The organism is Winogradskyella aurantiaca (genome assembly GCF_003362725.1).
In the GTDB taxonomy this organism is placed as follows: Bacteria; Bacteroidota; Bacteroidia; order Flavobacteriales; family Flavobacteriaceae; genus Winogradskyella_A; species Winogradskyella_A aurantiaca.
Genome location: NZ_QKTV01000005.1, coordinates 1 through 57,671 on the forward strand (window position 1 = coordinate 1; position 57,671 = coordinate 57,671).

The following is a 57,671-nucleotide window of genomic DNA, read 5'->3' on the forward strand; positions in this document are numbered from 1 at the left end:
GTTTTTTATTCCTCACAATACTAATCCAAAAAATATTTTACTTTTTTTTCTTAGTACCTCTTCACCACTCAAAGAACTCCCCAAAACAACTACTACCTTCACCGTTTTGAGCGCGCAAATATAGAACCATTATTCAATCTAACAAGTGGTTTTTAAAATAAGTTTTCAACACTCCAAAGCGATCTGTTCATAAGCTCAGAATTATTCCTATACATCTTACTGTATTGCTTTGGCATTTTAAGGCATAAAACTATCTTTGCGGTCTGTTTTATATACCTATATATAATGATTACAATAACGTTACCAGACGGTTCTAAACGAACATTTGAAAGTGGAGCAACACCAATGGATGTTGCCAAGGACATTAGCGAAGGGTTTGCACGCAACGTCATATCAGCCCAGTTCAATGACACAACAGTTGAAACCACCACACCCTTAACCACTGATGGTAACCTCACCTTATACACTTGGAGAGACGACAATGGTAAAAAAGCTTTCTGGCATTCATCTGCTCACGTTTTGGCCCAGGCATTGGAGGAGTTATACCCAGGTGTTAAGCTATGGGTAGGCCCAGCTATAGAGAACGGCTTCTATTACGATGTTGATCTTGGTGATAAGAGTATCTCTGACAAAGATTTTAAGGCTATTGAGGATAAAATGCTGAGTATAGCCAGAGGGAAGCATGATTTTAAAATGCGTGAAGTATCAAAAGCAGATGCACTCTCCTATTATAAGGACACCAACTCATATAAAGTAGACCTTATTGAAGGTTTGGAAGATGGTGATATAACATTCTGTGACCATTCAACATTTACAGATCTATGCCGCGGTGGACATATTCCTAATACAGGTATTATTAAGGCTGTAAAAATAATGAGTGTTGCGGGCGCCTATTATAAAGGTGATGAAAACGAAAAACAACTAACTCGTGTGTATGGAATATCTTTCCCAAAACAAAAAGAGTTAACCGAATACCTCCATTTGTTAGAAGAAGCTAAAAAGCGTGATCATAGAAAATTAGGTAAAGAACTAGAACTTTTTACTTTTTCAAAAAGAGTTGGTCAAGGACTTCCACTTTGGCTTCCTAAAGGTGCTGCATTACGAGAACGTCTAGAGAATTTTTTAAAGAAAGCTCAAAAGAAGGCAGGTTATGAAATGGTAGTAACCCCTCATATTGGACAAAAGGAACTCTATGTGACTTCTGGACATTATGCAAAGTATGGTGAGGATTCATTTCAACCCATACACACACCAGCTGAAAATGAAGAGTTTTTATTAAAACCCATGAACTGTCCACACCATTGTGAGATCTTCAATGCGCGTCCATATTCATACAGAGACTTACCTAAACGTTATGCTGAATTTGGAACAGTTTACAGGTACGAGCAAAGTGGCGAATTACACGGTTTAACAAGAGTACGTGGCTTCACACAAGATGATGCACACATTTTCTGTACACCAGATCAGTTAGATGAGGAATTTAAAAATGTAATTGATCTTGTTCTTTATGTGTTTAGTTCATTAGGTTTCGAAGATTTTGTTTCACAAGTTTCTGTGAGAGATTCTAAGAAACCAGAAAAGTACATTGGTGAACCTGAGAATTGGGATAAAGCTGAACAGGCAATTATTAATGCTGCAAAAGATAAAGGATTAAATTATACTGTCGTTGAAGGTGAAGCAGCCTTTTATGGTCCTAAGCTAGACTTCATGGTTAAAGATGCCCTTGGACGTCAATGGCAATTAGGAACTATCCAGGTTGATTATAGTTTACCAGAACGATTTGATCTTCAGTATAAAGGACAGGACAATGAAATGCATCGTCCTGTTATGATTCATAGAGCTCCTTTTGGAAGTATGGAACGTTTTGTGGCGATATTATTAGAACACACTGGAGGGAACTTCCCATTATGGCTTGTTCCAGAGCAAGTTATGATTCTATCAGTAAGCGAGAAATATGAAAAATACGCTGAAAAAGTTTTAAATTTGTTAGAAAATAGCGAAATTCGCGCCCTCGTTGATAATAGAAACGAAACTGTAGGTAAGAAAATTAGAGAAGCTGAGCTCAATAAAATACCATTTATGATCGTGGTTGGTGAGCAAGAAGCCAAAGACCAAACAGTTACAGTTCGCGCCCATGGTGGTGAGGATTTGGGTACTATTGCCATCGAAGATTTTATTGAATTAATTGAGTCAAAAACAAACGAAAGTTTAAAACAATTTAAATAAGTATAATTAAAAAGTTACTAAGCCATAGCAATACGTAGAAACAGAAGAAATAGAGGTAGCAGGGTCATAAAAGAAGACAAGCACCGAATTAATGCAAAAATTACTTCCCCTGAGGTAAGAGTTGTTGGTGACAATGTGGAAGTTGGTGTATACCCAATTAGAGCAGCACTGGCAATTGCAGATGAACAAGGGTTAGATTTAGTTGAAATTTCGCCAAATGCTAATCCACCAGTTTGTAAAGTAATGGATTATAAGAAATTCCTTTACGAACAGAAGAAAAGAGAAAAAGCGCTTAAAGCTAAGGCAACTAAAGTAGTTATTAAAGAGATTAGATTCGGGCCACAAACGGATGAGCACGATTATAATTTCAAAAAGAAACACGCCGAAAAATTCCTTAAGGATGGTGCTAAACTAAAGGCGTTTGTGTTTTTTAAAGGTCGTTCTATTGTATTTAAGGAGCAAGGGCAAATTTTGCTGCTAAAACTGGCTCAAGATCTTGAGGAGTTTGGGAAGGTAGAACAGATGCCAAAATTAGAAGGGAAACGAATGACCATGTTTATTGCACCAAAAAAACCAAAATAAGACAGCTTAATTGCTGATTTAAGATAATAAGCGAAACGTAAAAATTAGGAAGAATGCCTAAAATGAAAACCAAATCAAGTGCTAAGAAACGTTTCAAACTAACTGGCACTGGTAAGATCAAAAGAAAGCACGCTTTTAAAAGTCATATTTTGACTAAAAAATCAAAAAAGCGTAAGCTCGCGTTGACTCATGACACATTAGTGCATAAGTCTGACGAGAACAACGTTAAAACCATGTTACGTTTAAAGTAATCTGTTTTTAACCGGTTAGAATTATTGTTAAACCCTGGAGTTAGGCAAAATTATTTAGCAAGTACCGTTTAGGTCGCCTACTACAAAAAAATTTAAAGAAATGCCAAGATCAGTAAATTCAGTTGCGAAGAGAGCTAGAAGAAAAAGAGTTCTTAAGCAAGCCAAAGGTTACTGGGGAAGACGTAAAAATGTCTGGACAGTAGCGAAAAATGCGGTCGATAAAGCGATGCAATACTCGTATAGAGATCGTAGAAATAAAAAGAGAACATTCCGTGCTCTATGGATTATGCGTATTAACGCAGGTGCAAGACAACATGGAATGTCATATTCAAAGTTTATGGGTAAATTAAAAGCTAATAACATCGACTTAAACCGTAAGGTCTTAGCCGATTTAGCAATGAACCATCCAGAAGCTTTTGAAGCAATTATAAACAAAGTAAAATAGGGCTGACAGCCTATTTAATAACAACATTTCGCTTATAAAAAATCCGATTCTTATGAATCGGATTTTTTTATTTACCTAAGGCTGTAATTACAATACGTCTTCCTGAAGCATTATACCTATGTTCGCACAAATAGATCCCCTGCCAAATACCTAAATTAAGCCTTCCATTGGTAATTGGAATCTGTAATGAAGTTCCCATCAACGAAGCTTTTATGTGAGCTGGCATATCATCGGACCCCTCATAAGTGTGTTTATAATACTCCTGATCCTCAGGCACCATTTGATTCAAATGACTTTCAAAGTCTTGTCTAACTGAAGGATCCGCATTTTCATTGATGGTTAAACTGGCCGAAGTATGTTTTATAAAAAGCTGCAATTGACCAACCGAAATCTCTCGAATCTCCGGTATTATTTGTAATACTTCAGAAGTAATTAGATGAAATCCTCTTGATCTAGGGCCTAATGTGATTTCTTTCTGAAAATAGTGCATCAGGTTTTCTGCTTTTTCTTTTTCGCAGCCGGGAACAAGACATTGTTTAGAATTAAGCGGTACCCTGGAGATGTTGGGTGCAAATCCAGCTCAGTCTTTGGGTCCCCTACCCTATGGGTATAATCTTCAGGATCATGGCCGCCATAAAACGTGAAGAATCCCTTTCCTTTTATGCCATGTATGTATTTGGCCTCTCCATTGGTTTTGTTTTCTCCCATTACCAGTACATTAGATTTAATCTGGTCCCTGGTAAACGAGGTTGTTTGCCCCATAAACCCTTTAACTAAGGCCGTATGATTTTGGGTTAGCATTGTTGGAATGGGGTCCCATTTAGCAGAATACTCCATCAACGAAAAATAATCTGTTGCTTTGGGGATACTTCTTCTGCTAGTCATATCTATTGATGAGAACTCATAAACATTTGGGCTTCTTTCCAAAATGAAATCCTTAAAGGCAAAGGTTTTTGAAAAACTTACTTTGTTTTGATAACCTGGATCACTTCCATCTCCATCAAACATGGGTTCACAAATATCAACGCCTTCAGCAGATAAGGCAATATCAAAACTATCCGTTGCAGAACACATAGCAAACATAAACCCACCACCTACTACATAATCACGAATTTTTAATGCTACAGCTAGCTTTTCTTCAGATACCTTATCATATCCCAAGCTTGCGGCTAAGGCCTCTGCGTTTTTCTTCTCCTCAATATACCAGGACGCAGCGCGGTATGTACGATAAAATTTCCCATATTGTCCTGTAAAATCTTCATGATGTAAATGCAACCAATCATACAGCAATAATTCATCATTTAAGACTTCTTCATCATATACAGTCTCATAAGGTATTTCTGCATAGGTTAGTACCATGGTAACAGCATCATCCCATGGCTGCTTGCCCTTTGGTGTGTAGACGGCTATTTTAGGTGCCTTCTCTAAAACTACAGCCTCCTGATTCATGGATGGGCTGCTGATGGACTGAAGAATTTCTTCCGTTTTGGAATCTGAAAGGATTTCAAACGAAACTCCTCTTATTTGACACTCTCGTCTTATAATTTCGGCATCGGGTAATAGAAAGGAACCGCCTCTATAATTGAGTAACCACTTAACTTTTAATTGCCTTTCAAGTGTCCAGTAGGTGACGCCATAAGCCTTTAAGTGATTGGCCTGACTTTCGGCATCCATGGGCACTAATATATAAGAGGCATGCAACTGAAAAGACAGCATTAATCCAACAAGAGCCACTATGTATGTCTTCCAAGTCATATTAGAAGTGAAGATACACATTATCAACTTGTAATTGATAGGTGTTATTATACTTTTAAGACTATTGCTTAAACAATAAGCTTAGAACGGTACATCGTCGTCAGGGCTATCAAAAGCATCTGAGGGAGATGGGAAACTATCCGGCCTGAAGGTATCATCGTTAGCTGCAGCATTCATTTTTGAATGGAATTCACTAGCAAATGGTGAATCGTGATCATCCAAATTATCAAACTTACCTAGATGACCAATGAAACGTAATCTAATGTTTTCTAGACCCCCGTTTCTGTGCTTAGCAACGATGAATTCTGCCTGACCCTCAGTTGGTGAACGTTCTTCATCATCCCACTCGTCAATCTTATAATATTCGGGTCTATAAATAAAAGATACAATATCGGCATCCTGCTCAATAGCTCCAGATTCCCTAAGATCGGACAATAACGGACGTTTTGATCCACCACGTGTTTCAACGGCTCGAGACAGCTGTGATAACGCAATTACTGGTACATCAAGTTCCTTGGCAAGAGCCTTTAAATTCCTTGAAATAGTAGATATTTCCTGCTCACGATTACCACCTTTTTGAGATCCACCAGCCGTCATTAACTGTAAGTAATCTATAACAATAAGCTTAATCCCGTATTGCGATGATAAACGTCTGGCCTTTGCTCTTAAATCAAAAATGGAAAGTGAAGGTGTATCGTCAATAAAAAGTGGGGCTTTTTCAAGGCCCTTTACTTTAACGTTTAACTGTTCCCATTCATGTTTCTCTAATTTACCAGTTCTTAATTTTTCTGAAGACAGGCCAGTTTCACTAGATATTAAACGGGTAATTAACTGAACCGAAGACATTTCTAAAGAAAAGAAAGCTACTGGAATATTACTATTTACAGCAATATTTTTAGCCATAGACAGTGTCAAGGCTGTCTTTCCCATTCCTGGTCTAGCAGCTACAATAATTAGATCACTTGGTTGCCAGCCAGAGGTTAGTTTATCAACTTTTTCAAACCCTGATGGTATACCACTTAATCCTTCCTTATTGGATATCTCTTCAATTTTCTTTTTGGCTTGGATTACAAGACTTTGCGCACTTTCAGTAGATTTCTTTACATTCCCCTGAGTAACCTCATACAATTTGGCTTCAGCGTTATCTAATAAATCAAATACATCTTTGGTTTCATCATATGCCTCTTCAATTATTTCATTCGAAATCTTGATTAAACTTCGTTGGATATATTTTTGCAGAATAATTCTGGCGTGAAACTCAATGTGTGCAGATGATGAAACCCGTTGTGTCAAAGAAATAAGGTAAAAATCCCCTCCAATTACATCGAGCTTCTCATCCTTACGTAACTGACTTGAAACAGTTAATAAGTCAATAGGCTCACTGTTTTCAAACAATTTGAAAATCGCTTCAAAAATGAACTTGTGCGCATCTTTATAGAAAGCATCAGGGCTAAGAATATCAATCACCTCATCGACACCTTTTTTATCTATCATCATGGCACCAAGCACAACCTCCTCTAAATCAAGTGCTTGTGGAGGCAGCTTGCCTTTTTCAAGGCTAATTAAGTTACTTTTATCAATGGAATATCCTTTAACAGGATTAGGTTGCTTCATAGCATACGAAATTATAAAAACAAAGAAGATATTCTTCTTGTTTTATGATTTTCAATCTCAACAAGTCATTAACAATTGAACTGTTGATAATTATGATTTATTGTTAATATCAAAAAAAAACTGAAGTTGGCTACTTCAGTTTATATCATCTACTTGGAATTTAAAGGGTTAGTCTTTATAAACTCCCATTTGAGCATATTTGTTCATACGCTGATCAACAAGATCTGATGGTGATAAGTTTTTTAATTCCTCGTAATTTTTTTCAATAGCATTTTTAACGGCCTCGTAAGCTTTCTCCTTATTAGCATGCGCACCACCAACCGGCTCTTTAACAATTTGATCAACCAGTTTCAACCGCTTCATATCTTTAGCAGTCAATTTTAAGGCTTCAGCGGCCTGCTCTTTATATTCCCAACTCCTCCATAGTATTGACGAACAGGATTCTGGTGAAATAACAGAGTACCAGGTGTTTTCTAACATTAATACTCGGTCACCGACTCCAATTCCTAAGGCTCCACCAGAGGCCCCTTCACCTATAATTACCGTAATTATTGGTACCTTTAATCTGGTCATTTCTAGAATGTTTCTTGCTATGGCTTCGCCCTGTCCTCTTTCTTCTGCTTCAAGACCCGGATAGGCACCTGGTGTATCCACAAGCGTAACCACAGGTATGCCAAACTTTTCAGCCGACTTCATTAACCTAAGGGCTTTTCTATATCCTTCTGGGTTAGACATACCAAAGTTCCGGTATTGTCTAGTTTTGGTATTAAACCCTTTTTGTTGACCCACAAACATATAGGTTTGATCACCTATCTTTCCTAAACCACCAATCATAGCCTTGTCATCTTTTACATTTCTATCTCCGTGCAATTCTAAAAATGATTCGCTACAAATAGCTTTAATGTAATCTAAGGTATATGGTCTGTTAGGATGTCTTGACAATTGAACGCGTTGCCAGGCAGTGAGATTCTTGTAAATATCTTTTTTTGTCTCCGCGAGCTTTTCTTCAATTTGTTTACATGTTTCAGTAACATCAATTTCACTCTCATCACCAATTAATTTGCATTTTTGCAATTGATCTTCAAGCTCTTTGATTGGCAACTCAAACTCTAAATACTCCATTTTATTCTTTTAGTTAGTTAGCTTCGACGCCTGATGAAATTCTAGTGATTTCATTCTAAAACATCTGGTCAAAGTTACAATTAAATTTAAAAATTTACGACCTCAATCCTTTGGCTCTTTTTTGTTTGACTAGAGCATCAAAAACCACTACAATTAATATAAGTAAAGCACCTATATAAAATTCGGTGCTCATTTGTTCTTTATCAGGAAAGAGAAGGATGGCCAAAATAATTCCATATACTGGCTCTAAATTATAACTTAGAATGACTGTAAATGGTGAAATATTCTTCATAACGTCCACTGCAGCAATAAAGGCATAGGCGGTGCAAACAGAGGCCAAAATTATAATGTATAGCCAGTCTGATTTTGAGAGCATAAAAAAATCAGAATTAATTCCAGAATTTTTAATCAAAACAAACACACTTAAAAAGACTACACCACTTACAAACTCATAAAAGGAAATAACCGAAGCCTTATGTGATTTGATATACTTCCCATTTATAACTGCAAATAGGGTTGAAAACAGTGCTGAAAAAAGCCCTAGGATAATTCCGTTGATGTAATGTAATTCACTTTTAGTAATTAATAAAACTCCAATTATTACCAGAATACCGCAGACAATTTCATAAGCTCTTATTCGTCTTTTAAAAAAAATTGGTTCAATGAAAGAGGCAAAAAATGCCCCTGAAGAAAACATCGATAGCGCAATGGAAATATTAGACTGATTAATGGATTCAAAAAAAGTCACCCAATGCAAAGCAATAATTACCCCAGCGGCTAAAAACCCTATCAGGGTGCGTTTATCAATGTTTAAATTTTTATTGGTTAATCTGATAAAAACAAACATTAGTCCTCCGGCAATACTCATTCTATACCAAACCAGGTCAATTGAACTGATGGTTATCAACTCTCCTAAAATAGCGGTAAATCCTGCTATAAATACCAGAAAGTGGAGATGCAAATAGTCCTTTAGCTTATCGTTTGGCATTGAACAAGAGGTAAATGGACAGAATTCCAAAAATTACATTTGGAAACCATACAGCCACTAAAGGTGGGAAATCGGATTGCTCGGCCATAACACCAAAAACCTTATCAAAGAATACATATATCATTGCAATACCAATCCCAAAAGCAAGATTCACTCCCATACCACCACGTCGTTTAATAGAAGAAACAGAAACTGCTATAATGGTAAGAATAAAGACTGAAACCGGTAAGCTCCATTTTCTGTATAAGACTACCTCATAACGGCCAATATTCGATGACCCTCTACTCTTTTCTTTATCTATAAAGTTTGACAACTGGATATATGGTAAGGTTTCCGCAATGTATTCCACAGGTGTTAAATCCTCTAAATCAAATGCGAATAAGGTATCTTTGCGACGTTCTGTTTGAAAATAATCACCATCTTCAGTATAGGTTCTCTTGAAATAATTTGTCAACAAGTAGCTAGTATCCTTTTCTATATAGCGGATATTATTTGAAAAAATCTTGTACTCCAATCGATTACCATTGAAGTGCTCAAATGTGAAATTTTGACCCACTTTGGTTCTAGGATTAAAAGCACTTACGTAAATGATGTCATTACTATTAATCTGCCGAAAGACATTTTGCGTTTGTTGTACCTTGACCCCTTTCTTAAGATAAGTGTATTTAAACTCGTTAAACCCCTTACTCGCATTTGGGGCAAGATACATCCCTAGTACTAGTGCCAATAAGCTTACAATTGAAGCACCAATAAAATAGGGTCTCAAAAATCTGTAAAACGAAACACCCGAACTGAGAAATGCAACAATTTCAGTATTATTGGCCAACTTGGATGTAAACCAAATAACAGACAAGAAAAGAAACAACGGGAACAGCAGATTCGCAAAATATATGGTAAAATCCAGATAATACTTAGCCACTGCAGGAAATGGTACATTATTCTCAAGTATTTTACCAATTTTCTCAGCAAGATTGACAACAATACCAATGGGAATAAACAATAGCAACATCATAAAAAATGTTGCGAGGTATCGCTTTAATATGTACCAATCTAAAATTTTCACAATTACAAGCGCTTATCCATTTGCTTAACCATTTTGTTCTTCCAAGGTCCAAAATCGCCTTCAATGATATGCTTCCTTGCTTCACGTACTAACCAAAGATAAAACCCAAGGTTATGGATTGTAGCGATTTGTTTTCCCAACATTTCATTTACTGAGAACAAGTGTTTTAGGTAGGCCTTAGAATATTCTAAATCAACAAAAGTGAGTCCCATTTCATCGATTGGTGAAAAGTCATCAGCCCATTTTCTATTCTTGATATTAATTGTTCCGTGTGCCGTGAATAACATCCCGTTACGAGCATTTCTAGTAGGCATGACACAATCAAACATATCTACACCCAAAGCTATGTTCTCCAAAATATTAATTGGTGTCCCAACTCCCATAAGATAACGCGGCTTATTTTCTGGTAGTATATCACAAACAATCTCCGCCATGGCATACATTTCTTCAGCTGGTTCACCAACAGACAATCCCCCAATAGCATTACCCTCGGCCTCTCGACTGGCAATATATTCTGCTGATTGTTTTCTAAGATCCTTATAGGTACTGCCCTGAATAATGGGAAAAAATGACTGCGAATAATCATATTCAAATGGCAATTTCTCGAGCTCATTAATGCATCGATCCAGCCATCTATGGGTCATATGCATCGACCGTTTAGCATAATTGTAATCACATGGATAGGGTGTACACTCGTCAAAAGCCATAATAATATCTGCACCAATCACTCTTTGAATTTTCATGACACTTTCTGGAGTGAAAAAATGTGTACTACCATCAATGTGGGACTTAAACTTCACCCCTTCTTCTTTTATTTTTCTATTGGCAGACAGAGAATATACCTGATAACCACCAGAGTCAGTTAAGATATTTCGATCCCAATTTATGAATCGATGAAGTCCTCCAGCTTGTTTTAAGATCTCAGTTTGAGGCCTTAAATATAAATGATAGGTATTTCCTAATATTATGTCTGGGTTAATATCATTCTTTAGCTCTCGCTGATGCACTCCTTTAACCGTTCCCAGTGTTCCCACTGGCATGAAAATAGGTGTTTCAATTTGACCGTGATCAGTCTCAAGCAAAGCCGCTCTGGCCTTGGTATGTGGATCGTTTGACAGAAGTCTAAAATTCATAAAAGCTTATGGCTTTGTGGGCAAATATAAAGAACTCATAATCTATAATTCTATATATAAATATAAATTGTTAGTAATTGCGGTTAATCGTTGATAAATGGGGGTTACGAAGCTTTGTTACACTCATTAAATAATCTATTTTTGTGGCTTTAAAAATGTAAACATAAACATGTTGGAAACTAAAGAACTAAAAGACATCACCACCCAGGTAAGAAGGGATATTTTACGGATGGTACATAAGGTAAATTCTGGGCATCCCGGAGGATCACTAGGCTGTGCCGAATTTTTTGTGACTTTATATCACAATTTTTTACACCGAAACGACGCATTTGATATGGACGGTAAAGGTGAAGATCTGTTCTTTTTATCCAACGGACATATTTCGCCCGTATATTACAGTGTTTTGGCGAGGACTGGGCATTTTCCAGTGGAAGAACTTAATACTTTTAGACTTATTGATTCCAGACTTCAAGGTCATCCGACAACACATGAAGGACTACCAGGAGTGAGAATTGCGTCGGGTTCTTTAGGCCAAGGAATGTCTGTTGCTTTGGGAGCAGCACTTTCCAAAAAACTTAATAATGACGAGCGGCTGGTTTTTAGTTTGCACGGTGATGGTGAGCTTCAAGAAGGTCAGAATTGGGAAGCTATTATGTATGCGTCAGGAAATAATGTAGATAACATCATTGCAACAATAGATTTAAATGAGCAGCAAATTGACGGTTCAACAGATGACGTCCTTCCAATGGGAGATGTTGCTGCCAAATTCGAAGCGTTTGGTTGGGATGTCATAGAGATTGCTAATGGAAATGATATTGATGCGATTAACGACGGATTAAGTACGGCCATATCCAGAACAGGAAAAGGAAAGCCCGTATGTGTTTTATTAAGAACTGTCATGGGCAATGGTGTTGATTTTATGATGCACACACATGCCTGGCATGGAAAAGCTCCAAATGATGAACAACTTGCCATAGGTCTAGAGCAAAATCCTGAAACTATTGGAGATTACTAATAACTAATAAATACTTACTGCGACTCGCGGTTCTAAATATGAAAACATACACAAATACAGGAAGTAAGGATACAAGATCAGGCTTTGGTGCAGGGTTGACCGAACTTGGAAAACAAAACAACAATGTAGTTGCCCTTTGTGCTGATCTTACAGGATCGCTAAAAATGGATGAATTTAAAGCCAACCATCCAGAACGGTTCTTTCAGGTTGGTATTGCAGAGGCTAACATGATGGGGATTGCCGCAGGGCTTACTATTGGAGGAAAAATTCCATTTACAGGAACCTTTGCTAATTTTTCTACAGGTCGTGTTTACGATCAAATCCGTCAAAGTATTGCTTACTCTGGAAAAAATGTAAAAATATGTGCTTCTCATGCAGGGGTAACTTTAGGTGAAGATGGAGCCACGCATCAAATTCTAGAAGATCTCGGTCTGATGAAAATGTTACCTGGTATGACTGTTATTAATACTTGTGACTTTAATCAGACCAAAGCAGCAACAATAGCTATTGCTGAACACGAGGGTCCCGTGTATTTGAGATTTGGAAGACCTAAAGTCCCAAATTTCACAAGTGATTCTGAACCCTTTGTAATTGGTAAGGCATTACATCTCACAGTAGGAACTGATGTTACCATCGTTGCAACCGGACATTTGGTATGGGAAGCTTTAGAAGCTGCTAAAGCACTTGAAGAACAAGGAGTATCTGCTGAGGTAATAAATATTCACACAATTAAACCCCTTGATGATGAAGCGATTCTTAATTCAGTTAAGAAAACAGGATGTATTGTCACAGCGGAAGAACATAATTTTTTAGGTGGTCTTGGAGAAAGTGTTGCAAGGGTTTTAACACTTCACCATCCTACCCCTCAAGAATTTGTTGCTACCAATGATACCTTTGGAGAATCAGGAACTCCTGCACAATTAATGGCCAAATACGGTTTAAATAGTGAGGCCATTGCTAAAGCTGCGACTAAAGTCATTGCCAGAAAATAAGTTTGACAAAGATTCGTTAATCTTAACGTAACCTTTAAATAGCTCCAAATGGTAAAATCATGTTTTATTGCAGTCCTATTACTTTTATCACTAAGTAGTATCAACGCCCAATCCAGCAGTGGCTGGGGAATAAAGGGTGGCTTAAATTATGGTGGTTCTGGAAACCTTGTTGACAATATTACCCAATCTATTAATAACCCTGATAGCAATTTAGGATGGCACTTAGGGGTATTTGGCAAATTTGGCAATAGGTTTTACCTACGACCAGAATTAATATATACCAATTTAAATTCTAAGTACAACTCCAGTAAATTTAAAATGCAGAAACTGGATCTCCCTGTTCTGGGTGGACTAAGAGTAATTGGTCCATTACATGCGTTTATAGGTCCGGCTTTTCAATACGTTATTAATACAGACCTACAGGATTTTAATCTAACTGATGTTGAAAACAACTTCTCTGTTGGATTTAATGTAGGTGTTGGAGTAAATCTTGGTAATCTCGGAATTGATTTAAGGTATGAACGGGGATTTACCGCCAATGAAGTTGGTATTATTGGATCCGTGTTTGATGATTTAGTTCAAGAAGTTGTAGGCACAATTGACACCAGGCCAGAACAATTAATACTTTCGGTATCATTTATAATAAACTAAAAAAAGCCGCTTTAAAAGCGGCTTTTTTTTATGCGTTTGGATCGTTTGATTCTGTTTCCGTTGGGTCCAAATATTTAGGGATCCCGTTGGCACCAATATCATTCGTTGGATCACCATCCCCATCAATATCTTCGTTCGCAGTTGGAACACCATCACCATCATCATCATCATCCAAATAATTAGGAATTCCATCACCATCTGTATCATCATTTAGTGGATTCCCGTCCCCATCAATATCTTCATCAATCGTTTCAACCAAATCATTTTCGTCATCCACATCAAAAGCATTCGGAATCCCATCTTCGTCCGTGTCATCATCCAATAAGTCATAATTATTATTTAGATCCTCTAAGGTTGACCCAATAGAATCGCTATCATCATCATTCTCTCTCCCTGTCATTAAACCAAATTTAAATATAAGGTTAGAATATGGTGAAATAAACTCACCTTGTTGACGGGAGAAATAGCCTAATCCTGAGGGAATAAACATTACCCCTGTACCATAGTTTTTATAAAACGTAAAGCCATCAACATTTTCAAAATCTTCGGCTGTATTAAAGAGAGGTATAATTCTTTTCCAACCTTCTATAAGTCCTGTTAAAGTAAATACAGGACTTAAGATGTACTGCGAATCAAATACCTGACCATCCATCAATGAACCCTCGTATACCAACTGTATAGAATCAGCAAAACCCGGCTGAAAATCACCACCACCTTGATTTAAATTGAGTACATAATATGTATACTCCGTATCTTCAAATCGTACTGGATCTTCGATGGTTAGAAGTTTTCCACCATCTACCATTTCATCAACAAGGAGCTTGTAGCCTGCAGGCACTATTGGATTTCCATTTCCATCTATGGAAGCTTCAATTATTTCAATATCGAGGATATCAATATTCTCTTGTGAGTCCAAAAAATCGGCATTGTAATAATGTGTTTCAAAGAATCCTAATAGAGAATCGTTATCAATCATCTGTTGCTCTGTACGATCATTTTCACTGAATTCTGTATCACCAGAATTATCGTCATCACTACATGCAACTACTGCTAAAATCGTTAACAGACAAAGAATCAAATTCTTGTACTTCATAGTCATATTCATTGATTTATTTAATGTATTAAATTACACTAAAATTTAAGGGCGCAAGATACAATAATATCTATTTTTGCCCTTATGATTTAAGCCAGTTTTAGGTAATTAGCATGAGGGTTGATAAGTTTTTATGGTGTGTTAGATATTTTAAAACCAGAAATCAAGCTACTGAAGCTTGTAAGAAAGGGCAAGTACGTATTAATGACACCATTGCCAAACCAGGTAAAGAGGTATACATATCTGATCACCTTATAGTTCGTAAGAACCAAATCAACTACCAACTAAAAGTTCTTGATATTCCTAAAAGTAGATTGGGGGCCAAATTGGTTGATATTTACAGGCAAGACGTTACTCCTTCAGAAGAATTGGAAACAAAGAACCTTCTGAAACTAGCCAAAGATCACTACAGAAAGAAAGGACTTGGTAGACCGACCAAAAAAGATCGACGAGATATTACAGATTTTACAGACTGGGATGACAAATGATTTAGAAAATTACTGGAATAACCGATATCTCAACAATCATATTGGTTGGGATCTTGGCAAACCGTCTCAGCCGCTTACCACCTATATTGATGGATTAAAGGATTATTCTTTGAGAATCCTTATTCCAGGTGCCGGAAATAGTTATGAAGTTGACTATTTGTGGTCTAAAGGGTTTAGAAATTTGAATGTTGTTGACGTTGCAGAATTTCCGTTGCAGCAATTAAAAAAAAGGCTTCCAGAATTCAGTAGTGACCATTTATTGCGTATGGATTTTTTTAATCATACTGGTCAATACGATTTAATTCTTGAACAAACCTTTTTCTGTGCTATTAATCCCAAATTAAGAGAAGATTATAGAGATCATGTTTATCGTCTCCTTAAACCAGGCGGTAAACTAGTAGGTTTGCTCTTTGACTTCCCACTAAGTTCATCTGGTCCTCCCTTTGGAGGAGATTCAAAATCTTATACGACATTGTTTATACCAAAATTCAAGGTAAAAACTCTTGAAAGAGCTTATAATTCTGAACCTTCAAGGGCGGGTAAAGAACTGTTTTTTATATTTGATAAAAATTAAAAGTCTTGAAAAACACCATACTCAATCATCAGGAAATTGAACATCGTATTAAGCGTATTGCCTATCAGATTTACGAGTCAAATGTTAATGAATCAGAATTAATAATTGCTGGTATTGAATCAAATGGCTATTTGCTGGCACGCAGATTAAAAAAAGAACTCGACAAAATTTCTGATATAGAAAGTACGCTTTGCAAAGTACAAGTGAATAAATCGAATCCGATTGATTCGGTATCCACCAGTTTGGACTCGGAATCCTATAAAGAGAAAGCCATAATTTTAGTCGATGATGTTCTTAATTCCGGTAGTACGCTAATTTATGGAATCAAGCATTTTTTAGAAGTCCCCCTTAAACGCTTTAAAACTGCTGTACTAGTCAACAGGAATCACAAGAAATATCCAGTAAAAGCAGATTTCAAAGGAATTTCGTTATCTACGTCCTTGAATGAACATGTTCATGTAAACCTATCTAAACAACCATATGAGGCTTACCTGAGTTAAGTAAGCTTATTAAGGAGCATTTGCAATACTTCTTCTTGTGATTTACCATCCGTCGACACAATAACATTTGATTGATTGTAATAATATTGTCTTTCAAACAAATGTTTGCCAATAAACTCAGTTAATTCTTCGTCAGTTGCCAGATGACTAATCAGTGGCCTGTTATCTTTTTCTATTGATAAACGAGAAACCAAACTTGGGATAGAAGCCTTTAAATAAATCGAATATGTGGTGTATTCAGTTATTTGATCCATATTGGCTCCATAACAAGGAGTCCCTCCGCCTAACGCAAGAACAAAGTTTTCATTGCCATCTAAAGTTTCTCTTAGGGCATCAGCCTCCAGTTTGCGAAAAAAAATCTCACCTTTCTTATTAAAAATGTCCGGTATAGACATATTCGCCTTGTGCTCTATAATACGGTCTAAATCTAAAAATTGGAGTCCTAAAGAGTCCGAAAGTAGTTGACCAACAGAGGTCTTCCCAGAACCCATATATCCAATTAAAACAACCTTCATATCAACGTCAAATAAAAAGTAATTCTGCTCAACTTTAAGCAGGGCAAAAAAACAAAAATTAAATTTAAAAAATGTATGGGATTATTAATTAAACATTTTATATTTGCACCCTCATTAGAGCAACGCTCTATGACCGGGTAGCTCAGTTGGTAGAGCATCTCCCTTTTAAGGAGAGGGTCCTGGGTTCGAGCCCCAGCCCGGTCACAAAAGTTAGGTCTTAGCGCTTAACTTTTTTTTTGGACTTATTTCTGCAGGAACCCATCCTTTTTTAATTCTATTTCTTTATAAATTTTAGTGGATTACCTGTTTCTAGCTGTAAGAAGTAAACACCGTTACTTAATTGAGATACATTGATGGCATCCTTGAATACCAATCCATCTTTTACTTGGCGCCCAGTAACTGCATAAATGACATAATTTTGGGCTTTATTTAATCCTGATATTGAAATGTTTTGGGTGGTAGGGTTAGGAAATAATTTTATGCTTGGTAAAGATACTTCATCTGTTGAAAGACTATTTAAATCGAGCCTTACAACTTTATTATTGTCTCCTGACAAGGTTGTGACAAACAAGAAATCGTTATAATATTCGATGTCATAGGTTTGTAAAAATCCTTCAATATCAAAAATTTTGATGTATTCCTGAGTGTCTATTTTGAGCTCGTATATAGCTCCAAACTCATTTTGATCGTCACTAAAAGTCATATAAAAGGTATTTTCATCCTTTATTGCGATGCCCCACCCGTCATAAGTAGAAATATATTCTGAGGAAAATGATTCGTCATCTAAATCAATTCTTGAGATTCCGTTGTCATCAATGACATATAGGTAATTACCAAATACTTTTAAAGCAAGAGTTCCCACCCCGAAGGTATATTCAAAAATGCTAGAGCTGACAACAGTTAATTCAGGGTCAGATGCTGAAATATCCACTTTGTAAATGCTATTACCCCCATTTACGTAGAGTTCCTGAGATCTTGATGCCAAACCATAAGCGTCGTTTAACTCAAGGTATAATTGAAAAAAGGAATTCTCTTCATTTAAATCCATTCGGTAGATGCCAGGGGTTCCATTACTTGAACTTCCATGCTTTGTTACAAAGAGGTAATTATCGATTTTACAGATATCCCGATAATTATAAAAGCCAGGTCCAACTAAGGCCAAATTAAAGGTTGAATAGTCTGAATCTTCGGATAGAACAGATTTAACATGAGCTCTGTCTGCCGACGATACTACATAAAGGGAGTCAGAATCTATAAATAACCCACCCAATGTATTAGCTTCACTAACAATAAAATCTGTTTGACCATAATTGACGTAACTAATTGCTATTGCGATCAATACATTTATCCACGATCTCATTTTCGGTCGATTTTGGTGACAGCTACAAATCTAAATGAAAATGGTGATTTTAACAGAGAAGACATGACTAACGGCAAATTATTCAGTTATGAAACCATCAAAATTGCAAAAATGATCTTCGATTCTATAAAATTCACGAATTACTTTAATAAGTAAATCAGTTTCCAATTCATAAAATTACTAATGCACTAAGGATTGGAAAATGATCTTTTTTTTTACCTTTGACGCTCTTTTTGCGCACGTGGCGGAATTGGTAGACGCGCTGGCTTGAGGGGCCAGTGACCGTTTAGGTCGTGGAAGTTCGAGTCTTCTCGTGCGCACTTTCTCAATTTTCTACATAATTTTTTGATAGTAGGTATCCTGGCCAGACTTCAGCTAGCCAAGCTGAGGTATTTAAATTTTGTTAATTATAACGCACTTCTCACTATTATAATTAACTTTGTTTAACCATTTATCGAAATAAATGAACAACATAAAAAATAAGTTTAGCATTAAAGACCTTGAAAACCTTACAGGTATAAAGGCACATACCATAAGAATTTGGGAGAAACGCTATAACCTATTGACCCCAAAGAGAACAGATACCAACATTCGTTATTACGACCTTTCTAACTTTCAAAAACTATTGAATGTCAGCTACCTAAATAGTAACGGTTACAAAATATCTAAAATAGCCACGTTGGATGAACATCGTATTCCTGTTTTAGTTCGAGAAATTGCCGCTCAGACGAACATTGAGTCACACGCATTGAATTCATTTAAACTGTCAATGCTAAATTTCGATCAGGTACTGTTTTACAACACCTATGAGGCCTTACTAAAAGAACGCAGTTTTGCCGAGATTTTCAGGGATGTTTTTATTCCATTACTAACTGAAATAGGACTGCTTTGGCAAACTAATACGATTACACCTGCACACGAGCATTTTATCACCACATTTATTAGGCAAAAAATTCTAATTAATACCGAAAGGATTCAGGCTAAGGCCGCTCAAAGTTCACATAAAACTTTTGTCCTGTATTTGCCAGACAATGAAATCCATGAATTGGGGTTGTTATTTATAAATTACATGGTAATCAAAGGTGGGAATCACTCCATCTTTTTAGGTCAAAGTGTACCTATAGATAGTCTTAAAGACTTGTTGAATTATTACGATAATTTAGTGTTTATATCCTATTTCACCATTCAACCGGATAAAGAGTCCATAAATGGTTATATTAAAGAATTTCATAAAGAAATTCTTAATAATAAAAACGCTGAATTCTGGATTCTTGGAAGAATGCTAAACAGCTTGAATTTAGATGTCTTACCTAAGCAAATAAAAACCTTCAATTCAATTGATTCGCTCCTAGAAAATTTATAAATGACCAAAAGTATTTCTATAATTGGATCTGGTTTTTCCTCGCTGTCCGCAGCATGCTATTTAGCAAATACAGGCAATAACGTAACTATATTTGAAAAGAACGAAACAATTGGAGGGCGAGCGCGTCAATTAATCAAAGACGGTTTCACGTTTGATATTGGGCCTAGTTGGTATTGGATGCCTGATATTTTTGAAAAGTTTTTTAACGATTTTGGTAAATCAACAAAGGACTACTATCAGTTAGACAAATTAAGTCCGGCCTATAAAATCTTCTTTAAAGATGAGGTGATTACAATTGGTGATCATATGGATCAAATTTGCGAGGAATTTGAGCGTATTGAATCTGGTAGCTCCAGGCCTCTGCGACAATTTATTGCTAAAGCTCAGGAAAATTATAATATAGCTATCAATAAAATAGTACTTAAACCTGGTATTTCACCTTTTGAATTAGTTACCAAAGAAACGGTTACCCGCGTAGATCAGTTTTTTAAAACTATAAGTTCAGAAGTTAGAAAGAATTTCAAAAATCCAAAGCTCATTTCTACTCTTGAATTTCCAGTCTTATTCTTAGGGGCTAAACCTTCAAATACACCCTCTTTTTACAGCTTCATGAATTTTGCTGATTTTGGCCTTGGTACATGGCACCCTAAAGGCGGAATGTACGAAATTGTAAAAGCTATGGGAAGCTTAGCGAAAGAGTTGGGAGTAACTATTAAAACCAACGCCAACGTGGAAGAAATCTTGGTTGAAGATGGCATAGCCAAAGGATTAAAGGTTAACGGGGAAGTAATAACATCGGATATTGTATTAAGTGGTGCAGATTACCACCACACTGAAACATTATTGAAAGAAAGCGATAGACAGTATTCAGAGGAGTATTGGCAAAAAAGAACCTTCGCTCCTTCCTCATTATTATTCTATGTAGGTTTTAATAAAAAAATTACTGGCGTAGAGCACCATAATTTGTTTTTCGATACCGACTTTGAATTGCATGCCGAAGAAATTTATGATCATCCCAGATGGCCTAAGGAACCCTTATTCTATGTGAATTTTCCCTCTGTTACAGATGCAAGCATGGCACCTGATGGTTGTGAAGCCGGTTTCTTTTTAATCCCAATAGCTCCAGGACTAGAAGACACAGAAGCCTTAAGAGCCCAATACTTTGATATTATAATTGACAGATTGGAAGCAAGAATCGGTGAGAGTGTAAAAGATGCAATCCTATTTAAAGAATCCTTTTGTGTCAATGATTTTATCGAAGCCTATAATTCTTATAAAGGTAATGCCTATGGTATGGCAAACACACTTAGACAAACTGCTTTTTTAAGACCTAAATTAAAAAGCAGTAAAGTGAGAGATTTATTTTTCACGGGGCAATTAACGGTTCCAGGACCTGGAGTTCCACCTTCATTAATTTCAGGAAAATTAGTGGCAAAATTGATAGATAACAATTAAAATCATAACTTCATACAATGAAATCCATATTTGACAATGTTTCTAAGGCCTGTAGTAAGTTGGTAACCACCTCTTACAGCACCTCTTTTTCTATGGCTACAAAAATGCTTGCAGATAGTATTCGCCAAGATATTTATAACATTTATGGATTTGTGCGCTTTGCTGATGAGATTGTGGATACCTTCCATGATTACGATAAAGAATTTTTATTCGAGAAATTTGAACAAGACCTAAGCGATGCCCTTGAGCATAAAATAAGTTTGAACCCAATTTTAAATTCATTTCAAGAAACCTATCATAAGTATCAGATAGATAAGCATTTAGTTGATGCTTTTATGAATAGTATGCGCTTAGATTTACACAAAAAAGACTACCTAACTGAGGAAGAGTATAAAAATTACATTTATGGTTCTGCAGACGTAGTTGGGTTAATGTGCTTAAAAGTGTTTGTCAAAGGTGATCAACAAAAATATAACACATTAAAAGACAGTGCCATGAGTCTTGGCTCTGCCTTCCAGAAAGTCAATTTCCTAAGAGATCTTAAAGCAGACTATGAAGATTTGAGTCGTACGTATTTTCCAAATACAGATTTATCTCAATTAGATGAAAGGTCTAAACAAGCCATCATAAAAGATATAGAATCTGATTTTGAAAAAGGCCTTCAAGGAATTAAGCAACTACCACTTGAAGCAAGGTTTGGGGTATTTATGGCCTACAGATATTACAATAAGCTTTTAGAAAAACTAAAGAGAACTCCAGCACTGGAAATCAAATCTACGCGTATTCGTGTTCCTAACTACAAGAAAGTGGAACTATTGACGCGTAGTTATGTGAAATATCAATTAAATTTGCTCTAGAAATTTTTATCGGATGCAAACTCTACTTTGGATTCTTATATTCCTGGTAACTTTTTTTATAATGGAATTTAATGCGTGGTTCACACATAAATATATCATGCATGGATTTTTATGGAATGTTCATCGCGATCATCATCACAAGGACCATGATAGTTGGTTCGAGAGAAATGATCTCTTTTTCATTTTTTATGCCGTAGTTAGTATGTTTTGTTGGTACTTATGGGGTGAGCATAATATTTGGTTCTGCTTGCCTATTGGAATTGGTATCATGGCCTATGGTGCCGCCTATTTTATCGTACATGATATCTTTATCCACCAAAGATTCAAATTCTTAAGGAATATTGATAATAAATATGCTAGAGGAGTCCGACGCGCTCATAAAATACACCATAAGCATCTTGGTAAGGATAAAGGTGAGAACTTTGGAATGCTCATCGTTCCCTTTAAATATTTTAAATAGGCTCATCAAGTAGTTCATCCAATAAGGCTCTAATCTTTTTAGAATTCCAATCAACAGCACCAGTTTTTTCAACCTTTATATTTCCCTTAGAATCTATAATTAGGGTTTTTGGAATGGACTTACCGTATATTGGTTTGGGAATTGACTTTGGTCTGTACACTAAAAAATCAAACCCCTTTGCTTCTTTAAACCTGTTGGTCTTTTCAAAGGGTTCATTGCTGACCATCAAAAATATAACCTCATCCTTATAATTGGAATGAAGTTTTTGAATACTGGGCATTTCGGCAATACAAGGAGGGCACCAAGTTGCCCATAGATTTATAAAAATGACTTTATTCTTTAATTCGCTACCTCTAATTTCAGTTCCGTCTTCAGCAATAAGAACCATTTCATCGAGGTTAGCAGCCTTAACATCATTTTCTATTGTCACCCAATTAATTAGACTAAATGTCTGATTTAAATGAATTTGAATAGGCAATCTTAACTGAGGCACAAGAAGAATAACCACAAGTGCTACCCAAAGCCCATATTTCTTAATTAACTGAAGAAGTTTAGGCAACATTCGTTTGTAATAAGCGTATTTCTTTACGATTAAAGGTAATTAAATTTTCTGCCTTCAGTTCATTTAAAAGGACGTTCAATGTAGGACGTGAAACACCAATTAAGGACGCAATATCTTTTTGCGTATAAGGATGCTGTATCACATGGTCTCCAGTTTTATGGCAATCATAACCATACTCTTTACACAATTCGTCTAAAAATTCGAGCAAACGGGTCTTGGAATCTTTAAACAAAAGTATTTGAAGTCGTCTCTCCAGACGTCTCAATTTAAGCCCAATAAACTTGTAAATTTTAATACTCAAGGATTGATTATCACGCATTAAGTCTTGAAGTGTTTCAACACCAACCGGACAAATAGATGTTTTATTATCAATTGACTGAGCAAACTCGTCTCTAGTTTTACTACCAAGAATGGCATGCTCACCAAAAATCTCACCTCGCTTAAGAATGGCTTTTACAACTTCGGTACCATCTTCGTTATAATAACCAATCTTAACTTTACCCTTCTCGATAAGGTATACTTTATTGGCTGCATCTTCTGTAAAGTAAATGTACTCTTGCTTTGGATAAGCATTGAATTCATGCTCAGTTTTATATGTCTTAAACTTGTGCGGACACAAGAGTTTGAAGAGATTTACCTCTTCAAATACCCAAATTTTATTCATCATTGCATTGATTAGTTGTCTTTGGGTCGTAATTCCAATACAATTCCTTACAAAAAAACTCCTGGTGTCTGCCAGGAGTTTCAATAAAATATGCGATTAAAGTCTTACTTATACATTCTGCTTTTTTATAAGATTTAATGCAGAACCTTCTGTAAACCACTCGATTTGAGCGTCATTATATGTGTGATTCAACGCAATGGTATCTTTTGTTCCATCTGAATGAACCACTTCTAAATGCAGCGGCTTATTAGGAGTAAACTCGTTAAGGTCTAAAAAGTTGAATGTATCATCTTCCTGGATTAAATCGTAGTCATGCTCATTTGCAAATGTCAATCCAAGCATACCTTGTTTCTTCAAATTAGTTTCATGAATACGAGCAAAAGATTTTACAATAACAGCAGCTACACCAAGATGACGCGGCTGCATGGCAGCATGCTCTCTCGATGATCCCTCTCCATAATTATGATCCCCAACTACAACAGACCATATACCATTCTTTTTATACTCTCTTTGTACATCAGGAACACCTCCGTACTCACCAGTTAATTGATTCTTAACAAAGTTAGTTTTTTGATTGAAAGCATTCACCGCACCAATTAAAGTATTATTGGCAATGTTATCAAGATGCCCTCTAAATCTCAACCAAGGACCTGCCATTGAAATATGATCTGTGGTGCATTTTCCAAAGGCTTTAATGAGAAGTTTTGCTCCAGTCACTGAATCACCTATAGGTGTAAATGGTGTTAATAATTGCAGTCTTTCCGAAGAAGGACTAACAACAACATCTACCCCACTTCCATCAACCACAGGTTCTAGATAACCATTCTCTTTCACCTCAAATCCTTTTGGAGGCAACTCCCATCCTGTTGGTTCATCTAACATAACCTCTTCACCATTTTCATTGATCAATGCATCGGTCATCGGGTTAAAATCCAATCGTCCAGCTATTGCAATTGCTGCCGTAATCTCAGGTGATGCCACAAAGGCATGGGTGTTAGGATTACCGTCTGCACGCTTAGCAAAATTTCTATTGAATGAATGTACAATGCTGTTTTTTGGAGCATTTTTAGGGTCGCTGTATCGTGCCCATTGTCCAATACAAGGACCGCAGGCATTGGTAAATATCTTAGCGTCTAATTTTTCAAAAACCTCCAAAATACCATCACGTTCTGCTGTATATCTAACCTGCTCAGAACCTGGATTGATTCCGAATTCTGCTTTTGTTTTTAATCCTTTATCTAAAGCTTGCTGTGCAATAGAAGAAGCTCTTGATAAATCCTCATAACTAGAGTTAGTACATGATCCTATTAGCCCCCATTCGACTTGCATTGGCCATTCGTTATCCTGGGCTTTTGTGGTCATTTCTGACCCAACTGTTGTAGACAAATCTGGTGTAAAAGGACCATTTAATAATGGATTTAATTCAGAGAGATTGATGTCAATAACTTGATCAAAATATTGTTCTGGATTAGCATATACTTCAGGATCTGCAGTTAAGTAAGACTTAATCTCATTGGCTGCATCAGCAACATCAGCTCTGTCAGTAGCTCTAAGGTAGCGCTCCATGGACTCATCATATCCAAAGGTCGATGTAGTTGCACCAATCTCAGCCCCCATATTACAAATAGTACCTTTTCCAGTACATGACATAGATGTAGCTCCAGGACCAAAATATTCAACAATGGCACCTGTTCCACCTTTTACTGTTAGTATCTCGGCTACCTTCAAAATAACATCTTTCGGTGCTGTCCAACCAGATAATTTTCCAGTCAATCGGACACCAATTAATTTTGGAAATTTAAGTTCCCATGCCATACCTGCCATAACATCAACGGCGTCAGCACCACCAACACCAATTGCCACCATACCAAGACCACCCGCATTCACTGTATGTGAATCCGTACCAATCATCATACCACCAGGGAATGCATAATTTTCTAAAACAACTTGATGGATGATTCCTGCACCAGGTTTCCAAAAACCAATACCGTATTTATTTGATACCGACTCTAAGAAATTAAAGACCTCACTACTTGTATCGTTAGCTCTCTTTAAATCTACTTCGGCACCACTTTTAGCCTGAATCAAATGATCACAGTGAACCGTAGTGGGAACAGCCACCTTAGGCTTACCAGCCTGCATAAATTGAAGAAGTGCCATTTGAGCAGTGGCGTCTTGACAAGCCACCCTGTCAGGGGCAAAATCTACGTAATCCTTGCCACGTTCAAATGCAGTGGTTGGATTACCATCCCACAAATGAGAATAGAGGATTTTCTCTGCAAGAGTCAAGGGTTTTCCTACAATATTTTTAGCTGCATCTACACGTTCTGCCATGTTAGAATACACCTTCTTAATCATATCAATATCAAAAGCCATAATGATGTTTTAAATGTTGAAGAATTTTTTCGTGCCCAAATTTACAACATTCTAAAGGTTTTTAAAAATATGTAACAAAATGAAGGTTTTGTTAGAAATAATTCACAGCATGCGGGATTTATTAAGAGTATTATGAATAATTAACATTAAAATCATCTCTTAATCAATAATTTAACAAATATGATTATTTAGAATTATGATAAATTGTTTGCCAAATTCTTAATTCCATCTTAAAAAACGAAAACGTTATAGTAACGGAATAAACTTCCGTTAAGACACGATCAACTTTTCTCAAAAAATACACAACTTAAAATATAAGTTAAATACTGCTTTTTAGTACTCCATATGAGTTACATTCTAAACTCTTCTTGGGACCACTTTCTCCCTAATATTTAAGAAGTATGTTTCTATAGATCGATAGAGTATTTCAGCCAGAAGAAAAGAAAGTAGCCAGTATATAATTATTAAACCTTTAGTATTAATATCATGCTCTTTTATCACTAATAGAACTAACGAATAGTTCACTAAATACAATGCATAAGACCGCTTGCTTATATATGTTATTATCTGTTTAATGGCTTGTTTTGCTTTTAACTCTAAAAGGAATGGAAATGCACAAGCGATACTTGCGCTGGTTAAACTCAAATACCCTAAATAAAAAAATAGTTTATGGTTAATCGGATTTAAACTAAAAATTACAATAGCGATATTAATGGTAATAAATATCCCTACTGATATGGCCAAGAAGATTTTCTTATAACGGAAGAAGTTGGTATTGTGCCATCGTAAATATGCTAAAACAAAGCCAATATAAATAGCATCTAGCCTGTAAAGAACTACTTTTCTAAATAATTGAGACCACTCATGAAATGTATTTGAAACTGCATTCAGACCATGGATATACTTAATTAGAGCAAGTAGAAGGATGATTAAAATAGTTGTATTTATAAAAACCCTGTGTTTTAATCTCATTTTGAACAAACTAATCAGTAAAAATATTAGAAGTGGTAATATTATGTATGCATACTCCTCAATAGACAAACTCCAGGCTTCTGAAAAAAAATCAGGATGTGTTTGGATGAAATTCTGAATAAAAACAAAATACATCCATATCTGGTCTGGAATAGCACCATGCAAAATGAGATATACGCAAATGTTCACGATTAATACAACTAAATAATTAGGCAATGTCCTTAACCAACGTCGTTTCCAAAAAAAATATAAATCATTAAAGGAAGTATGGTTATTGGATAGAAGCTTAAGGATAATACCTCCTACCAAAAAGCCACTTAGCACAAAAAATATGTCCACCCCTGTAGCACCCAATAACCTAAGTGCATCAATCACTATTCCAGATTGTCTAGGTAAAAGAAATGTGGTGTGGGAAACCATGACCAGAAGGATAGCCACGGCTCTTATAAAATCCAAACCAAAATTCCTCTTTAAATCTTGTTCCACACTCGGATTTACAGCATAAACTAAATTAATACGTCATAAACTTCTACCATAGTAGATATTACCCGAGGGTATGAGGTTAAAAGGGACTCATACAAGGCAATTACCATCTAATATTCCCGATAAAATCGAGCTACTAAAGTGGGATATTTGGAAATAACCCACTAAAATAAGCTGCTGATGATGCCCTCATCAGTTATACCTTCAGCCTCTGCCTTGTAATTTTTAATAATTCTATGCTTCAAAATTCCTGTAGCAATGGCCTGAACATCCTCAATATCAGGTGAAAACTTGCCGTTAATTGCAGCATGTGTTTTAGCGGCTAAAATTAAGTTTTGAGAAGCTCTCGGCCCTGCTCCCCAATCCACAAACTCTTTCACAATACTGGCTGCTGTGCTTGCCTTAGGTCTTGTTTTTGCTACCAACGAAACGGCATACTCAACAACATTGTCAGCCACTGGAATTCGTCTTATCACGTTCTGGTAATTTATGATCTCTTGAGCGGTTAACAGAGCATTAACTTCCACCGTTAAATCAGTTGTTGTTGCCTTTACAACTTGGACCTCTTCCTGAAAAGAAGGATATTCTAATCGTATGGCAAACATAAAACGATCTAGCTGTGCCTCTGGTAATGGATAGGTTCCCTCCTGTTCAATTGGGTTTTGTGTTGCAAGAACAAAATACGGCAAATCCAAATTATAACGGTGCCCAGCTACTGTTACGGCTCGCTCTTGCATAGCCTCAAGTAATGCAGCCTGAGTTTTTGGCGGTGTTCTGTTAATCTCATCCGCTAAAATGATATTGGCGAAAATAGGTCCTTTTATAAACTTAAAATGGCGTTCTTCGTCTAATATCTCACTTCCTAGAATATCGCTTGGCATCAAATCGGGAGTAAACTGAATACGTTTAAAATCCAGTCCCAAAGCTTGTGCAATGGTATTTACCATTAGTGTTTTTGCCAGACCGGGAACGCCAACTAATAGAGAGTGCCCGCCTGAAAAAATAGAAATTAATATTTGGTTTATTACATCTTCCTGACCAACAATGACCTTGGCAATCTCAGCCTGAAGCGCTTTATATTTATCTACAAAGGCCTCAATAGTTTGAACATCTGACATTACTTCGTTTTCTTTAACCAATTACCATTAAAATCACAATTTCTAAAATCCCCATTAATTTTAATATAGGTCTCCATAATTGCATCTTCTTGCCATTCGCCGATAGCCTTAAATTGTTTGTCTTGCAATGCAAGATCCTTAATTTTCACATAATCTCTTGCATAATCAGCCTCATGTTCATCTAACCTATCAGTTACTGTTAGAATCTTAAATTTTATGCGATTAATTCTATCCTCATCTTGAAGAACAGGACTAACTTCACCATCACCTAAATTTTGAATTTGCGCATATAATTCAGGATCCATTTTAGTCAATTCAAAATTAAAATCTTGAGTAGTTGGATTCATTAGTTGCCCACCTTCGTATTTGGTTTCTTCCTCATCACTGAATTCTAAGGCTGCTTCCTGAAAAGTGACAACGCCTTCTACAATCTTAGATCTCGCTAAATCAATTTTATCTTTGGCATCTTGAATAGCTTCTTGAGTAATTTCTGGTCTAATTAGAATATGACGTACCTCATACTCCTGCCCTCTTACTTTCTCCAGGAAAATGATATGATATCCAAATTCAGTTTCAAAAGGATCGGAGATTTCCCCTTCTTGAAGTGAAAATGCAACATCTCTGAATTCTTTAACCATCCTTGGGCGTTTTCTATTAAGAGTGTACTTTCCTCCGTTACGTTTAGAGGCGGTATCATCTGAGTATAGTAAAACTTTTGTAGTAAAGCTCGCTCCATTATCCTCAATATCTGACTTAAAACTTTCCAATTTTTTAATAGTCTCTTGCCTAGATTCTTCTGAGACTTCTGGAATCACTACAATTTGGGCCACTTTTAATTCTGTTCCAAATGTAGGTTTATCATCTCCGAGGCTATTGAAAAATAAACGAACCTCCTCAGGAGTTATTTCTATATCACCAACTATCTTTCGCTGCATTTCAGTCGCCAAATAATTCATAGAATTAATTTCAAACATTTCTTCTCTCAGGGCTTCCTCAGATTCTTTGTTATAGAGTTTGAGAATGTAATCCAAATCCCCATTGGTTTGAGCTAAAAACATTTCAAGTTGTTGATCAACATTAGAACGGATTTGAAGTTCATTAACCATAATACTATCCTGAACTGCACCATGCGCATAAAGTTTTTCCTCTAACATACTACCAAATAACTCACACCTGGTCAAATCTCCCATATCGCCACCTTCAGCCTTTATTTGTTGAATCCGTCTATCTAAATCCGAATCCAATAAAATATAATCTCCAACCACTGCAGCTACACCATCAGCTTTAATTCTTCCTGAGGTAATGATTTCTTTCTTTTCTTCCTTTTGTTCCTCCTTCTCCTCTTCTACAATGATTTCTTGAGCCAATGTAAATTGACCAAATGCCAGAATCATTAGCAGATATAACATGGACTTATTCATAAATTTCAAATTCGTTTGTCTTAATAGCATCTTTTATAATATCGTTCTCGAGTTCTTTCGTAAGTTCTAATTTGCGCTTATTTAGGACCAATTGCTGAATGGTAGGCAAAACATACGACAAAGGGGCATAATCGTAGAGTCTTTTTTTGTCAACCACCTTAATCAAATATAGGTTGATAGAATCTTTAAGTTGCATAAAATTAGAGATTTTTAACACTTCGTCCTTTGTGTTTACATCTATTATCGGAATCTTCTTTAGCACCTCATTTTCATCAACCCAAACGGAATCATTTAATGCATAAGAATTAAATTGAAGTTTTATAGAATCTAAAAATACACGGTCCGTGCTATCATATGTACGTAGCCGTTCCGCCACTTCCTTAAGGTTCAATGCACTTAAAGAAATGTTGATATAACGGAGTTTGATAATATTTTCATTCAGCTTGAAAGATTCTCTATTGGCCAGATAGAACTCCTCAGCCTCCTTAAAAGTGATAATGGTATCTATATTCTTAAGCACTAATCCATCCAGATAAGCTTTAGTAAACAAGTCATTTTTATACTGAATAACAAGAGCTTCAAAATCAGATTGCTGCGACTCTGTTAAGTTTCTCTGTGCACCATCCATCAGTAAATGTTGCCTTGCCCATCTATTTATATAAGAATTGACAACAAGTATACTATCAGGTTTAGAAATCCCATCAGGAACCAAGTCCTCAATCTCATTCATGTAGAGGTATTTATCCTTGACACGGGCAATTACCTGCTCTTCTTCTACCTTATTAAAATACCCACAACTAACAACAACCCCAATTAGGATGATATAAACCCCTCTTCTCAATACTTCAATAATTACGCTTTAGATCATTAAATACTTCCTGATTTACCCAAACAGGATAAGTCTGCTTTAACTCTGCCAACCATTCTGCCTCTAGTGACTGCTGGTAATCACCTGTTAACTGTCCTCTCGCCTCTTCAAATGTTTTAGGTCCTGAAGGAATGGTTCTAATAACTTTTATTAAATGAAACGATCCATTGTGCTCATAAATAACAGCCTTATTCTCTTGCAGATCTAATTCTTCCGGAAGTTTTGCTGAACCAACATCAAAAATTCCCAATGTATATATAACATCGGAGCCAGTTTCAGATTGTTCCTTTCGCAATAGTTCAATACCCTCTAGGTTAAACATTTCCGTTTCTATGTTAAGCTCTTTTTTATTTGAAGAGCTTGCCATAATCACTTCAACACGTTTATTCCATTGATACTCCCCCGCATGATTCTTGTGGTAGGTTTTTAGTCCAATTGAATCCTTGACCGCCCTATTCCATACTTGGGTCTCCATTAATTCAAAAAGTAGTAACCCATCTTGGTATTCTTTTAGAATAGCCGCAAACTCTGGATTTTCATTAACTAAGTTCTCCTCTCTAAACTTTATAATAGACGCGTTAAAAAAGTTATTATAAGACCTATCATAAATTAGGTCATAATCTTCCTTTTTGTTGAAGTAATTCCTTTGTAATCCTAAGAGGAATTTACCAAAATCTTGATAAGTAAAGTGCTTTTCGTTAATTGAAAAAATAGGTTTGTCTGTTGGAAACCCTTCTGGTAGTTTCCATTGGCGTTTAAAAAAATCATCATTCATAATAGACACGAAATAAGTCTTTGCCATATCATCCTCTTTAACCATGTATTTTGATCTTAGTTCCTCAACTAGCGCGGCGTTTATAATTTTAGATCTTGAATCTCGTTTCACCCTATTTTGAAGTGTTGTCTTTAAAGATTCAAAGTCAGCTAAAGGTTCCAGTTTTAATCGTTTAACTATATGCCAGCCAAACTTAGTTTCAAATGGTTTGGAAATATCTCCATCCGCTTTCAATGAATAAACTGCTTCTTCAAATTCTAGCGAACTCAATTCTCCACTCTTAAACGGACGCAATTCTCCACCTTTAGCAGCAGAACCTTTATCATCTGAAAATTGCTTGGCCAAATTTTCAAAGGAGTCTCCTGATTCCAGTTTCATATAGATGGTCTTAATGCGCTCTTCAGGAATAATAGTTGAATCTTTTTGCTGATTTGCCACCATGATATGTGCTGCGGTCATAGTACCTCTAGATGACCTTTTGTCCAAAACTTTAACTACGTGATATCCAAATTTGGTTCTAAATGGTCTTGATACTGTTCCTACTTCAGTTTTATAGGCCATAGTTTCAAAACTATATACCATTCTGAAGGCAGAGAAATACCCTAAATCTTCAACAAACATAGACTTGCCATCATGAAGCTCTTCTTTTAGTGATTCTAAATCCTCATTTTGAAGACGTTCTTTTAACAAAAGTGCCTTATTATAGGCGGCCAGTGTATCTGTTTCATTTTCTTCTAATCGCACCAATATATGAGCCGCCTTAACATCTAACTTCATTCGATCATAAGCTTCCTTAACCAACGCTTCGGTCACTTTACTTTCGGCTATATATGATCTGGTGAGCTGACGTTTATAATTTTCAAACTCTTTAATATAATTTTGATCTTTATCCAAACCTAATCGCTTAGCCTCATTAAGTTTCAACTGGTATTCGATAAATAATTCTAAATAGTTATCAAGATCCTTCTGATCCTCGTCTTTGACAAGATCTAGATTCTTTGAATAAACTTTTAAAAATTCTTCCGATGTGATCGAATCGTTATTGACCACCAAAAGGACACTGTTGTTTTGAGTACTAGCAAAAAAAGATACCAGAAAAAAACAGCTAAAAGACAATATGGATTTATAATTCATAGTGAACACTTGGGGGATGTAAATCCCGAAATTTTAATACAAACTTGAAGGCCGTAAATATCTTAAATCAGCTGGTAAAATTAAAACAAATGCCTGTTTAATCAACTTTTTATGATGCATTTAACCGTGACTAAATGCAGTTTTTAACGACAAAGAGTTCGGGTCAAAAATTATAACAAGTATTTCGTTATTTTTTGGTCCATTCCTTTTGAATAAATAGCATTAGTTTGTTTCTTTAATCTCTGTATAATAGTTCAACAATTAATTCTTTTCAACAGACATGACCTATTCATGTGAGATCGTCATTGATAGACCTGTTAATGAAGTTATTTCTAAACTCGACTCAGTACAAAATTTAAAACATTGGCAGTCTGGTCTGGTGTCTACAGAACACTTGTCTGGAACGCCAGGAGAATTGGGTGCTAAAATGCGTTTAAAATACCGATTTGGAAAGCGCGAAATGGAAATGGTTGAAACCATACTTAAACGTGCCTTTCCAACAGAGTTTCATGCATCCTACACTACCAAGGGGATGAGAAATATTCAAAAAAACTACTTCACCTCAACTAAACAAGGCTTTACCCAATGGGTATCTGAATCTGAATTTCAACCCACAAACTTAAGAATGCGGGCCATGCTTTTTTTAATGCCAAGTGCCTTTAAAAAACAATCCTTTCGATATATGTCGGACTTCAAAAGATTTGTTGAGGAAGGGACCTCCGTTTCTAATGCGTAACCTAAAACTCATCTGGGATTTCCGAGGGCCGGCTGCAGAAAAAACAGCCGAACATCATCTTATTCATTTGAAGCAGTATGTGTCTATGAATAACCTGAATATTAACATCTTCGGAACTGAGTCTTTAAATGAGATGCACCACATAGCATTTTTAGTATGTGCTGAAAAGAACATGCCACCCATCCGCGATGCATTGAAACCGCACAGAGGTCAAGTCTATACTGGCTAAAAAACCCGTTTTATAAGGGCTGAGACAAACTGACCTGATGGGACCGAAGTTATAATTTTTAGATCCTCGAGTAAACTCGATTCCTCATCCAGAAATCTGAAGATGGTCTTTAGGTTTGTTTTCTTAAATAAACTAGTAAATAATTTAGACCCCACCCCATTATGTTTACTTAAGACATCTAACAACAGTAAATCATAATACCAGAATTTAGTGGTCCTATGAAACTTAGCGAGATTTGATTCTACTTTTAGAAAATTGATAAGTGCTTTTGTCTTTTTTGTAGTGCTCATGAAGGTATAACCAGTGCTAGCTTTAGTCCACCCGCCTGCAGTACCTATGTGCAATAAGTTGGTCGAATTATTATTGTGAAATTTAAAAGAAGTCATAGGTATAGACCCATATTCTGTTTCTTTAACTTCATATTCTTTGAAGCCTTTCTGTTTTAGATACTCCACAATTGCATTTTCATACTCCTTTTTATCAAGGAGGTCTTTAGAAAATAAGGTGTATTCAAATAAGGCTTCTGTTTTACTTAATGGTAGTACATACATGAATCTGGTATTCCCACTTTGGGCTAAATCAAAGTCCATAAATGTTGCTACAGAATCATCAAAGCTACCTGAATTAAGTTTTATAAACCACCCCAAAAAATGCTGTTTCAATACGGGATATCTGTCCTGATTCTCATACGAAATTCCAATTTGAGTACTATTGAATACCTTATTCGCTTCATAGGTATCCGAAGCACCTTCAATTATGACTTGCTCACCTTGATCATTAAATCCGATAATCGTATCCGATACAAACTTTATGTTGGATTGCTTCTTAATACTTTCCCACAAAAAGTCATAAAAGTTAGCACTTCTAATCATTTTATAGCTGTAAGGATCCGCTTCATACTCTTTTGAAAATACTGAACTTCCGAAATAGATTTTATGCCAAGATTTGGTTAAAATAGAATCCCATTCGCCTTCAGAGTCTTCCCAATAGCACCAGGTTCTATCATTACCCTTATTTTCTTCTTTATCGAGAATAACTATTGACTTGCTACTAAAAAAGGAATCATTAGCCATCCGATAAGCCAACATTAAACCGGATGCTCCTGCACCTAATATGATGTAATCAGCTTTGGTCATACAAACAAGAAAACGCTAAAGAAGATTAACATGGATATAAACAAATGCAATGATATTTTTTGATTACTCTCAACCTTATAATACTGATACCCTAAGTGTGCCAAAAAGGCAATACTTAACCAACCAAGGTAGTTTTGTATGGGTACCACTCCCCCTTCAAATTCCCAAAAATCAAACCTTGGAGCAGACACCTCAATAATCACATCCAAACCGGTCATTAAAGCAGCACCTATAAAAGCTCTCACCCAAACAGACCTACTAACAAAAGATGCAATATCCGCAGTAATAGCTGTCAATAACGCCCAATTAAAACAAATCATTACAGGGACCCCCCAGACCTTATATCCCAGGTTATTACCATATTCATAGCTTCCAAAAATAAGCCCGTAATTAACACCTAAAGCTTCAGTAATAAAGCCAAGTGCAAAGGGAATTAAAAAGCCTATGATATAGGATTTTTTAAAAGATTTTAAGTTGATAATCAGAATCAAAAAACTAAGAAGCAAGTTTAAAGGAGTAGCAGATAAAAACCAATCGGTATAGCCCTCTGACTGAATTCCAAAAATACCGGAAATGGAAAAGAGCCAAATTAAAAATATTGAAAAATAGAGCTTGAATTTTGGATCTATCATTTCACACCTCTTTTATCAATTAAGTCGGCAACAATCTTACCTGAAAGCAGGCAAAGCGGAATTCCACCACCAGGATGAACTGAACCCCCACAAAAATATAGATTCGAAATACCTTGTTTAAAGTTTGGATGTCTAAGAAAGGCTGCAAACTTGTTATTACTCGAAGCACCGTATAACGACCCTTGATAACTTTGAGTTCGAGATTCAATACTTCTTGGATCCAAGATGGATTCATATTCTATTAGTTGCCCTAAATCTACATTGAGTAAACGGCTTAATTTTTTAATGATATTCTCTCTAGTAGCTTTGATGATCTCATCCCAATCCTGACCAGTGTTACCCGGAACATTAACCATAGTAAACCAATTTTCACAGCCCTTCGGTGCATCACTACTTTCTTCCTTCGAGGTAATATTGACATAAACGGTTGGGTCATGGTAAACGTCTTTTTTCTGGAATATAAAGTCAAATTCAGTCTCATAATCCTGAGTGAAAAAGATATTGTGTAAATCTAATTCTGGGAATTCTCTCTTAACTCCCCAATAAAATATCAGTGCCGAACTACTCCTCGGTTGTGATAAGGTTTTTTCGGGAGCTTTATGATAATTAAGTAACTTTCTGTAGGTGGGTACAACATCTGAATTAGTAACCACAATATCTGCATCAATAACTGTCTCCCCAATTCGTATACCTATTGCTTTACCTTTTGAAGTCTCAATTCTATCTACCAAGGTGTTAAAGTTAAATTCCACCTCAAGATCTTTAGCTAGCTGAAACAAACTCATACTAATACTATGCATACCCCCTTTAGGAAAATAGGTCCCAAAATGTTGTTCTAAATGTGGAATCATGGACATGATACCTGGAGTTAGATAGGGAGATGATCCATTATAAGTGGCAAACCTATTATAAAACTGTGCTAACCGTCCATCTTTAAATCGTTTAGCATTATAATCTGCCAAGGTGCTATTTATACCTAATCCTCCTATTTGAAAAATAGCTTTAAGTGTGTCTATATTCAAATAAGTGCTCAACTGATGTAATGACTTTTCTAAAAATAAAGATGCTGTTAAATCGTACTTCTTTTTACTTTCGTTGAGATAGTCAGTAACTGCTTTGGCATCAACATTAAAGGTTGCAGCGGCATCGTGAGTAAATTTCTCGGTATCAGCTGCAGCCGAAAAAGTTGTACCATCCTCAAAGAAATAATTACAAACCACCTCCTTCTGCTCATAATGAAAGTATTCTGTAATAGGTTTATTGGCTAATACAAATAACTCCTCAATGTATTGGGGCATAGTAAACAAGGAGGGCCCCATATCAAATCGGTAGCCATCCTCTGAAAAGGCTGTAAGCTTACCTCCTGGATAACTGTTAGCCTCATAAACAGTTACCTTAAACCCTTGAACCTTCAATCGGATTGAAGCAGCGAGACCGGCTATTCCTGCTCCGATAATAACAACTTGCTTAGAACTGTTGGTTAGTTTCATTCTCTTTGTAAAGATACTACTTCAACCGTTGTAGACTTTGTTAAGAGCCTCGTAAATTTTTACGATCTTTAAAAAAAAACAATGGCTATGTATCCCTACAAAAGACGTGATTTTTTTAAGAAACTAAGTCTCGGCGTCACTGGAACAGTGCTGTTTCCTCATTTAATCAGTGAGACACAAGCTCAGAAAATGAAGCATTCATCTCCACTGTCTTTCAAAAATTCAGAAAGTTTTTGGGAAGAGGTTAAATCGCAATTTAAGTTTGAAGACGGGCTTCATTACTTTAATAATGCTTCTTTAGGATCATCACCCATCCCAGTGCAAACCGCCACGAATGCTTATCGCGCTACTCTTGACGGGTTTCCATCTAAATATATGTGGTCCGACTGGTATGACGATAAGGAGGTGGTTAGAAAATTGGTGGCTAATTTTTTCTATGTATCCAAAGAAGAAATAGCTATTATTCATAATACGACTGAAGGCATGAATCTTATCGCAAGAAGTTTTGACTTAGAGTCAGGTGATGAGGTTATATTAATTGATCATGAACATGCCAGTGGCACCATACCCTGGGAATTTTGGCAAGAGACCAAGGGCATCAAACTTGTTCGCCCCAAAATCCCACTAATTCCTACTTCTAAAGAAGAGCTTTTAGATGTTTATAAAAATGCGATCACCTCTAAAACTAAGGTTATTTCCATGTGTCATATGGTTAATACCAATGGCATGATTCTGCCGGTAAAGGAAGTGTCTCAATTAGCACATAAAAATGGAATTAAAGTGGCTGTTGATGGAGCACAAAGTGCTGGCATGTTTAAAATTGATTTACATGATTTAGAGTGTGATTATTTTGCAGCTAGCGCCCATAAGTGGTTGTTTGCCCCAAAGGGTATTGGGGTGTTCTATGCTAAAAAGCATAGTCAAAAAGACCTGAAACCATTGATCGTAGCAAGAGGCCATAAGGACAATAGCATCAGAAGACTCGAGAATTACAACACCCGAAATCTACCGGAATATTTGGGTCTTGGTGAATCAATTAACTTCCTTAATCAAATAGGAATTGATAATATCAATAATAGATCTTATGAACTAAAGTCCTATTTCAGATCTCAAATTGCTGATAACCCAAAATTTATTATCAAAACACCAGAATCAGACGATTTATCCTGTGCTATTCAAACTCTAGAGGTCAAAGGAATGAATGTGAAAACAGTAAAAACAGAGCTTTATGAAACTTATGGTATAGACACGCGGCCAATGTCTACCTTCGGATTAAATGGTTGTAGGATTTCCTTTGGAATCTATATAACAAAAAAGGACATTGATTATTTAATCAATGCCCTTAATACTATAGCTTCTTAAAGTACTTATCTCGAATAATTTGGTGCTTCCTTAGTAATTGTCACATCGTGAGGGTGACTTTCATTGATACCGCTTGCTGTAATCTTAACGAAACGTCCAGTCTCTTTGAGGGTTTCTATGTCCTTAGCCCCGCAATAGCCCATTCCTGCTCTTAAGCCACCAACAAATTGGTGGATACTTTCAACCAGTTCTCCTTTATATGGTACACGACCAACAATTCCTTCAGGAACAAGTTTCTTAATATCATCCTCCACGTCTTGAAAATAGCGATCTTTACTACCTTGCTTCATAGCCTCAACAGATCCCATACCTCGGTAAGACTTAAACTTTCTTCCTTCGTAGATAATGGTTTCACCAGGGCTCTCTTTAGTACCTGCTAATAACGACCCAAGCATTACGGTATCTGCTCCAGCAGCAATGGCTTTTGGGATATCCCCTGTATATCTAATTCCTCCATCAGCAATTACTGGCACCCCTGATCCTTTAATGGCTGCAGCCACCTCTAATACCGCTGAAAATTGCGGGAATCCAACACCCGCCACAACGCGTGTTGTACAAATTGACCCAGGTCCAATCCCCACCTTAACCGCATCAGCACCAGCATCAACCAAATACTTAGCCGCCTCTCCTGTAGCTATGTTTCCAACAATAACTTCTAGATTCGGAAACTTATTTTTGATGTCTTTTAATACCATGACCACGCCTTTAGTATGACCATGAGCTGTATCAATTACAATAGCATCTACACCAGCATTTACCAATGCTTCAGCTCTTTCAACCGCATCACCTGTAACCCCAATGGCGGCTGCTACACGCAATCTTCCATACTCGTCTTTATTCGCAATTGGTTTTTGGGTAAGCTTAGTAATATCTCTGAAGGTGATAAGACCTGCAAGGGTATCATCCTCTTCAACAATTAGTAATTTTTCAATTTTATTAGCCTGCAAAATAGCCTCCGCATCTTTCAACGATGTTCCAACAGGAGCAGTAACTAGATTTTCGGAAGTCATTACCTCAACTATTGGTCTATTATTATTGCGCTCGAAACGTAAATCACGATTTGTAACAATACCCTTTAACTTACCATGATCATCAACAATTGGAATACCCCCAATACTATGTTCTGCCATATTTTGTTCAGCGTCACCAACCACAGCTGTCAAGGGTAGCGTTACTGGATCTATAATCATACCACTTTCAGCACGCTTAACCTTCCTCACCTTGGCCGCTTGTTGCTCGGCAGTCATATTTTTATGCAACACACCTATACCTCCTTCTCTTGCCATAGCAATGGCCATTTTACTTTCAGTTACCGTATCCATAGCAGCTGAAATTACAGGAATATTGATGGAAATATTTCTAGTAAACTTAGTTTGAATATTGACTTCGCGTGGTAGAACCTGAGAGTAAGCTGGAACTAAAAGGACGTCATCGTAGGTGAGACCTTCACCTAAGATTTTGTTTTCGTGTGCAGTCATTGCAATTAAAATTTAATTGCGTGCAAATTTACGGATTTTATTTGACTTAATGCGTTAATTGAACAAGGCTTATCCAACAAGATATACAAATATCATCATTAGAACTTAAGCTGAAGTGTTCCATAGAAATTTCTTGGTGGAGAAGGGATGATTCCAGGTCCTGGATAACCGGTTGCTCGTCTTGTAAAATAGGCTTTATTCAAAAGATTATTGACTCCTGCTTCTATTCTAAACATCTTGTAGGTATACGACAAAGAAAAATCAAGAATCTCGTAAGCTGGAATTTGACCTATGACCCCACTTATATTGGAGTCCACAGCATTAGTAGCATCTGTAAACTGACGATCTACGTAGGTTAATTGAAGATTTGACATGATATTTTTATAGCCAAAGCGGATCCCAGTCTTAATATTAACTTTAGGTACAAACTCAACTTCATTCCCTTCAATTCCTGGCTGCTCAGAGCGCACATATTCGGATGTTATGAAAGCTGCATTTAAAAAGGTATTGAACCAATATTCAGAGCCCATTCCGATAACTTGCTTCAAATTGAAATCCAGTAACGATTCAAGACCTAGCATCACGGCATCTCCCACATTACCGCGCTCGGCTACAACCCGTCCATCATCTAACTGCTTTTGTACAAGCCCTATTCTATTATTATAAAAAACCGAAAACACATTAACATCATAATTCAAGACTCGGTTGTAGTTGCCCCTAATCCCCAAGTCAACCGTATAACCGTCTTCATCCTTAATATTGGGATTTACAGCAAATGCAGGGTTATTGATGTTAATGTCAGAAAAGGTTACCGAACGGTAGTTTTGTGATATGTTACCATAAACTTCTAAGGCCTCATTTGCTTTATAACTTAAGCCCACGCCCAGTAAAACAAAGGCACGTTCGAGACTTCTATTTTCTTCAACAATTTCATCAAAGATGACATTACCCGCATTATCGGTCCTAATCTCTCTATAGAAACCGTCACTTTGCGTCTTAATGTATTCAAAACGAACCCCTGGGGTCACTGAGAACTTATTACTCAGATAAAATATATTTTCGCCAAATAAGGCCACATTAAGATTTGGAAAATCAAAATCTGACTGATTGGGGTAGGTTGGAAAATCGTCAAAATAAAAATTGAAATCTGGCCCCGAACCATCTGATCCTGGCCCCTGAGTTTGGCTATTTGAGGCATTGTAATACTTAGCACCAACCAAAAATGTTGAGTTCTTAGCACCAATTTTATAACTACTCACCAAACGAGTTTCGAATCCAAAATTTCCAAATGACCCTTTTATTAAATCCCTTTCAGTTCCTGGATCCACTTGGTCTACTCTATTCGTCCTAAAACCTAAGGCATTGCGTTTAGCATTAAGACCAAAAAAATTAAATGTAAAGGTTGTTTTATCTGAGAAATTATGCGCCAACTTAATATTGTATAAAAACCAATCTACTTCAAACCAGTTTCTAGACCTGTTACTCTGATACGGGTTTTCAGCAAACATCTCATCTGTAAGCCCCCCGGCCTGTTGGGCCAAATAATTCATGTAGGTTACCTCAGCTGTGATTTTAGTGTCAAGTGATATTTGGTAGCCGATATGGCCAAACAAATTAATGGATTCAAACCCTGAATTAGGACGAAATCCATCACCGCGCTTATAATTGACAAAAGTGTAATAACTCCATTTTTCTGATGTTCCGCTTAAACTGGTGAAATTAGTGAAAAGCCCAAAACTACCTCCTGTATTCCTCGTAATTACCTCTATTGGTTTTGAAGGATTAGGAGATTTCATTTTAAAGTTAATAAGCCCACCAAATTGGGTTCCATACTGCAGCGAAGCGGCCCCTCTAACAACTTGTATCTCGCTCAACCCCTCGGCTGGAGGTGAGTAATAGCTTTCTGGATATCCTAAGACATCAGCACTTATATCGTATCCGTTCTGTCGTGTATTAAAATTGGAGGTACGGTTTGGGTCTAAGCCACGCCCACCTATATTTAATTGTAAACCAGCATCGTCATTTTGGTATATGTTAAGTCCAGCAACCTGACTGTAAAGTTGTCGCGCATTGTTGGTAGCTAAATTGGCCATCGAGGTTTCAACTTGAACCACCTCTGTTTTTTTTCCAGCATATATGGCCGTCTCTTCCACGTCTTTTAGTCTACTAAGCTCAAACACCTTAGCTTTTCTCGCAATTATTTCTACTTCGTTAAGTTCTTCAGAAATGGGAGTTAAATCCACATTTATCGCGGAATTACTAGAAGTATCAAAATCAAATTCTTTGAGATTAAACTCATAGGAGAAAAATATGAGTGTTCCTGAAGCTTTGTTTGTTTTAATAGCAAAAAACCCCTCTTCATTGGATACACCTAGCAGACCAAAGGACTTTTCATAGATTTCAACACCTTGTAACACCTGTCCTGTAGAGGCATCCTTAATACTCCCGGAAAATTGTTGCTGCGCTACAAGTGTTTGAATGAAGCATAGAGCGAAAACTATAATGTTATAAACCTTTAATTTCATCATTAAATGCTAGTATCCAGGTTTTATGTTTAAATGACTCTTTTTCTTTAAGCAGATTTATAGATGGGTCAATAAATCTCTGACTTGGCCTTCCATTTAGAGCTACATAACAATCCACATATATTTCTATGTGCTTATGACCTTGTGATTTAAAATGATCGCCCAGATAATGGGCATATTCCAAAATAAAATCTGGTTGAAAACTCATTTGCTTTTCTTGGAAAGTGCTGAGAAAATCCGAATTATCAATAAAAAAATACTCCTTGGTTTCTGAATTGACTACTTTAAAATTGGCTATACCTGCTTTTTCCATAAGCATTACGCGCCATGAGAAGCGATATCCTTCCTCGGTCCAAAAGAGTTCCCCCGGATATAATAAATAGCGCCATGGAAATAAGAGTTGCAGAAACAAAAATAAGGTGATCATTAGAAGGGCCCAGCGTTCATGCTTCATCTTGTATAATTCCAATTGTTTAGTTGGTTTTAATTTAAACCATCCTTGACCAATGGACTTCAGGAATGAAATGATTCTTAAGTGAAAATTGGTCTCAAAGAAAATGAGGCAACTAACAATCATAATGTAAGGAAACATTCCAATGGGGAAAAGTGCTCTTGTAAACACATGGAAGAACACTACCAAAGCAAAGGCTAAAATGCGTGTACGCTTATAAAACAATAAAAAGGGGATTGCAATGTCATAAATCATCCCTCCCCAACTCATGGCATAATGAAACCATTCCTGTTGCATTAATGTATCTCCAATAAATGGGAAATTAAACTTTGAAGGCAACCAGATCTTTAAAGGGGTGGCCTTTAGCAACCAATCACTATTAAGCTTAGCCACTCCAGCATAAAAGTAAACTATAGCTAAAAGCACCTTAATCGAATCAATAGTCCAACCGGGGATCTTTGTATAAGTTCGGTTCTTTCTAAAATTATCACATGAGAAGTAGGCATTTGCTGGTAACCAAATCATGAGAAAACTTAAAAGGCTGATAAAATAGTAATGGTTTAAATAGGTGGTTTTATCTAATAACTCGATATAGGTAAAACTCAGAAAAAAAAGAATGATAGCTACCCTATAATAAAGCCCTATAGCCACAAGAAATGCCGCCGTACCACATGATAAAAATAGTATATAGGTTACATTACCTGGTACACTTACCCATTCAAACCCAAAATATTTAAAATGAAATGTAGGCTCTAAATACAGCTTTTCAATCCACCCATTGACCCAGAATCTAATCATACTAATCAGCATCATAAAGCCGAATAGAACTCTAAAAACAGCTAACGGAGCTGCATGGCTTGTTGATTGTAGGTAGTGCTTAGTTGTCATATGTGATTAAGCAAAAAAGATTCCCAATGAGAACCTATTTGCTTACGCTTTTTTAATATAGTTTAATCCCCATCGGCGTCAACATAATCAATTGACACACTAAATGCAGAGACCATATCCACTTTTAGTAAAACAACAGCTGCCTGCAATGCATCATAAGCTTCTGTCATCTTGGTATTATCGTCTTGAACCTGCTGATAAAAATTCAGGTTCAAACCTTGAATTTTAGTTCTTGCTTCGGCAAACTGATTTTGAATATCGATTTTTAAGTCACTTCTATCTAAAAAATCCAAATAATCAGCAAACCCTGAACCATTACTCCCATTAAATACCTCAATGACCGCATCCAATGCTTCCAAGGCAAAGGTTCTTGAAAGATCTTGTTTGTAGTATGCCTCAACTTTTTCGGGCAATGGGGTATTTGAAAAATTACCTGCAGGGATGCCAATCTTAGCTGCACGAAGTCCTTTTTCGTAGTAATAGATGTAATCGTTGACAATTTTATTAAAAGAACTTGTAGCAGTAGATCCCATATTGGAAACAAAAGCGTCACGATATGTACTTGTCCAACTATTGATAATAGCATTGTTTTTAGCCATCATTTGAGAAGTTACATTAGTTAAGAATTCAATATACCCTTCAAAATTTTCGTTGCTAGTAAACTTGTCTAAAGGTGTTGTGTCACCCTCTGCAATACCATGAATTAAATAATCCAGAGCCGGAAAACCTTGAGCATCATGATAAAAAGATGAATTAAGGTCATAACTATTGCCCTCTGCGGCACTTTTAATATCGGAAACTGTAACAGGGTAAATATTAAAAAAGCTCACAAATCCTGTTGGATTGCCGGCTTGCAATTCTGCTTCACCAATATTGAACATTTCCACATGCTGCCATGCCATGTAAGCCTCCTGCCATGCTGAACTTAATGCGTTTAAATTCTCTTGTGTTCTGTCATTGATAAAGCCAGCTCTAGCAACATCAAATGCAGATAATTGGGTTTGCAGTTGATTAAATGAAGGAATAATAAGGTTGTCGGCCAGATTGCTTAACAGAACCACTTGATCGAATGAAGGATTCTCATTGCCACCACCATAACCTTCATCTGAAGAACTACAGGCAACAATTAGAATTGCCATGATTAGAATGCTACTTAACTTTTTCATTGTTGTTTTTCTTTTTTTTGCAAAAATACTACAAAACAAAAATGCCTCATTTACTATGAAGCATTTTTGTTAGTACTTTTAATTAGCGGCCTCGGCGACCGTGAAATCAAATCTGGAAGCTATAATTTCGGACATGGTGTCTAACTCATCTTCTGTTATATCCCAGAATCCATTACCTTCTAATAAAGTAGCCAAGAACCCGTCCACCTCCGATTTAGTGAAATAGGGCGTGTTTGTACCTGGACGTCTCGTGAATTGTAAGCTGTAGATAAATCCAAATCCTTCAGATAGGTCATGAAAGGCAGCTCCTTTATCACCAGATAAGAATTGTTTACCTTGTTGAAGGTAGTAAACAGATCGAATTGCAATAATTTCTGAAACGGCTTCTCTAATTATATCAGCTTGTGGGTCTCTAACATTATAATCACCGGCAACAATTGCTGCTCTACCAAGCTTAAAAGCGTCATAAATCTCATCAGCAATTCCCGTGAAATCGGCATCATTATCCACTCTTGACAAGTACTTATTCAAGAAACTATCTACATTTAACTCGGGATCCATGGCATCAGCCTCATTTCCATACAAATAACCAAAAGCTTCATCCCATTTATGCTCCATGGTAGTGTAGTTTTTACCTTCTACAACAATTCCGCTATTATTGTTTGAAACGTTGTCTCCTTCATCCAATACAGACGTACTTAAATAATTGTTAAGCATCTGGTCGGTCATTAATGCTCCAATCAATCCTTTCACAATAGCCTGATCATATTCCAATCCTTTAGCGCTTACGTAACGGATAGAACCACCGCCACCTTCTTGTAATTGACCCGGTACGCCAGCAGAGGCATTCGTATTCCATGCCGGGAAAACTTCTGCGACCTGAGCATTAATCCAAAATTCAAAATCCGCTTTTATTTGATTTGAAATTGTAGTATTTGCAGAATAATAATCGCGGGACGCTGCTGTCTTACTTCTTATGTTTTTATCTGAACCATTTAAGGTCGCATTGGAAAAGTTAGATTCACCCTCTTCGTGGGCATACATACTTAAAAGCTGATCAGCTGATTTTGAGGTATCCTTTAGGGCACTGCCAAATTGATTACCCATTTGAATTCTCGTCGTTTGGCCACTATAACTAACGGTTGTATTACCTTCTCTGGTAAAACTATAAGTAGCGGGCGCTTGTAATTCCTCTCCACCTCCAGATATATCGTCGTCGGAACAAGAAACTGCTAAGGAGCAGGATATTAAGGAAATAGCAATAATTTTTTTCATAGATAGGTTGCTTGTATTTATTAAGATTTAATATAAATAACGTTGCAAAAATAACAAGGAACTCCTAACTCACAAACTTTATTTAGATTAATTTTAAATAAAAATTAAAGATCTAACACAGTCAACAAATTACCTTTTAATGATAGATTGAAAATATTTTGGTTGCCTCATTATAGGCACTTTCAAAGCTCATAGCATTGAGGTCATGGGCTTTTTTTTGAGTGAAATAGGAGAGCATTTTTTCGGTTGGCATATTACCAGTCAATTGGTCCTTGGCCATTGGGCATCCACCAAAACCTTGAATAGCTCCATCAAACCTTTGGCACCCGGCTTTATAGGCGGCATCAATTTTTTCAAACCAGGTGGTTGGTGTTGTATGCAGATGGGCCCCAAACTCAACATGAGGGTATTCTGGAATCAAATTTGAAAACAAATACGAGATATTATCGGGATTAGAAGACCCGATGGTATCACTTAAGGACAAGATACGGACTCCCATTTCAGATAGCATCTGTGTCCACTCCCCTACTATATCCACATTCCATGGATCACCATAAGGGTTTCCAAAGCCCATTGATATATATACAACCAATTCTTTTTGAGCCTTATCAGTAATATCTATGATCTGATGCAGAGTTTCAACAGATTGTGCAATGGTTTTATGGGTGTTACGCATTTGAAAGTTCTCCGAAATTGAAAAGGGGAATCCCAAATAGTCTATTGCTTCATGACTAGCTGCATCCTGAGCTCCGCGCACGTTAGCCACAATTGCTAATAATTTGCTTGATGTTTGACTAAGATCTAGGCATGATAATACTTCGGAGGTATCAACCATTTGAGGAATGGCTTTAGGAGACACAAAACTTCCAAAATCAATTGTGTCAAACCCCACTCGTAGTAATGATTGAATGTACTGAACCTTCTTTTCAGTCGGTATAAAGGTTTTGATGCCCTGCATAGCATCTCGCGGGCATTCTATAAGCTTTATGGGTTTGTTCATGGTGGTAAAGATAGGTGTTACTTAAGCGTTTTCATAACCCAGAAATTAGAGAAGAATAAACACCGCAATACCGACAAATACAGTGATTTGCAACCATTTAAAAACGAAGGCTGATTTTGGATGAGACATGGTGTACTGCTTGATTGTTCCTGCGAAAAATGCGATCAAAGAAAATATAATGAAAGAAGTAGCCATAAACAGTCCACCTAGAATAAAGAACTGAATTTCATTACTGAGTTTATTTGAAAATAAAAACGCTGGGAAAAAAGCCAAAAAGAAAATTGTCACCTTTGGGTTTAAGACATTCATTAAAAACCCTTGTCCAAATAGCTCCATGAGATTCTTCTGTTGAGTAACGTTGGCATCAAATTTCACTTCTGCCTTGGATCGAAATATTTTATAGGCGAGGAATAGTAAATACAAAGCCCCAAATATCTTAATCCCTAAATAAAGATTGTCATTCTTTCGAATAACTGCGGAAATACCAAAGGCTAGTAGTGAGGTGTGAACAATACATCCAGAAATTAGACCTGACACAGTAGCCATTCCGGCATTTTTGCCATTAACAATACTCTGCACTAACACATAAATATTGTCTGGTCCAGGTGAAATAGCCAGTAATGATGTAGCCCCTACAAAAGATACTAATATATCCCAATTCATTTTTTATTCACAAAAAAATCCAAACAAATTAAATGACCGTATATAGGCTTTAACGAAATTACTAATTAATATTTTTCTTACTTTATTTTGCAGTTTATCGTATTTATTTGCAATTTAAACCTATTTGAACTTATATTTACAGCCCAAATCTAAATAAATTGAAATGAACTTAATAAGTACCTACAGGATATGTGTTGTAACGCTATGTACTTTATTATGCGTTAATTTTTCATTCAGCCAAGATGATGAATGCGGAAACCACACCAATGAACAAGAGTACCTTCAATATTACAAAAGTATTCAACGTAAAAGTCGAGCTATTGAGGAAGAATTTTTGAGAAGTTATAATCCTAACGCTAGAGTGTTTAATGCGCTTACATCGTTACCTATAAAGGTACACATCGTTAGAAATAATAATGGAAGTGGAGGATTATCTGAGTCTCAATTATACGACGCCATTGAAATCATGAATGATTACTACGAGAACGCCGGTCTCGAATTCTTTATTTGTGATGGTATCAACTACATCAATAATTCAAACTTCTATTCCTTACAATCCAACGAAGAAAGTTCATTAACCTCCAATAATGTCAATAATACCATTAACATCTATTTTGTTGATGAAGTATTTAACTCATCCGGAAGTAGTTTATGTGGTTATGCCTACTACCCTGGAGGACCAGAAACTATAATAATGGCCAACGCATGTGCCACAAACGGCAGTACTCTATCACATGAAATGGGTCATTTTTTTGGTCTTTTCCATACGCATGGAAATAGTAACACTACCGCTTCAACAAATGAACTTGTTAACGGTTCTAATTGTGATAGTTCTGGAGATTATGTATGTGATACCCCAGCTGATCCCAAGCTTGGCAACAGCAATGTCAATTCAAGTTGTAACTACACTGGTACGTACCGAGATGCTAATAACGACCTTTACGATCCTCAGGAGCAAAATATCATGTCATATTCGCGTAAATCCTGTCGAACCATGTTCTCAGCAGAGCAATATGCCAGAATAAATTCTACCTATCAACTGTCAAGAACTAATTTAAGATGTCCTTCTTTAAATGCTGATTTCACGGCTGATATAACAGAGAGTTGTGACGCTAACCTCACCGTTGCTTTTACAGAATCTAGCGTAGGTGCTGTTGGCTGGTCATGGGATATAAATGGTGATGGCGTTGAAGATTATAATCAGAGAAATATCACCCATACCTATAATTCTGCGGGGGATTTTGACGTCTCTTTAACAGTTACAGATGGTGACATGTCCGTTTCAACAGTAAAGTATAACTATATAGACGTTGGTGCAGATGAGATCGATACATCCGAAATAACATTGATTTTAACCTTAGATAATTGGCCATCAGAAACAACATGGGAATTCAAAGACTCAAATAATCAGGTCATTGCAAGTGGAGGTCCATACCAAGAAGGTCAGGATGACAATGCTACAAAAACAGAGACCTTTACAATAAACCAAGATTTATGCTACAGTTTCGAAATCTACGATGCTTATGGAGATGGCATTTGCTGTAGTTCAGGAAATGGTAGTTATGAATTAAGAGCCGCTGACAATACTCTTTTAGCCTCTGGTGGAGATTTTGGTGATGTGTCTTCTAATAATTTCTTTAATGGAAACCTATTGGGCATTAACGAACTTAGTAAAGAAGATGTTACTGTTTATCCTAACCCGTCAACAACAGAACTAAACGTTAACATGAACAATGGAACCTTACCAGAGTCCATTATTATATACAATGCTCTTGGACAGCAATTATTACAGCGTAAAGTTAATTCACAATCAGATCTGAAAGTCAGTACCGTAGATTTTGATGCAGGACTTTACATTTTAAAAATCTCAAATGAATCGGGTGAATTAAGTTTACCATTCATAAAACAATAATAATAAACTATAACCCCTTTAAAAGGTCATGTAAAATCTACATGGCCTTTTTTATTATGGCTCTGTTAATTCTTTTGATCAGACCTGGTCCTTCATAAATAAAACCTGTGTAGAGTTGTAATAAATCTGCACCCGCTTCTAGTTTTTCTATGGCATCCTCAGCAGAGTGGATGCCCCCTACCCCTATGATAGGAAACGCTTTATTGCTTTTCTCAGCAAGGAACCTAATAACCTCCGTAGAACGATTGGTAAGTGGTTTACCACTAAGACCTCCAATTTCAGATTTAGCCGGGCTATTGAGCCCCTCTCTACTTATGGTAGTATTAGTGGCGATAACTCCAGCTATCTGAGTTTCTTTCACAATCTCTATAATATCAAGTAATTGATCATCAGTTAAGTCAGGTGCGATTTTTAGCAATATGGGTTTCTCCTGAGGTTTAGTCTTGTTGAGCTTCATAAGACCTTGTAGTAATTTGGTCAATGGTGCCTTATCTTGAAGCTCCCTTAGATTTGGAGTATTAGGGGAACTCACATTAACCACAAAATAATCCACATAATCATACAGTCCATTAAAACACGTATTGTAATCCTCAAACGCCTTTTCATTGGGGGTTACCTTATTTTTCCCAATATTTCCTCCAATTAAAACATTAGTGTTTGATTTTAGACGCTTAATGGCCTCACTAAGACCTCCATTATTAAATCCCATACGGTTAATAATGGCACTGTCCGATTTTAATCTGAATAAGCGCTTTTTTGGATTCCCAGGTTGCGGTTTTGGGGTTATGGTTCCTATCTCAATAAATCCAAAACCAAACCCTGAGAGTTCTTTGTATAACTTAGCATCCTTATCAAATCCAGCGGCAAGACCTATGGGGTTCTTAAATGTCAAGCCAAACAACTCTCTTTCCAACGACCGATTATTAGTCTTGTACAATTGACTTTGAACCCAGTATGCACCTGGGATTTTACACAATAGTCTTATGGCATTGAATGAAAAATGGTGGACCTTTTCAGGGTCAAAACAAAATAAGATCGGACGTATGAGTAATTTATACATGACTTTAAAATCAGCTGCAATATTAGAAAATATTCTTGGGTAAGTGAGTTATCTAGCTTACTAATTACCTGAATTTTTCGATACATTTGTGAGTAAAAACACCATATGAAGAAACTTATACTTGTTTTAGTCTCCTTGACTATCATTCAAAACCTCCATTCACAGGATCTATCAGAATTATATGCTGAAGTAAACCCAGCTGTAGTTGTTCTTTTTACCTCTGAAAAAAAGGTTTTAAAGGTAAAAGGACAGGCCTCACAGACTGTAAGAGAAAACGGCTTGGGTTCAGGCTTTATGATATCAGACCGGCTGTTAATTACTGCCGCACATGTTGTTTCAGTTTCAGAGACTATAAACGTTAGGTTTGCTGACGGGGAAGTCATCCCTGCATCCGTTGTCCGGTCATACAGCGAGGCAGACATCGCTCTTGTCAAACTGTTAAGACCTCGTATGAACGCTAAAACCGTTAAACTGGGGAATTCTAACGATTTAAAGATTGGTCAACGCATTTTTGTTGTTGGAGCACCTTTTGGATTATTCTCCTCACTATCATCAGGATATGTTAGCGGATTTAGAAGAAGTGCGCTTAGCGGTAATCCTTTTAATACCACTGAATATATTCAAACGGATGCAGCAATTAACCAAGGAAATTCAGGAGGGCCAATGTTTAATCTTAATGGAGAAGTTGTAGGTATTGTGAGTCATATCACCACGCAGTCTGGTGGATTTGAAGGTATTGGATATGCATCAAGTTCCAACTTAGCACAGAAATTATTAATAGACACAAACATTCCCTGGTTTGGGGCTGACATTCATACCTTGACACCTCTACAGGCCAAGCTCTTAAATGTTCCTCAAGAACACGGTTTGCTAATTCAACGTGTTGCTTCTAACTCTGTTTTTGGTAAAATGGGAGTACTCGGTGGGGATACGGAAGTTGAATTAGGAAATGAAACGTTATTAATTGGAGGTGATATTATTTTGAAAATCAATGACATTCAAATCCAATTGACTCAGGCTTCCCTTGATAAACTAGCTAAGTTCGCTGAAGGACTCTCAAGCAATCCTAAATTTGAAATGACTGTTTTAAGAGGTGGAAAACTTGTTGTGTTAAAGAATTAGCATTTTTTATGTCATTTGTCATAATTTTTTTTAAGATTTATAGCTAATTTTCGATAATTCTTTAAACCCTTCTATCATGAAAAAGATTATTATTCCCGTAGATTTCTCTAAGTATTCTGAATATGCTCTTAAGTCAGCTGCGTCACTAGCCCGCAAATATGGCGCCGAATTGACAGTAATGCATATGCTAGAATTATCCGATTCCATATTTTCTTCGTCGTATAACGAAAAAGGCGAGGAAATGGCTTTTATGCTGATGTTGGCGAATCAAAAATTTGATAATTTTTTAGATAAAGACTATCTGGAGGGATTAACAGTTACTCCTGTTATAAAAAAACATAAAGTCCTCAAGGAGGTTAATGATTTCGCCGCCTCTATTCAAGCGGATCTGATTGTTATGGGATCCAAAGGGCATAGCGATCAAGACGGTGTCTTTACAGGTTCAAATACTGAAAAAGTTGTGAGACATAGTGATATTCCTGTTCTTGTTATTAAGGAAGAATTGGATCACACAGAATTAAAGGCTATTGTACTAGCTACTGATTTTGATAGTGATAGTGTTCCAGCTACAAAGAATGCAGTTACTTTGCTAGAAAGCCTGGGAATTGAAGTTTCATTTTTGCACGTCAACCTGCCAAATATCGGATTTATGAGCACCGATGAGATTCAAGATCGTAGAAATTCGTTTCTCGAGGTAGCCGGTCATCCAGAGTGGTCTGATCGCATAAATTATGTAGCAGATTACTCAGTGGAAGATGGTGTATTAAAATTTGCCAATAATAACAATGCTGATGCTATTGCTGTTATTTCTCACGGTCGAACAGGCTTAAATCTGTTCTTTGGAGGCAGCATCTCTGAAGATGTAGTTAACCATGCCAGACTGCCGGTTATAACTTTTAAGCAATAAGATTTTACAATACATAAAAAAACACCTCCAAAATCAGGGGTGTTTTTTTGTTCTATTAATAAGCTCTTATTTATCGAGTTTTTTTAGTTCTTTCGAGAAGATTCCAATAACACTCTCTAAAATTTCAAATGGAGTCGCAGGTTCCTGTACTTCAATTTCATAGACCGCCACCAACTGATCCTGATAGTTTTCTTTTAAATCGTAAAGTAAGCCTTCTATAATATAGGTGTTGTACTTTTCAATGTTTGGGATTTCAACTTCATCGTCTGGCCCTCTTTTGCTTGGACCTTGAGAAATATATTCAATTGAATTTACACTGTAACTATCTGTAAAACTTATGCCTTTTCTATTAGGACTTATTTGATAATTTGAGCTCCCTTCCTTTCTATTATCTCGAACGTAATTAACGCGTGTATCCTTCAAAAACATGACAAAAGCACGATCAAAACCCCTATCCATTATTGTCTTTACTAAGACCTTACCTTCTTCTTCTGTCATGTTTTCTTTTTCCTTCAGATCCTTAAACACAACATTTGCTGCTTTTGAACTCACTTTACCTTTGGTAAGGTTACTTACCAAGTTATTTTCGTACTGTTGTCTTATGTCTATATTCTCTGATCTGGCATAAACCAACAGGTCTGCTTGTGTATTATAGGCATATCCCTCCTTATTCCAGGAACCAGACAACTTTGTAGATGAACATGAGGTCAAAACAACAGTTAAAACTAATAGTAATAAGGTTTTTAAATAGGCATTCTTAGTCTTAATCATGGGTGTATTTTTGGAAAAATGAAGATATAAAAATGCAAGGTAATACCGAATACTAATTCGACTCATTAGTCCTCTTCAGACAAATGTGCCTGGTTTATAAACTTACCAACTACAATGGCAGTTAGAATAGCGATGTAAAATTGTCCCATTAGGGCTACTAAAATAGCTCCCTTTTGTGCCACTTCAGACAAAGGCACAATTTCACCATAACCAATTGTGAGCAAAGTAACATAACTAAAATACATCAACTGTTCCTTTGCTGCCTCAATAGAGTCTGGCGAGAAAACAATATTACTATACGAATTCGGCTCAAAGTACTCAATGATATAAAATAAGAAAAAAGACAGGAGCCCAAGAGAGAGGTACCCACAGATAATGCCTAAAATTACATCACCTGTAACCTTCTTGGATAAAAAGACGTAATTCATTATTTGGTAAGTTACCAATCCATAAAACACAAAATAAGATAAGAGTTTTATAAAGGTAATACCGTCGGTAAAATGGAGGTTAAAAGTAACATCGAAAAATATGATGCTGTTAATAACAACGAGCACAATTAGAAAACGCATGACGCCACGCTTTTCTGAAGTTAGAACAATTCCTGCCATCAAATTCATTATAAGTAAAACCGGTGACACCCAATACTCAAAGATATTTCCTGGCATAACCAAAGAGCCAAACAGAATAAGTAACAATGAGATGAGAAACAGTTTATACCTGTACGGATGTAGGTATGAAATGAGCTTCATGTATTTGATTTGTTAGTGTTTGTTAGTACTTGATAATTCCCAATTTAGTTTAAATTCTCAATAATAAAAAAGTTTAAGTTATAGATTAAAGTTCCTAGTTTCACATTTTTTAAATTTGGATAAAAACATATTCATGCAACATATTATCGATCGTTTTATAAGTTATGTAACTATAGATACGGAATCGGATCCAAATTCCACATCAACCCCGAGTACCAAAAAGCAATGGGACTTGGCCAATAAGTTGTTTTCTGAATTAAAAGAGATTGGCATGACAGACGTAAGTATTGACGATAATGCCTATGTCATGGCAACACTGCCAAGTAATGTATCTCATGCCGTTCCAACCATTGGATTTATATCTCATTTTGACACCTCACCTGATTTTACAGGAAAAAATGTAAATCCCCAGATAATAAGTGACTACAATGGGCAAGACATAGTTCTTAATTCTGAAAATGGTATTGTTCTATCACCAGAGTATTTTGAAGATTTACTACTATACAAAGGTCAAACGCTCATTACAACAGATGGCACCACCTTATTAGGAGCTGACGACAAAGCTGGTATTACCGAGATTGTTTCGGCGATGGAATATTTAATTCAACATCCAGAAATAAAACATGGTCCCATTAGAGTTGGATTCACACCTGATGAAGAAATTGGTCGAGGCGCTCATAAATTTGATGTTGAAAAATTTGGTGCGGATTGGGCCTACACCATGGACGGTAGTCAAATCGGTGAATTAGAATATGAGAACTTTAATGCTGCTGGAGCAGTGGTGACTGTTAAAGGAAAAATTGTCCATCCAGGTTATGCAAAAGCAAAGATGATCAACTCCATGTATTTTGCTGCCGAGTTCATACAGGCCTTACCAAAGGATGAAACTCCTGAAACCACAGAAGGATACGAAGGCTTTTATCATCTTTATGCCAACGAAGGGAAGGTGGAAGAAACAACCCTCAGATACATTATTAGAGATCACGACAAAACCAAATTTGATGAACGTAAGTCTCATTTTGAATCCCTTATAAAAGAGTTCAACTCAAAATACGGCTCCGAGATTTTTTCTGTCGAAATCAAGGATCAATACTACAATATGAAAGAGATGGTAGAACCAGTGATCCATGTTGTGGACTTAGCTGAAAAGGCAATGAAATCCTTAGGAATTAAACCTCTAATAAAACCAATAAGAGGAGGAACAGATGGCTCTCAGTTGTCCTATATGGGACTACCCTGCCCCAACATATTTGCGGGAGGTCACAACTTTCATGGAAGGTATGAGTATGTACCTGTTGAAAGTATGGTTAAGGCCACTGAAGTTATTTGTAAAATTGCAGAATTAACCGCTGAGAAATATCAAAACTAAATGGGAAAAATAACTAGCACTGAAGAATATATTGCCCAACATCCAGCCTGGGCAAAAGAACTAACCTTGATTGCATCAATTTTTGAAGAAACTGAGCTAGAAGGAACAATTAAATGGAGTGCCCCTGTATATACCCTAAATGGTAAAAATGTTGCTGGACTTGGAGCTTTTAAAAACCACTATGGCATTTGGTTTTTCAATGGAGTCTTTCTTTCAGACCCTAAAAATCTGCTTATTAACGCTCAAGAAGATAAAACAAAAGCATTAAGGCAAATGCGCTTTTCAAAAGGTGACCTCATAAATAAAATCCTAATTAAGTCTTACCTTATTGAAGCTATTGAAAATGAAAAACTCGGTAAAAGAATTACCCCTGAACGAGGGCAATCTAAATCAGTTGTCATTCCAGAACACTTAGCTATTCTTCTGAAAAAAGACGCAGAATTAAACAGATGTTTTATGGAATTGAGTCCTTTTAAACAAAAAGAGTTTTGCGAGCACATTGCAAGTGCGAAACGCGAAGCAACCAAATTATCACGACTGGAAAAAATAAAACCAATGATCCTGAGCGGTATTGGTTTGAATGATAAGTATAGGAAATAAAAAAAAGCCGCTTAAAAAGCGGCTTTTTTTTATTTTTTAGCTGGTGCAGTATTGAATTTTTTACTCATTTCCATCGAGATCGCTGACCGGTCAAATTTTATTTTCCCCGCCATGGTTTCGATTACACAGCTGCTGTCTTTATCGTTTAAATCTACCACCTTACCATGCATACCGCTTTTTGTAATAACACGGTCGCCCTTTTTTAGGGCTGCTGCAAACTGTTTTTCTTGTTTTGCTCTTTTCATTTGAGGAGCAATCATAAAAAAATAGACCACAGCAAACATAGCTATGAATGGTAAAAACGTACTTAGTTGATCCATTTAACTTTTTTCAGTTCTTAATACTTTGATTACTGAACTACTGGTCCGCCTTGAGCTGAAGTAGAGGCCGGAGTGGCAGTAGCACCTTTTCTAGCCGCAGCATTTGGGTCCTTTTCAACAAATGCGGTAATCTTTACAGTCTCTTTACCTTTTTCAGTGTTGGTGGTTAAAGTCACGGTTTTGGATACTTTATTACCGTTTCCTTTACCATTGAACTTTACAGTAAACTTACCTGTTTCACCTGGGGCTACTTCTTTGGTCCAATTAGAAGGTACAGTACATCCACAGGTACTTTTGATATTGCTTACTACTAACATAGAATCTCCAGTGTTTGTATACTCAAACGTTGTTTCTACCGGAGTTCCGTTTTCGATGGTTCCAAAATCATGAACCTCTTTATTAAATGCTATAGATGGAAAATCCCCAGCATTTGCATCTCTTTCAGCAGCCACTGCTACATTTTCAGCTTTTACTTTACTTGCCGCATTGTCCTTACAAGAGGTAAAGGCAATCATACATAAGGCGCCAAGTCCTAGAATAACTTTTTTCATTGTTATCGTTTTAAATTAATAAGTAGATTTCGTTTTCGGGTCTAAATGTACTAATAATTTCAGGGATTAAAAACTTTTAGCCCTTTCTTAACATGGCCTAGTGTCTGAATTTTAAAGGGATTAGAGCTTAAAAGCTACAACAAACCTCTTCCAGATTTGGGGTATAAATTCTCTTCCTTATATTCTTTCACCAACTTATCAAGTATCCCATTTATAAAGATGCTACTTTTAGGCGTAGAGTATTCTTTAGCAATTTCAAGATATTCGTTGATAGTCACCTTTTGAGGAATGGAGGGGAATTTTTGTAATTCACAAATTGCCATTTGAAGCAGAATACCATCTATTGATGCCAAGCGATCCGCATCCCAATTTTTAGTGCGTCTTGCCACCTCTTCATACAAAGC

General features: G+C 36.5%; 56 protein-coding genes and 2 tRNA genes (1 of these 58 running past the window's edge). 24 read left to right on the forward strand and 34 right to left on the reverse strand.

Translation table 11 applies throughout. The features are described 5' to 3' along the window. Positions 1-285 precede the first annotated feature (285 nt). The 4 genes from thrS (at position 286) to rplT (ending at position 3,504) form a co-directional block, all read left to right on the forward strand. On the forward strand, positions 286-2,226 hold the full coding sequence (thrS, locus tag DN064_RS09135; RefSeq protein WP_115462348.1) for a threonine--tRNA ligase: 1,941 nt from the start codon (positions 286-288) through the stop codon (positions 2,224-2,226). A 66-nt stretch (positions 2,227-2,292) separates the two neighbouring features. Continuing rightward, a complete protein-coding gene (gene infC / locus DN064_RS09140; protein WP_115462349.1) occupies positions 2,293-2,808 on the forward strand; it encodes a translation initiation factor IF-3 in 516 nt (171 codons plus the stop codon). Between the two features lie 53 nt (positions 2,809-2,861). Continuing rightward, positions 2,862-3,059, forward strand: coding sequence for a 50S ribosomal protein L35 (gene rpmI, locus DN064_RS09145; protein WP_053975390.1), 198 nt, complete (start codon positions 2,862-2,864; stop codon positions 3,057-3,059). A gap of 100 nt (positions 3,060-3,159) precedes the next feature. After that, positions 3,160-3,504, forward strand: a complete 345-nt coding sequence (gene rplT / locus DN064_RS09150) for a 50S ribosomal protein L20 (protein WP_115462350.1) — start codon at positions 3,160-3,162, stop codon at positions 3,502-3,504. A gap of 67 nt (positions 3,505-3,571) precedes the next feature. On the opposite strand, the gene DN064_RS09155 is transcribed toward rplT, so the two are convergent. The 7 genes from DN064_RS09155 to tgt all read right to left on the reverse strand — a co-directional run bounded on the left by DN064_RS09155 (position 3,572) and on the right by tgt (position 11,179). Further along, a complete protein-coding gene (locus tag DN064_RS09155) occupies positions 3,572-3,994 on the reverse strand; it encodes a secondary thiamine-phosphate synthase enzyme YjbQ (RefSeq protein ID WP_115462351.1) in 423 nt (140 codons plus the stop codon). Continuing rightward, a complete protein-coding gene (locus DN064_RS09160) occupies positions 3,994-5,178 on the reverse strand; it encodes an asparagine synthetase B (protein ID WP_115462609.1) in 1,185 nt (394 codons plus the stop codon). Before DN064_RS09160 ends, DN064_RS09155 begins: the two co-directional genes overlap by 1 nt. 162 nt (positions 5,179-5,340) lie before the next feature. Next, on the reverse strand, positions 5,341-6,873 hold the full coding sequence (gene dnaB / locus DN064_RS09165) for a replicative DNA helicase (RefSeq protein WP_115462352.1): 1,533 nt from the start codon (positions 6,871-6,873) through the stop codon (positions 5,341-5,343). A gap of 168 nt (positions 6,874-7,041) precedes the next feature. After that, positions 7,042-7,995: an acetyl-CoA carboxylase carboxyltransferase subunit alpha gene (locus tag DN064_RS09170; protein WP_115462353.1), complete on the reverse strand. Its 954-nt coding sequence runs from the start codon at positions 7,993-7,995 to the stop codon at positions 7,042-7,044. A 94-nt stretch (positions 7,996-8,089) separates the two neighbouring features. Continuing rightward, positions 8,090-8,983, reverse strand: coding sequence for a DMT family transporter (locus DN064_RS09175; protein ID WP_115462354.1), 894 nt, complete (start codon positions 8,981-8,983; stop codon positions 8,090-8,092). Continuing rightward, positions 8,970-10,046, reverse strand: coding sequence for an LptF/LptG family permease (locus DN064_RS09180; protein WP_115462355.1), 1,077 nt, complete (start codon positions 10,044-10,046; stop codon positions 8,970-8,972). The genes DN064_RS09175 and DN064_RS09180 overlap by 14 nt, the downstream gene beginning before the upstream one ends. A gap of 2 nt (positions 10,047-10,048) precedes the next feature. Then, positions 10,049-11,179, reverse strand: coding sequence for a tRNA guanosine(34) transglycosylase Tgt (gene tgt / locus DN064_RS09185; RefSeq protein ID WP_115462356.1), 1,131 nt, complete (start codon positions 11,177-11,179; stop codon positions 10,049-10,051). A gap of 169 nt (positions 11,180-11,348) precedes the next feature. Between tgt and DN064_RS09190 the strand changes: the two genes are divergently transcribed. Genes DN064_RS09190 through DN064_RS09200 form a run of 3 tightly spaced genes read left to right on the forward strand, consistent with a single transcriptional unit; the run spans position 11,349 to position 13,837 of the window. Continuing rightward, the gene (locus tag DN064_RS09190) at positions 11,349-12,194 is read left to right on the forward strand and encodes a transketolase (protein WP_115462357.1); all 846 of its coding nucleotides are present in this window, start codon (positions 11,349-11,351) and stop codon (positions 12,192-12,194) included. Positions 12,195-12,232: 38 nt separating this feature from the next. Next, the gene (locus tag DN064_RS09195) at positions 12,233-13,186 is read left to right on the forward strand and encodes a transketolase family protein (RefSeq protein ID WP_115462358.1); all 954 of its coding nucleotides are present in this window, start codon (positions 12,233-12,235) and stop codon (positions 13,184-13,186) included. 48 nt (positions 13,187-13,234) lie between these two features. Continuing rightward, the gene (locus DN064_RS09200; RefSeq protein WP_115462359.1) at positions 13,235-13,837 is read left to right on the forward strand and encodes a porin family protein; all 603 of its coding nucleotides are present in this window, start codon (positions 13,235-13,237) and stop codon (positions 13,835-13,837) included. A 28-nt stretch (positions 13,838-13,865) separates the two neighbouring features. Here DN064_RS09200 and DN064_RS09205 read toward each other — a convergent pair whose 3' ends face one another. Next, positions 13,866-14,930 (reverse strand): FKBP-type peptidyl-prolyl cis-trans isomerase, encoded by a 1,065-nt coding sequence (locus DN064_RS09205; protein ID WP_157962278.1) that lies wholly within the window; start codon positions 14,928-14,930, stop codon positions 13,866-13,868. Between the two features lie 113 nt (positions 14,931-15,043). Between DN064_RS09205 and DN064_RS09210 the strand changes: the two genes are divergently transcribed. Genes DN064_RS09210 through DN064_RS09220 form a run of 3 tightly spaced genes read left to right on the forward strand, consistent with a single transcriptional unit; the run spans position 15,044 to position 16,492 of the window. After that, positions 15,044-15,418 (forward strand): RNA-binding S4 domain-containing protein, encoded by a 375-nt coding sequence (locus tag DN064_RS09210; protein ID WP_115462361.1) that lies wholly within the window; start codon positions 15,044-15,046, stop codon positions 15,416-15,418. Then, complete coding sequence (locus DN064_RS09215; RefSeq protein ID WP_115462362.1) at positions 15,408-15,992, forward strand: class I SAM-dependent methyltransferase; 585 nt, start codon at positions 15,408-15,410, stop codon at positions 15,990-15,992. The genes DN064_RS09210 and DN064_RS09215 overlap by 11 nt, the downstream gene beginning before the upstream one ends. Positions 15,993-15,997: 5 nt before the next feature. Next, positions 15,998-16,492 (forward strand): phosphoribosyltransferase family protein, encoded by a 495-nt coding sequence (locus tag DN064_RS09220; RefSeq protein WP_115462363.1) that lies wholly within the window; start codon positions 15,998-16,000, stop codon positions 16,490-16,492. Here DN064_RS09220 and DN064_RS09225 read toward each other — a convergent pair. Next, positions 16,489-17,007, reverse strand: coding sequence for a shikimate kinase (locus tag DN064_RS09225; RefSeq protein WP_115462364.1), 519 nt, complete (start codon positions 17,005-17,007; stop codon positions 16,489-16,491). The two genes, DN064_RS09220 and DN064_RS09225, sit on opposite strands and share 4 nt — an antisense overlap. Positions 17,008-17,138: 131 nt before the next feature. On the opposite strand from DN064_RS09225, the gene DN064_RS09230 reads away from it, so the two are divergent. Beyond that, a tRNA-Lys gene (locus DN064_RS09230) sits at positions 17,139-17,211 on the forward strand. A gap of 70 nt (positions 17,212-17,281) precedes the next feature. On the opposite strand, the gene DN064_RS09235 is transcribed toward DN064_RS09230, so the two are convergent. Next, positions 17,282-18,367, reverse strand: coding sequence for a T9SS type A sorting domain-containing protein (locus DN064_RS09235; RefSeq protein ID WP_115462365.1), 1,086 nt, complete (start codon positions 18,365-18,367; stop codon positions 17,282-17,284). A 235-nt stretch (positions 18,368-18,602) separates the two neighbouring features. On the opposite strand from DN064_RS09235, the gene DN064_RS09240 reads away from it, so the two are divergent. The 5 genes from DN064_RS09240 (at position 18,603) to DN064_RS09260 (ending at position 22,502) form a co-directional block, all read left to right on the forward strand. Continuing rightward, positions 18,603-18,687: transfer RNA gene (locus tag DN064_RS09240), tRNA-Leu, on the forward strand. Between the two features lie 143 nt (positions 18,688-18,830). After that, the gene (locus DN064_RS09245) at positions 18,831-19,730 is read left to right on the forward strand and encodes a MerR family transcriptional regulator (protein WP_115462366.1); all 900 of its coding nucleotides are present in this window, start codon (positions 18,831-18,833) and stop codon (positions 19,728-19,730) included. Then, positions 19,731-21,185, forward strand: a complete 1,455-nt coding sequence (locus DN064_RS09250; RefSeq protein ID WP_115462367.1) for a phytoene desaturase family protein — start codon at positions 19,731-19,733, stop codon at positions 21,183-21,185. A gap of 17 nt (positions 21,186-21,202) precedes the next feature. Further along, complete coding sequence (locus DN064_RS09255; RefSeq protein ID WP_115462368.1) at positions 21,203-22,042, forward strand: phytoene/squalene synthase family protein; 840 nt, start codon at positions 21,203-21,205, stop codon at positions 22,040-22,042. Between the two features lie 13 nt (positions 22,043-22,055). Next, positions 22,056-22,502 carry a sterol desaturase family protein gene (locus tag DN064_RS09260; protein ID WP_115462369.1) on the forward strand — a complete coding sequence of 149 codons (447 nt, stop codon included), beginning with the start codon at positions 22,056-22,058 and terminating at the stop codon, positions 22,500-22,502. On the opposite strand, the gene DN064_RS09265 is transcribed toward DN064_RS09260, so the two are convergent. The 8 genes from DN064_RS09265 to DN064_RS09300 form a co-directional block, all read right to left on the reverse strand. Beyond that, positions 22,495-23,064 carry a TlpA family protein disulfide reductase gene (locus DN064_RS09265; protein WP_115462370.1) on the reverse strand — a complete coding sequence of 190 codons (570 nt, stop codon included), beginning with the start codon at positions 23,062-23,064 and terminating at the stop codon, positions 22,495-22,497. The genes DN064_RS09260 and DN064_RS09265 overlap by 8 nt on opposite strands. Further along, a complete protein-coding gene (locus DN064_RS09270; RefSeq protein WP_115462610.1) occupies positions 23,054-23,728 on the reverse strand; it encodes a Crp/Fnr family transcriptional regulator in 675 nt (224 codons plus the stop codon). Before DN064_RS09270 ends, DN064_RS09265 begins: the two co-directional genes overlap by 11 nt. A 108-nt stretch (positions 23,729-23,836) precedes the next feature. Beyond that, on the reverse strand, positions 23,837-26,104 hold the full coding sequence (locus DN064_RS09275) for an aconitate hydratase (RefSeq protein WP_115462371.1): 2,268 nt from the start codon (positions 26,102-26,104) through the stop codon (positions 23,837-23,839). Positions 26,105-26,461: 357 nt separating this feature from the next. Continuing rightward, positions 26,462-27,562: an acyltransferase family protein gene (locus DN064_RS09280; protein ID WP_115462372.1), complete on the reverse strand. Its 1,101-nt coding sequence runs from the start codon at positions 27,560-27,562 to the stop codon at positions 26,462-26,464. A gap of 161 nt (positions 27,563-27,723) precedes the next feature. Next, entirely contained in the window at positions 27,724-28,677 is a 954-nt protein-coding gene (locus tag DN064_RS09285; protein WP_115462373.1) for an AAA family ATPase, read from the reverse strand. Then, on the reverse strand, positions 28,677-30,098 hold the full coding sequence (locus DN064_RS09290) for a peptidylprolyl isomerase (protein WP_232827462.1): 1,422 nt from the start codon (positions 30,096-30,098) through the stop codon (positions 28,677-28,679). The genes DN064_RS09285 and DN064_RS09290 overlap by 1 nt, the downstream gene beginning before the upstream one ends. Further along, positions 30,091-30,939 (reverse strand): peptidyl-prolyl cis-trans isomerase, encoded by an 849-nt coding sequence (locus DN064_RS09295; RefSeq protein WP_232827464.1) that lies wholly within the window; start codon positions 30,937-30,939, stop codon positions 30,091-30,093. Before DN064_RS09295 ends, DN064_RS09290 begins: the two co-directional genes overlap by 8 nt. A gap of 4 nt (positions 30,940-30,943) precedes the next feature. Beyond that, on the reverse strand, positions 30,944-32,875 hold the full coding sequence (locus DN064_RS09300) for a peptidylprolyl isomerase (RefSeq protein ID WP_115462375.1): 1,932 nt from the start codon (positions 32,873-32,875) through the stop codon (positions 30,944-30,946). A gap of 280 nt (positions 32,876-33,155) precedes the next feature. On the opposite strand from DN064_RS09300, the gene DN064_RS09305 reads away from it, so the two are divergent. After that, entirely contained in the window at positions 33,156-33,611 is a 456-nt protein-coding gene (locus tag DN064_RS09305; protein WP_115462376.1) for an SRPBCC family protein, read from the forward strand. Beyond that, positions 33,604-33,840: a hypothetical protein gene (locus DN064_RS09310; RefSeq protein ID WP_115462377.1), complete on the forward strand. Its 237-nt coding sequence runs from the start codon at positions 33,604-33,606 to the stop codon at positions 33,838-33,840. The genes DN064_RS09305 and DN064_RS09310 overlap by 8 nt, the downstream gene beginning before the upstream one ends. Here DN064_RS09310 and DN064_RS09315 read toward each other — a convergent pair. The 3 genes from DN064_RS09315 to crtD are packed head-to-tail and all read right to left on the reverse strand — an operon-like array spanning position 33,837 to position 37,098. Beyond that, positions 33,837-34,976 (reverse strand): lycopene cyclase family protein, encoded by a 1,140-nt coding sequence (locus DN064_RS09315; RefSeq protein ID WP_115462378.1) that lies wholly within the window; start codon positions 34,974-34,976, stop codon positions 33,837-33,839. The genes DN064_RS09310 and DN064_RS09315 overlap by 4 nt on opposite strands. Further along, a complete protein-coding gene (locus tag DN064_RS09320; protein ID WP_115462379.1) occupies positions 34,973-35,608 on the reverse strand; it encodes a carotenoid biosynthesis protein in 636 nt (211 codons plus the stop codon). Before DN064_RS09320 ends, DN064_RS09315 begins: the two co-directional genes overlap by 4 nt. After that, complete coding sequence (crtD, locus tag DN064_RS09325; protein WP_115462380.1) at positions 35,605-37,098, reverse strand: 1-hydroxycarotenoid 3,4-desaturase CrtD; 1,494 nt, start codon at positions 37,096-37,098, stop codon at positions 35,605-35,607. The genes DN064_RS09320 and crtD overlap by 4 nt, the downstream gene beginning before the upstream one ends. A gap of 87 nt (positions 37,099-37,185) precedes the next feature. On the opposite strand from crtD, the gene DN064_RS09330 reads away from it, so the two are divergent. Then, complete coding sequence (locus tag DN064_RS09330) at positions 37,186-38,460, forward strand: aminotransferase class V-fold PLP-dependent enzyme (RefSeq protein ID WP_157962279.1); 1,275 nt, start codon at positions 37,186-37,188, stop codon at positions 38,458-38,460. 5 nt (positions 38,461-38,465) lie between these two features. On the opposite strand, the gene guaB is transcribed toward DN064_RS09330, so the two are convergent. The 7 genes from guaB to DN064_RS09365 all read right to left on the reverse strand — a co-directional run bounded on the left by guaB (position 38,466) and on the right by DN064_RS09365 (position 47,906). Then, on the reverse strand, positions 38,466-39,938 hold the full coding sequence (gene guaB, locus DN064_RS09335; RefSeq protein WP_115462382.1) for an IMP dehydrogenase: 1,473 nt from the start codon (positions 39,936-39,938) through the stop codon (positions 38,466-38,468). Between the two features lie 98 nt (positions 39,939-40,036). Further along, the gene (locus tag DN064_RS09340; protein ID WP_317047366.1) at positions 40,037-42,466 is read right to left on the reverse strand and encodes a TonB-dependent receptor domain-containing protein; all 2,430 of its coding nucleotides are present in this window, start codon (positions 42,464-42,466) and stop codon (positions 40,037-40,039) included. Continuing rightward, positions 42,444-43,802, reverse strand: a complete 1,359-nt coding sequence (locus tag DN064_RS09345) for an HTTM domain-containing protein (RefSeq protein WP_115462384.1) — start codon at positions 43,800-43,802, stop codon at positions 42,444-42,446. The genes DN064_RS09340 and DN064_RS09345 overlap by 23 nt, the downstream gene beginning before the upstream one ends. A gap of 62 nt (positions 43,803-43,864) precedes the next feature. Next, on the reverse strand, positions 43,865-44,968 hold the full coding sequence (locus DN064_RS09350; protein ID WP_115462385.1) for an imelysin family protein: 1,104 nt from the start codon (positions 44,966-44,968) through the stop codon (positions 43,865-43,867). Between the two features lie 78 nt (positions 44,969-45,046). Continuing rightward, positions 45,047-46,243, reverse strand: a complete 1,197-nt coding sequence (locus tag DN064_RS09355) for a DUF4856 domain-containing protein (protein WP_115462386.1) — start codon at positions 46,241-46,243, stop codon at positions 45,047-45,049. 136 nt (positions 46,244-46,379) lie between these two features. Then, positions 46,380-47,243: a hydroxymethylglutaryl-CoA lyase gene (locus DN064_RS09360; RefSeq protein WP_115462387.1), complete on the reverse strand. Its 864-nt coding sequence runs from the start codon at positions 47,241-47,243 to the stop codon at positions 46,380-46,382. Between the two features lie 45 nt (positions 47,244-47,288). Continuing rightward, entirely contained in the window at positions 47,289-47,906 is a 618-nt protein-coding gene (locus DN064_RS09365) for a LysE family translocator (protein ID WP_115462388.1), read from the reverse strand. 163 nt (positions 47,907-48,069) lie between these two features. On the opposite strand from DN064_RS09365, the gene DN064_RS09370 reads away from it, so the two are divergent. Beyond that, a complete protein-coding gene (locus DN064_RS09370) occupies positions 48,070-49,818 on the forward strand; it encodes a T9SS type A sorting domain-containing protein (RefSeq protein WP_115462389.1) in 1,749 nt (582 codons plus the stop codon). 37 nt (positions 49,819-49,855) lie between these two features. On the opposite strand, the gene DN064_RS09375 is transcribed toward DN064_RS09370, so the two are convergent. Further along, entirely contained in the window at positions 49,856-50,878 is a 1,023-nt protein-coding gene (locus DN064_RS09375) for a quinone-dependent dihydroorotate dehydrogenase (protein ID WP_115462390.1), read from the reverse strand. Positions 50,879-50,983: 105 nt separating this feature from the next. Here DN064_RS09375 and DN064_RS09380 point away from each other — a divergent pair, with 105 nt between their 5' ends. Together DN064_RS09380 and DN064_RS09385 are read left to right on the forward strand one after the other, a co-directional pair. Further along, positions 50,984-52,000, forward strand: coding sequence for a S1C family serine protease (locus DN064_RS09380; protein WP_115462391.1), 1,017 nt, complete (start codon positions 50,984-50,986; stop codon positions 51,998-52,000). Positions 52,001-52,076: 76 nt separating this feature from the next. Next, positions 52,077-52,907, forward strand: coding sequence for a universal stress protein (locus DN064_RS09385; protein ID WP_115462392.1), 831 nt, complete (start codon positions 52,077-52,079; stop codon positions 52,905-52,907). 66 nt (positions 52,908-52,973) lie between these two features. On the opposite strand, the gene DN064_RS09390 is transcribed toward DN064_RS09385, so the two are convergent. Continuing rightward, a complete protein-coding gene (locus DN064_RS09390; RefSeq protein WP_157962280.1) occupies positions 52,974-53,678 on the reverse strand; it encodes a hypothetical protein in 705 nt (234 codons plus the stop codon). A 65-nt stretch (positions 53,679-53,743) separates the two neighbouring features. Next, a complete protein-coding gene (locus DN064_RS09395; protein ID WP_115462394.1) occupies positions 53,744-54,427 on the reverse strand; it encodes an ion channel in 684 nt (227 codons plus the stop codon). 133 nt (positions 54,428-54,560) lie between these two features. Here DN064_RS09395 and pepT point away from each other — a divergent pair, with 133 nt between their 5' ends. Continuing rightward, entirely contained in the window at positions 54,561-55,796 is a 1,236-nt protein-coding gene (gene pepT / locus DN064_RS09400) for a peptidase T (RefSeq protein ID WP_115462395.1), read from the forward strand. Next, positions 55,797-56,396: a YdeI/OmpD-associated family protein gene (locus DN064_RS09405; RefSeq protein ID WP_115462396.1), complete on the forward strand. Its 600-nt coding sequence runs from the start codon at positions 55,797-55,799 to the stop codon at positions 56,394-56,396. Positions 56,397-56,425: 29 nt separating this feature from the next. Here DN064_RS09405 and yajC read toward each other — a convergent pair whose 3' ends face one another. The 3 genes from yajC to nusB form a co-directional block, all read right to left on the reverse strand. After that, positions 56,426-56,716: a preprotein translocase subunit YajC gene (yajC, locus tag DN064_RS09410; protein ID WP_115462397.1), complete on the reverse strand. Its 291-nt coding sequence runs from the start codon at positions 56,714-56,716 to the stop codon at positions 56,426-56,428. Positions 56,717-56,745: 29 nt separating this feature from the next. Then, positions 56,746-57,267 carry a DUF1573 domain-containing protein gene (locus DN064_RS09415; RefSeq protein ID WP_115462398.1) on the reverse strand — a complete coding sequence of 174 codons (522 nt, stop codon included), beginning with the start codon at positions 57,265-57,267 and terminating at the stop codon, positions 56,746-56,748. A gap of 134 nt (positions 57,268-57,401) precedes the next feature. Continuing rightward, positions 57,402-57,671: the end of a transcription antitermination factor NusB gene (gene nusB, locus DN064_RS09420; protein WP_115462612.1), read on the reverse strand. Its footprint extends 642 nt past the window's final position; 270 of the gene's 912 nt are visible here — the last part of the coding sequence; its start codon lies beyond the right edge, outside the window; its stop codon occupies positions 57,402-57,404.

Bases quoted from the DNA above. Each gene is read 5' to 3' on its own strand.
- thrS (WP_115462348.1), top strand. From the start codon at position 286: ATGATTACAATAACGTTACCAGACGGTTCTAAACGAACATTTGAAAGT.
- rpmI (WP_053975390.1), top strand. From the start codon at position 2,862: ATGCCTAAAATGAAAACCAAATCAAGTGCTAAGAAACGTTTCAAACTA.
- rplT (WP_115462350.1), top strand. From the start codon at position 3,160: ATGCCAAGATCAGTAAATTCAGTTGCGAAGAGAGCTAGAAGAAAAAGA.
- DN064_RS09155 (WP_115462351.1), bottom strand. From the start codon at position 3,994: ATGCACTATTTTCAGAAAGAAATCACATTAGGCCCTAGATCAAGAGGA.
- DN064_RS09160 (WP_115462609.1), bottom strand. From the start codon at position 5,178: ATGGATGCCGAAAGTCAGGCCAATCACTTAAAGGCTTATGGCGTCACC.
- dnaB (WP_115462352.1), bottom strand. From the start codon at position 6,873: ATGAAGCAACCTAATCCTGTTAAAGGATATTCCATTGATAAAAGTAAC.
- DN064_RS09170 (WP_115462353.1), bottom strand. From the start codon at position 7,995: ATGGAGTATTTAGAGTTTGAGTTGCCAATCAAAGAGCTTGAAGATCAA.
- DN064_RS09175 (WP_115462354.1), bottom strand. From the start codon at position 8,983: ATGCCAAACGATAAGCTAAAGGACTATTTGCATCTCCACTTTCTGGTA.
- tgt (WP_115462356.1), bottom strand. From the start codon at position 11,179: ATGAATTTTAGACTTCTGTCAAACGATCCACATACCAAGGCCAGAGCG.
- DN064_RS09190 (WP_115462357.1), top strand. From the start codon at position 11,349: ATGTTGGAAACTAAAGAACTAAAAGACATCACCACCCAGGTAAGAAGG.
- DN064_RS09195 (WP_115462358.1), top strand. From the start codon at position 12,233: ATGAAAACATACACAAATACAGGAAGTAAGGATACAAGATCAGGCTTT.
- DN064_RS09200 (WP_115462359.1), top strand. From the start codon at position 13,235: ATGGTAAAATCATGTTTTATTGCAGTCCTATTACTTTTATCACTAAGT.
- DN064_RS09205 (WP_157962278.1), bottom strand. From the start codon at position 14,930: ATGAAGTACAAGAATTTGATTCTTTGTCTGTTAACGATTTTAGCAGTA.
- DN064_RS09210 (WP_115462361.1), top strand. From the start codon at position 15,044: ATGAGGGTTGATAAGTTTTTATGGTGTGTTAGATATTTTAAAACCAGA.
- DN064_RS09215 (WP_115462362.1), top strand. From the start codon at position 15,408: ATGACAAATGATTTAGAAAATTACTGGAATAACCGATATCTCAACAAT.
- DN064_RS09225 (WP_115462364.1), bottom strand. From the start codon at position 17,007: ATGAAGGTTGTTTTAATTGGATATATGGGTTCTGGGAAGACCTCTGTT.
- DN064_RS09235 (WP_115462365.1), bottom strand. From the start codon at position 18,367: ATGAGATCGTGGATAAATGTATTGATCGCAATAGCAATTAGTTACGTC.
- DN064_RS09245 (WP_115462366.1), top strand. From the start codon at position 18,831: ATGAACAACATAAAAAATAAGTTTAGCATTAAAGACCTTGAAAACCTT.
- DN064_RS09250 (WP_115462367.1), top strand. From the start codon at position 19,731: ATGACCAAAAGTATTTCTATAATTGGATCTGGTTTTTCCTCGCTGTCC.
- DN064_RS09255 (WP_115462368.1), top strand. From the start codon at position 21,203: ATGAAATCCATATTTGACAATGTTTCTAAGGCCTGTAGTAAGTTGGTA.
- DN064_RS09260 (WP_115462369.1), top strand. From the start codon at position 22,056: ATGCAAACTCTACTTTGGATTCTTATATTCCTGGTAACTTTTTTTATA.
- DN064_RS09265 (WP_115462370.1), bottom strand. From the start codon at position 23,064: ATGTTGCCTAAACTTCTTCAGTTAATTAAGAAATATGGGCTTTGGGTA.
- DN064_RS09270 (WP_115462610.1), bottom strand. From the start codon at position 23,728: ATGAATAAAATTTGGGTATTTGAAGAGGTAAATCTCTTCAAACTCTTG.
- DN064_RS09275 (WP_115462371.1), bottom strand. From the start codon at position 26,104: ATGGCTTTTGATATTGATATGATTAAGAAGGTGTATTCTAACATGGCA.
- DN064_RS09285 (WP_115462373.1), bottom strand. From the start codon at position 28,677: ATGTCAGATGTTCAAACTATTGAGGCCTTTGTAGATAAATATAAAGCG.
- DN064_RS09290 (WP_232827462.1), bottom strand. From the start codon at position 30,098: ATGAATAAGTCCATGTTATATCTGCTAATGATTCTGGCATTTGGTCAA.
- DN064_RS09300 (WP_115462375.1), bottom strand. From the start codon at position 32,875: ATGAATTATAAATCCATATTGTCTTTTAGCTGTTTTTTTCTGGTATCT.
- DN064_RS09305 (WP_115462376.1), top strand. From the start codon at position 33,156: ATGACCTATTCATGTGAGATCGTCATTGATAGACCTGTTAATGAAGTT.
- DN064_RS09310 (WP_115462377.1), top strand. From the start codon at position 33,604: ATGCGTAACCTAAAACTCATCTGGGATTTCCGAGGGCCGGCTGCAGAA.
- DN064_RS09315 (WP_115462378.1), bottom strand. From the start codon at position 34,976: ATGACCAAAGCTGATTACATCATATTAGGTGCAGGAGCATCCGGTTTA.
- DN064_RS09320 (WP_115462379.1), bottom strand. From the start codon at position 35,608: ATGATAGATCCAAAATTCAAGCTCTATTTTTCAATATTTTTAATTTGG.
- crtD (WP_115462380.1), bottom strand. From the start codon at position 37,098: ATGAAACTAACCAACAGTTCTAAGCAAGTTGTTATTATCGGAGCAGGA.
- DN064_RS09330 (WP_157962279.1), top strand. From the start codon at position 37,186: ATGTATCCCTACAAAAGACGTGATTTTTTTAAGAAACTAAGTCTCGGC.
- guaB (WP_115462382.1), bottom strand. From the start codon at position 39,938: ATGACTGCACACGAAAACAAAATCTTAGGTGAAGGTCTCACCTACGAT.
- DN064_RS09340 (WP_317047366.1), bottom strand. From the start codon at position 42,466: ATGATGAAATTAAAGGTTTATAACATTATAGTTTTCGCTCTATGCTTC.
- DN064_RS09345 (WP_115462384.1), bottom strand. From the start codon at position 43,802: ATGACAACTAAGCACTACCTACAATCAACAAGCCATGCAGCTCCGTTA.
- DN064_RS09350 (WP_115462385.1), bottom strand. From the start codon at position 44,968: ATGAAAAAGTTAAGTAGCATTCTAATCATGGCAATTCTAATTGTTGCC.
- DN064_RS09355 (WP_115462386.1), bottom strand. From the start codon at position 46,243: ATGAAAAAAATTATTGCTATTTCCTTAATATCCTGCTCCTTAGCAGTT.
- DN064_RS09360 (WP_115462387.1), bottom strand. From the start codon at position 47,243: ATGAACAAACCCATAAAGCTTATAGAATGCCCGCGAGATGCTATGCAG.
- DN064_RS09365 (WP_115462388.1), bottom strand. From the start codon at position 47,906: ATGAATTGGGATATATTAGTATCTTTTGTAGGGGCTACATCATTACTG.
- DN064_RS09370 (WP_115462389.1), top strand. From the start codon at position 48,070: ATGAACTTAATAAGTACCTACAGGATATGTGTTGTAACGCTATGTACT.
- DN064_RS09375 (WP_115462390.1), bottom strand. From the start codon at position 50,878: ATGTATAAATTACTCATACGTCCGATCTTATTTTGTTTTGACCCTGAA.
- DN064_RS09380 (WP_115462391.1), top strand. From the start codon at position 50,984: ATGAAGAAACTTATACTTGTTTTAGTCTCCTTGACTATCATTCAAAAC.
- DN064_RS09385 (WP_115462392.1), top strand. From the start codon at position 52,077: ATGAAAAAGATTATTATTCCCGTAGATTTCTCTAAGTATTCTGAATAT.
- DN064_RS09390 (WP_157962280.1), bottom strand. From the start codon at position 53,678: ATGATTAAGACTAAGAATGCCTATTTAAAAACCTTATTACTATTAGTT.
- DN064_RS09395 (WP_115462394.1), bottom strand. From the start codon at position 54,427: ATGAAGCTCATTTCATACCTACATCCGTACAGGTATAAACTGTTTCTC.
- pepT (WP_115462395.1), top strand. From the start codon at position 54,561: ATGCAACATATTATCGATCGTTTTATAAGTTATGTAACTATAGATACG.
- DN064_RS09405 (WP_115462396.1), top strand. From the start codon at position 55,797: ATGGGAAAAATAACTAGCACTGAAGAATATATTGCCCAACATCCAGCC.
- yajC (WP_115462397.1), bottom strand. From the start codon at position 56,716: ATGGATCAACTAAGTACGTTTTTACCATTCATAGCTATGTTTGCTGTG.
- DN064_RS09415 (WP_115462398.1), bottom strand. From the start codon at position 57,267: ATGAAAAAAGTTATTCTAGGACTTGGCGCCTTATGTATGATTGCCTTT.